We start from the raw sequence: 57,671 nt of genomic DNA on the forward strand, positions 1-57,671 counted from the left end.
CATCCATAATTTCTTTATTTTTGAATCCTTGGTGTTTCATTTCAACTACTTTCCACTTTATTTCGGCGGGATAATGCACCTTTTTCCCCATACGAAAAACACCTCCACTAAAATCATAACTGATACTTACGATTTAGAGAGGTGTTTTTTATCGTCTCATTCTCAGGGTTCACTCCATTAAAAAAGGACAGCTTTTTCAAACAACTTGCACATACCTATCTTTGTAAACCTCGTTTATAACGACTTGCTTCAAATATAATACGCTCTTCATCTAACGTTTTACATTCACCATTCCAAACGACACGTTTTCCGTTAATAATTACATCACTTATATCTTTTCCACTAGCTGCATATACAAGGTGTGATAACACTTCATCAGCTGGTTGTAAATGCGGTTTATTAGACGGATCAATCGTAATAAAATCAGCACACTTTCCAACCTCAAGTGATCCAGTTTGTTTCATACCAATTACTTCTGCAGCTCCTTTTGTCGCTAGAGAAAGAGCAGTTTCTACTGGCAATGCTGTTGCGTCTTGATGAATACCTTTTTGTAATAAAGTTGCAATGCGCATTTCTTCAAACATATCTAAATTATTATTAGACGCAACACTATCTGTTGCAATCCCTACTTTAATTCCTGCTTCTAGCATCGCTTTCACATTCGCTATACCAGAACCTAGTTTTAAATTACTATTCGGATTATGAGCTACTCGAACATCATGTTCTGCTAAAAATGCACGCTCATTTTCATTTAATACTACACCATGCGCAATAACTGTTGGGCGTTTAAACAGTCCGCAACTGGCTGCATATTCTACCGGACGTTTTCCGTACTGCGCTTCAATATCACGTACTTCACGCTCTGTTTCCGAAAGGTGAATATGAACCATAGTTTGATTTTCTACTGCAATACGTGCGCACTCTTCTAACAGTTCTGTGGAACATGTATATGGACTATGCGGTGCAACCATCGTAGTTAACATTCCACTTTCGTTATAATAACGCTTCACATATTTCTCGGCTTCTTCAATTGCTTTCTTTTCATCTTCTTTCGTTCCAAAGCTAAATAAAGTTCTTGAAACAGCAGCGCGCATCCCACTCCTTGATACCGTTTCCATAATTGCATCTTGATCTACTCCAATTGGATTAAACATATCAGAGAATGATGTCGTACCACTTTTCACCATTTCAAGTAATCCTAATTCCGTACTAGCGACCGCAAGCTCTGGAGTAAACTGACTTTCAAGTGGCCAAATTCTCGTCTCAAGCCATGGCTGTAATAACATATCATCGCCAATACCTCTCAAAAGACTCATAACAACATGTGTATGTGTATTTACAAGCCCTGGTAAAACCCACTTCCCTTTCATGTCAATTACTTCATCTACTTCAAAATCGTTAGCGAATTCTCCGCTATTTACTTCTATAATTTGATCATTTTCTACAATGATATATCCATTTTCTAACACTTCATTTTTTTCATTCATCGTTGCAATTGTAGCGTTTACATAAGTTGTTTTCAAAAGTATTTCCCCTTTCAACTCTATGAAGTTCCCTTTAATAAGTTACCACCATTATAGTAACTTATTAAAGATTAAGAGTCAAAAGATAATTTTAATTCTTTCGTTATCTTTTCCTTCAAAATGCCATATTGCTTTTCATCTGTATCTGCAAATGCTTCTTCACGATTTGATTCCACCCCCATATACTTCAATTTTTCATTAAATTGCGTCTCTGTAAAATCAAACACCTTCCCATCTATACAGTTATAAAAGTGCCACACCTCTCCTACTTTCGTCTTTTTAATTTTCCCTCCGTATATTTCTTGAACGACTAGAGCTGTTACACCACATTGTCCCTTTGCCGGATTTTCGCTCGTCCACTTTGAACTTGTTTCAATCGACCACGATTTTTTTAACATTTCATATATTTGTTTTGTCTTCACATTATCCACTCTCATCTTCCCCTGACATTAATAGTTTTACACATCATATTGCAAAAGAGGTAAAAATCGATTCTTACATACTGTTGATGGTGTCTCTCCAATTAGCTTTGCTCCCATTTTCAAGTAATAGCCTTTTGCATTCGGATCACTATCAATCGTAAACCTTTTTATTCCTAATTCATTTGCTTTTTCTATTACAAACTTCCAAAGTATTTTCCCGTAACCTTTTCCTTTGTAGCGGGGATGAATGTATAAAAAATCGAGAGTATTTTCATTACGTAAAAATGAGAAAAATCCAATCTTCATATTATTTTTTTCTAAAACATATACAAAATTATATTTTATGTACTCTTCTGTAATTGTTAAATCTGCCTTACAAGAAAGTATGAATTCTTCACTATAATTCCACGTTGCTTTTGAATGTAGTGCGAGTTCACTTAATTCATCTGCTTCTGCTAATGCAGCTTCTCGTATTCGCATAGTTTATTTATCCTCTCTTTTATTACTTGTAGTTCTATTTTCACATTCCATAGTAAAATATGATATTTTACAATTATTCTATAAATATCTTTACTATCCCTCGCTGCAATACTTACATCTCCACGCATTTAGTTCATAAAATAAAAGCGAACACTCAACTACAGAGCAGTATTACACGTGCTCCTTATAGTTCAGTGCTCGCTTTTTCTCAAAGTAGAGCTACGTCTTTTACAACGATTCTAGTAACTTTTTAACAAAATGAATGGAATGATGTGAAGCCGAAACACAATTATCTTCAAATGCTTCAATACCAGACGCTTCTTCTGTATCTGTTATAGATCTAACTGCTATAAATGGAATCGTATTGGCATAACAAACGTGAGCTATACTTGCTGTTTCCATATCTACACAAAGTGGGTTGTATGTAGAAATTATTTCTGTACGGCCACTCTCACTTATAAAAGCCTCTCCAGTAACTATCTTTCCGAAATAAACATTTTGAGTAAATTGATTGTTCTCGATTACTGCTCGGCTTAATTCAAGAAGTTTACTATCCGTTTTAAAATATACACTTTCCATCCATGGATGATATTCAGTTAATATTCCTTCATCCACGTCGTGATACGCTATTTCTGTTGAAATGACTGTATCTCCAATTTTCAACACTTTATCGATTGCTCCTGCAACACCTGTTACAATAATATGCGTCACATTAAACTTATCTATTAATATTTGAGCTGCAATAGCTGCATTAACTTTACATACACCACAATATAATGCAACAACTTCTACATTTTCATATGTCCCACTATGAAACGTTAACATCGCAAGATTCGTTATTTTTTTATTAGACATATCTTCAATAAAAGGCATAATTTCATCTTCTGATGGCCCAATAATTCCAAATTTCATATACTCATCTCCTCACTAAATTTATATATAAAACTTATATAGGCATTCAATCGATCTTCAAATATATAAAGCCGCTACGCAAACTCCATTAGCGACTATCCGTACTATCTATAAATATAAGCCCGAACTACAAACAGTTTGGGCTTAGCTTTCATTCTCATTTATTATGCGCATCTAACCAAGAAATTAAATCTTTAAACACTTCATCTCTATTCACTTCATGGAACATTTCATGTCTTCCATTTTCATATAAACGTAGTGTAACATCTTTCACACCACATTTTTTATAGTTTTCATAAACTTCTTTTACACCTTTTCCCATATCTCCAACAGGATCACGATCACCAGAGAATATATGTATTGGAAGATGTTTTGGCGTCTTCTTGTATTCTTCTAGTTTATTTACTTCTAATACACCAGAAAATAGTTCCCTATAAAAACTCGTCGTACAAATGAATCCACATAACGGATCCGCGATATATTTATCAACTTGATTTATATCTGAAGATAACCAATCAAATTTCGTACGATTTGGCTTAAAGTTCGAATTGAAGTTTCCGAAAGATAAAAAGTTTAGCACTGGACTTTTCGTTTTTGCCCCACGCAATTTCATTTCGATTGTTGCTACTTTATGACCAATAGCCCCTAAAAGCCCTGGATTTCCACCTGTTCCTGAAATCAGAAATCCATCATATAGTTCACCCCTAAGTTGTACAGCACGTCTTGATAAAAAAGAACCCATACTATGTCCTAGTAAAAACAAAGGACTTGACTGCTCTTCTTTTATCCTTTCTGAAACAAAGATAACATCCGATACAACTTGATTCCACCCTATATTTGGTTCAAAATGACCATAATCTTCTTCTTTTTTTACTGTTTTCCCATGTCCTTTATGATCATGCGCATAAACACCATACCCTGCTTCCAATAAAGCATCTACAAATTCTATATACACCCCTGCATGCTCTGTCATGCCATGTGCAATTTGAATAATTCCTCTCGGATCTCCTTCTGGTAACCACTTACGCAAATAAATTTCCGATCCATCCAATGCCGTAACGAAACTTTCCTGTACGTTCATTTCGTCAGCCCCCAACTCTATTATGTATCTCAAAATAATGAATATCCGTTCATTATTCTTATTATGTATTATATGCAATTGCTTTCATTATGACAAATACTGTACTTTTCCGATTAGCTATCAAACTATTATGTTGACGAATAACCAATAAAATTATATAGTTACTTACATAAAGTAATTATTATATTTTTAGGAGGTTTCTATTATGATGCCATCACTATTTTTAGCACATGGTTCACCAATGCTTGCTATTCAAGATACAGACTATACACGATTTTTAAAAACACTTGGAGAAACATATAAACCGAAAGCAATTGTTATTTTCACTGCTCACTGGGAAAGTGAAGTATTAACGATTTCCTCATCAGATAACGAGTACGAAACAATTTATGATTTTGGAGGTTTTCCCCCTGAGTTATACGAAATCAAATATCGTGCGAAAGGCTCTTCTAGCATTGCATCTATGTTAGAAACAAAATTTAAGAACAAAGGTATTTCAGTCCATCATAATATGACGAGAGGTTTAGATCATGGTTCATGGACACTCCTGCACCGCATGTATCCAGAAGCAAATATTCCTGTCGTGCAAATATCAGTAAATCCATTCCTTTCTGCAAAAGAACAATTTGAAATTGGAGAAGCACTTAAAGGACTTGGACAAGAAGATATTTTAGTAATCGGGAGTGGCGTTACCGTTCATAATTTACGAGCACTGAAATGGAATCAAACTACACCTGAAAAATGGGCAATTGAATTTGATGATTGGATTATGAAACATATGCAGAATAACGATAAAGATGCATTGTTTAATTGGGAGAAAAATGCGCCTCATGCACAATTAGCAGTACCAAGAGCAGAACATTTTGTTCCTTTATTTATCGCTATGGGCAGTGGTGAAAGTGACGGAAAAGTCATTCACCGTAGTTACGAGCTTGGTACATTAAGTTATCTTTGCCTTCAATTTTAAAGAAAAAGGATGAAGCATTCATTGCTTCATCCTTTTTTCTATTTCATTCACTTAGTTAACTAACTTCCAAATGTTGTTTCTCTGATACCTCTTCGTTCTTATTATGAAAATAAACCCAAATGCATGCAATAAATAATAGTGATGATGTAGAGAAGAAAACATATTGGAAGCCTGCATGAGCTGCAATTTGCCCCCCAAGCACTGGACCAATCATATTTCCTAAAAACTGAAACGACTGATTATATCCAAATATTCGTCCCGTTACATGGGTTGGCGTATGTTGTTTTAGTAGAGTTTGTACGGAAGGTAATAATCCTGCTTGTGCGATACCTAATAAAAATCGAAGAATTAATAGTTGCCAAGCTGAGGTTACAAATGCTTGCGGGATAAAGATAATCCCTGCAGCAAACAATGCTACTACTAATGTTTTTTGAGGACCGATATGATCTGATAATCTTCCTAATTTAGGCGCTGCCAAAATAACTGCTAATCCTGTCGCAGACATAACTGCCCCTGCAATCATTTCGATATGATCTGTTCCTGGTCCTTCCAAATTCTTTACGTACAATGTAATAATAGGTTGAATTGACATATTGGCAAGTTGAATAATAAATGTTGTTACAAATAAACTAATAATTACATGCTTTGCTGGGACCATCGTCCATACTTTTTTTTGCTGTACCTTTTTTGCTTGAGCAGAGTGATTTTCTTCATGTAGGAAGAAAAAGACGATGAGGAAGGAAAGGAATAAGAAAGCTCCTGTAACAAGAAAGACATGACGCATTCCAATTAACTCAGACAAATAACCGCCTAGTAATGGTCCGAGTAATGAGCCGCTCACGCCCCCGGTTGAAATTGTGGAAATTGCCCAACCTGAATGCTCTTTCGGAGTTTCTGCTGCAATAAATGTCATTGCGGTTGAAAGGAAACCAGATACTGCTCCCATCAAAAATCTAAGTGCGACTAGTTGATACACATCCGTTACAAACCCCATAAGCGTCATAATAACCGCCATACCAAGGCTAGCACGTATAAGCATCAATTTCCGTCCATGTATATCACCAAGCTTTCCCCATATTGGTGATACAATCGCACCCATTAAAAATGTTACACCAAATGCAAGTCCCGACCACTGTGCAATACTCGAAGTGCCAGTCACTCCTAACTCCTCAATATAAAAAGATAAAAAAGGAATTACTAAACTCATACCGGCTGCAGTGGTAAAACAACCTAGCCAACAAATCATTAAATTTCGTTTCCAGCTGGCCATTTTCACACCTTCTTTCATTCGATACCCATTCTACACCTTTTCTTGTAAAAAGTTTAGTAATTTGATTTAGACGTAATATTCATTACAAAAGCCGCTATTTCCTAGCAAAAACCATGTAAATTCCACATTTTTCTCATAATAAAACCAACTCCCCTATATGGAGTTGGCCAATTATCTTCTAGCGGTATTAAACGAGCATTGCAACTTCTCTCATAAAACTCAATCGGACCTGCTTGTCCAATAATTGCATATTCATATCCGTCTTGCTTCATATTATATAAACAATGATGCAACAATTCTTTCCCTACACCTTTCACACGATTTCGTTTCGCTGTCCCCATCGGACCAAATAGTCCTTTCTTTCCCCTGACTACATCATAACAAGCGAAACCTACTATCGCTTCGCCCTGCTTTGCAATATAAATAGGTACCTTTTCTTTATATGTCCGAAATCCATAATCTATCGACTGTAACCAGCGTTCACCAAATTCCCCCGTAACAAAACGTACTAATGTTTCAAAATCAGAAGAGCTAGCTCTTCTAACATTACAAAATAATTTATTATAAATGGGATCAAAGTATTTTAAATCAACCGCTAAATCTCTTGGTTCAGCTATAATACGTAACACATCTTTTTGTAATTCTTTGTTTATAACTTTTTCACTCACTGTACCTAAACGAAATAATGCATATATTACATGTCCTTCATTTATTAATACTTGCTGAAAACGTTCCATACGTTTCTTCGCTATTTGCAAAATTTCTAGCGTTTTATTAGCTAATTTATATTGTTCTATTTTTATGTACTCTATTTCATATTGTTCTTGTAAAGAAAGTTCTTCTAAAAAATCCGTGCCAACTTTACGAAACAAATACATATATAACTCTGCGCACACTCCTGTACCTTCTTTACACATGCCGATAAAAAGATGAACTGGTTGAATTATATTATATTTAGTCTCTTTTGCCGCAATCTCCAGTATTTTATGAACACGTTTTGTAAATTGGAATTCCCCCATATGTATCTCCATCCTCAACTACTTTACTAACAAACCGTAACCATAAATAATTGAAACAATTATTCCAACTACCAATATACCTGGAAGTAAATTCGCTACTTTAATTTTAATAAATCCAAGTAAGTTTAATCCAATGGCGAATATCATAATGCCGCCCGTAGCTGTCATTTCCACTATAAATTGATTCATTAATTCTTTCGGGACAAAACTATTAATCTGTGTTGCAAAAATGGCAATAGCACCTTCATATAAAATAACTGGAATCGCTGAAAATACTACGCCGATTCCTAGAGTTGTCGTTAATATAATCGAAATGAATCCATCGATAATCGCCTTTGTGAATAAAATATTATGATTTTCGCGAATTCCACTGTCCAATGCACCAAGTATCCCCATCGCGCCAATTGCAAAAATAAGCGTCGCTGTTACAAACCCTTCTGATATACTCCCTTTCCCCTTCGATCCAACTTTATTTTCTAACCAATCTCCTAACAGTTTTAACTTTTCTTCTAATTGTAACCATTCCCCAATTACAGTACCAATAACTAAACTTAGAATCACAACAAGAAAGTTTTCACTTTTTAATGCCATTTGAAGGCCAAGTACAGTTACCGCTAAACCGATTGCATGCATAATTGTTCCCTTCATACTTTCTGGAATCTTACTAAATAATTTACCAAGTAAAGTACCGAATATAATACAAATGCCATTTACAACTGCCCCTAATATAACCATTTCTCATTCTTCACCTTTCGAATTCTTTATTTCTATATTTTGGTTTATACATTGATTTACAAGTTATCTATATGTTAACTTAATATTGAGAATATTAACAAATGAATTTCACTACTATAACCCGTTTTTTTGTAACTATACATATTTCAATAACTACCTTTAGTGGATTCATTTTAATCTAAATGCGGAAGTTTTCAATAACGGGATAAACTCAAAAGGAAGGTATATATGAAAACTTTACTAAAACGATTTCTGTTAATAGCCTTTTGTATTACACCAATTGTTGTATTAATCAACTACTCTTTTATTTCAAAAGCGAAAGACAAACCCGATTTGCAAAGCAAATCTAGTAAAACAGTTACAAAAAGCAAAAAGAAAATAGAAGACCCGGAAATTACACTCACTTTCTCTGGTGATACAATGTTCGATTGGCAATTACGTCCTATTATCGAAAAAAACGGGGTTGATTATCCATTCCAACATGTAAAAGAAGAAATAACAAAAGCAGATATTTCCTTTGTTAATTTAGAGTCGGCCTTTACAACGAGAGAAAAGAAAGCACCTGGGCAATTGTTTTGGATTAAAAGTGATCCATCTACACTACAAGCCATTAAAAACACTGGATATGACATCGTAAATATTGGGAATAACCATACACTTGATTATGGGCAAGATGGATTATTAGACACTATCTCTCACGTAGAAAAATTAAAGTTCCCTTACATTGGGGCCGGAAAAAATGCAAAAGATGCATATACTGCACGAGAAATGACCGTAAAAGGGAAAAAGTTCAAATTTCTTTCCTTCGTTCGATTTATGCCTGATTCTAATTGGGTAGCTGGTGACAATAAACCTGGCGTTGCGAACGGATATGATTTAAATCTTGTAACTAAAACAATTAAGGAGCAAAAACAAGATGCAGACTATTTAATCGTCTATATGCATTGGGGCGTTGAAAAATCAAATCGTCCAGTAGAATACCAAAAACAATATGTACCTAAAATGGTTGAAGCAGGTGCTGACGCTATTGTCGGAAGTCACCCGCATTGGTTACAAGGGTTTGAGTATTATAATAAAGTTCCTATTGCTTACTCATTAGGTAACTTTTTGTTCCCGAGTTATGTGAATGGAAAAAGTGCAGAAACTGGCGTCTTAACTTTAACTTTTAAAGGAAAGGATGTCCAAATGTCATTTAACCCTTACATCATTCGTAATAACCAAGTTTCCCCAGTAAATGAAGAAGAAAAGAAAAAAGCTCTACAATATTTACAAACGGTTTCAACTGATGTAGAAATTGATAGTACTGGAAAAATAATAAACACACGTAACTAAACAGCACGAAATCTATTTCTCTGTAACAAATACTACAGAATAGTTGATAGACATACTGAAAGACTTGTTAGAAAACGTTTTTAGAATATTTATAGCAATCCTGCTTTTATGCTCCTTTTTTCTGTTAGACTACTAAAAAAATAAAGGGAGAAAGAAAACTTTCTCCCTTTGAATTTTCATTGTACATAATCATTCGTATCGCGATATATTTTTGGTTAACTAGCTTTCTCCTTCATGAATTTGGAGAGTATTTCGTTTAACTATAAAAAGATAGAACAAGTAGCATTTTCCTTGCTTGTATCTATCTTTTTTTATTTTTTTTACTAAATAAGCAAATCAAACAAAACAGGATTTTTATTAAGCTCCACAAATTGAATATTATTTTCTTTAAAACGAGTAATTAATTGCTCATAATCTTCTTTATGTTTTAATTCTACCCCGACCAGCGCTGGACCATTTTCTTTATTATGTTTCTTAATATACTCAAAGCGCGTAATGTCATCTTCTGGTCCTAATCCTTTATCAAGAAATTCTCTTAGCGCACCTGAACGCTGCGGAAATTCAATGATGAAATAATGCTTTAACCCTTCGTAAATGAGAGAACGTTCTTTCATTTCTTGCATTCTATCAATATCATTATTTCCACCACTTAGCGTACATACAACTGTTTTACCTTTTATTTCATCCCTGTATAAATCAAGTGCTGCAATAGAGAGTGCACCAGCCGGTTCAGCTACAATTGCATTTTTCTTATACAGTTCTAAAATCGTCGTACAAACCTTTCCCTCTGGTACTAAAACAATGTCATCAATGACATCTTTACAAGTTTCAAATGTTAACTTCCCTACTTTTTTGACAGCTGCTCCATCAACAAAACTATCTATTTTCTCTAATGCTACATTTTCGTTTTGAAGGAAAGCCTCTTTCATAGATGCAGCCCCCATCGGCTCTACACCAATTACCTTTGTAGCTGGACTAACACCTTTCACATATGTACCTACACCCGATGCTAACCCACCGCCGCCAATTGCTGTAAAGAGATAATCAACTGCCTTATCCATATCGTGCATAATTTCAACAGCTACTGTTCCTTGCCCTGCAATTACATACGGATCATCAAACGGATGCACAAATGTCATCCTATTTTCCTCACAATAGCGCTGCGCTTCTTGAAAAGCACCATCAAATGTATCACCAACTAACATGATTTCTGCAAAGCTACCACCAAAAAATTGAACTTGTGATACTTTCTGTTTTGGTGTCGTTGTTGGCATAAAGATTTTCGATGGAATATTTAATAAATTACACGTATACGCAACTCCTTGTGCGTGATTGCCAGCACTTGCACAAACAACACCATTTTGTAATTGTTCTTTCGACAAACTTTGAATTAAATTGTATGCACCGCGAATTTTGAAAGACCGAATTACTTGCAAATCTTCTCGTTTAATATACACCTCACATTCGTATTTTTCAGATAAAACCTTATCACGTTGCAAGGGCGTTTTCATGACGATATCCTTCATACAGTTATGAGCCATAAGGATATCTTCAATCTTCACTCTCTCCTTCACATTTTGCACCATTTTCTATCATCCTTATCTCTTTTATTTTGACTCAATCAAAATTCGGCACCTTTAAAACTGCACCTGTATTCGCCGATGTTACCATCTGAGAATATCGTCCAAGCCAGCCCGTTTTCACTTTCGGTTCTGGTCGTTTCCATTCTTTTTTACGTTTTTCTAATTCCTCATCACTCACTCTTACTTCTAGCAAGCGTTCCTCAACATCAATACATACAATATCCCCTTGTTCAAGTAGTGCGATTGTTCCACCCGCAGCTGCTTCTGGTGAAATATGCCCTACCGAAATGCCACGTGAAGCTCCAGAGAAACGTCCGTCCGTTAATAATGCAACCTCAGCACCTAATCCCATTCCAGCGATTGCTGATGTTGGTGCTAACATTTCAGGCATACCCGGTCCGCCTCTTGGCCCTTCATAACGAATGACAACTACATCTCCTTTTTTCACTTTCCCAAGCATAATGCCAGCCAATGCCTCATCTTGTGAATTAAAAATAACGCAAGGTCCTTCAAATCGTTTTACTTCGGTTGCCCCGCTTTTAATAACCGCTCCATCTTTCGCTAGATTTCCTTTTAAAATACGTAAGCCCCCCTCTTCACTATGAGGGTTTTCAAGAGAATGAATCACTTCCTTATCTTTAATCTCTGCATGAGCAATGTTTTCTCTTAATGTTTGCCCAGTAGCCGTAATACGGTCTAAATGAAGTACCCCTTCTTTTCTGCTCATCTCTTTCAAGATTGCACTAATTCCGCCCGCTCGATCAATATCTTCCATATGCCAGTTAGAAGCTGGACTTACTTTACATAAATGCGGTACACGTCTTGAAACAGCATCAATACGGCTCATATCATAATCTAGCCCTGCCTCTTGTGCGAGTGCTAGCGTGTGTAATACTGTATTCGTTGATCCACCCATCGCCATATCAAGTGCAAAAGCATCGTCAATTGCTTCTTCTGTTACAATATCACGCGGCTTAATATCTCTTTCAATTAAAATTTTCAGTTTCTCTGCTGCTTGTTTAATTAACTCTTCACGTCTTGGATCAATTGCTAAAATACTACCGTTTCCAGGAAGGGCTAAACCTAATACTTCACATAAACAGTTCATAGAGTTCGCTGTAAACATGCCGGAACAAGAGCCACAAGATGGACAGCCATGATCTTCAATATCTTTTAATTCTTCTTCTGAAATTTTCCCAGATTGATAAGCTCCTACCCCTTCAAAAACAGAACTAAGGTCAACAACTTCCCCCTTAGATGTTTTCCCAGCTGCCATCGGTCCACCTGAAACAAACACAGTCGGAATGTTAATACGAAGAGATGCCATCATCATACCTGGTGTAATTTTGTCACAGTTTGGGATACAAATCATGCCGTCAAACCAATGTGCATTTACAACCGTTTCTACTGAATCTGCAATAATTTCACGACTCGGAAGCGAATAACGCATACCGATATGTCCCATCGCAATACCATCGTCTACTCCAATTGTATTGAATTCGAATGGTACCATACCTGCTGCACGTACGGCTTCTTTTACAAGTTTCCCAAACTCGTTCAAGTGCTTATGCCCTGGAATAATTTCAATAAAAGAATTACAAATCGCAATAAACGGCTTATCAAAATCCTCATCTTTCAAACCAGTTGCTTTTAATAAACTACGATGTGGCGCTTTATCAAAACCTTTTTTAATCATGTCGCTTCTCATCTTGTCAAATCCCCTCTTACGTATTTTTCACTTATATTCTCTTAATCTATTTCTTTACTAACGTTTTCTTTTCTGGTTCCTTAATCCAGCTCATCATTTCACGAAGCTCTGTTCCTACTTTTTCTAACTGATGATTTTGTTCTGCTTTTTTCATCGCGTTGTATGTTGGACGACCTGCTTGGTTTTCTAAAATCCATTTTTTCGCGAATTCACCTTGCTGAATTTCTGTAAGTACTCGTTTCATCTCTTTCTTCGTTTCATCTGTAACAATTCTTGATCCTGTTACATAATCTCCAAACTCTGCCGTATCTGAAATAGAATGGCGCATGTTCGTTAATCCACCTTCGTACATTAAATCAACAATTAACTTTAATTCATGCAAACATTCAAAGTATGCAATTTCAGGACGATATCCGCCTTCCGTTAACGTTTCAAAACCAGCTTTTACAAGTGCAGTTACTCCGCCGCAAAGCACAGCTTGCTCACCGAATAAGTCTGTCTCTGTTTCTTCCTGGAATGTCGTTTCAATTACACCTGCACGTGTACAACCTACACCTTTTGCATATGCAAGAGCTACATGTAATGCCGTGCCGGTTGCATCTTGATGCACTGCAACTAATGCCGGAACACCATTTCCTTCTTGGAATACACGGCGAACGAGATGACCTGGGCTTTTTGGTGCCACCATCGCTACGTCTACGTAACTTGGCGGATTAATTTGTCCGAAGTGAATATTAAATCCATGTGAGAAAAGTAACATTTGTCCTTCACGAAGATTCTCTTCTACTTCTGTTTTATAAACATGTGCTTGTTGTTCATCCGGCAATAACATTTGTACAACTTGTGCGGTTCGAACCGCTTCTGAAACGGACATTACTTCAAACCCATCAGCTTTCGCTACTTCATATGACTTACCAGGACGAACACCAACTACAACTTCCACACCAGAATCACGTAAATTTTGTGCTTGGGCATGACCTTGAGATCCATATCCGACTACCGCAACTGTCTTCCCTTGTAATAACTCTACTTTTGCATCTTGCTCATAATACGTTTTCATATTCCATACACTCCTTATAATTTGTTTACTTGTAGTACATTGATTAATTTTTTCAGCTGACTGATGAGTAATGTTGCTTCTTGTTCTGTACAAACTGTTGTTAACTCCATTTCATTTTCATTTAAATTTAATGAAGAAATATAATAACCACGCCGAGCAAAAATTCCACTTATGCGTAATAAGACGTTTGGGTCGTTATGGATAACTAGTGAAAAAGTATGACTCATTCTTCCCACCTCTTCATCATCATTTCATTATTCCCTTTGTTTGGCGGAACCATCGGAAATACGTTTTCACCTTCTTCTACACAAAAATCAACTACGACAGGACCTTCATGAGCAAATGCTTCTAACATCACTTGTTTCGCCTCGGTTGAATTTTTCGCTCTTAATCCTTTCACTCCATAAGCTTCTGCGACTTTCACAAAGTCTGGCGATCCAATTTTTGATTCTGACAAACGATTTTCATAAAACATTTCTTGCCATTGCCTTACCATCCCTAAAAATTTGTTATTTATAATAAATACTTTTACAGGGATGTTATTTTCAGCAATTGTTTGTAATTCTTGAATGTTCATTTGAAAAGAAGCATCGCCTGCAATACAAATGACGAGTTCTTCTTCTTTCGCAAGCTGAGCACCAACTGCCGCCGGGAAACCAAACCCCATCGTTCCTAGTCCGCCAGATGTTAGAAAAGTCCGTGGGTTTTTCGCTTTATAAAAATGTGCAGCCCACATTTGATGCTGTCCTACTTCTGTCGTAACAATCGCTTCACCGTTCGTTAATTCACTTACTAGACTAATAACATGCTGTGGTTTTAACTCACCTTCTTTTTGATTGTAGGAAAGAGGATATTCCTCCTTCCATTCCTCTATTTTCGTAAGCCATTCATTTGTTTGTGTACGAATTGGCATATGCAACAACATGTGTAACGCTTTTTTCACATCTCCAACAATCGGATATTCCACAGTTACATTTTTATGGAACTCCGAAGGATCTATATCAATATGTACCTTTTTCGAATGCGGAGAAAAGAGTTCTAATTTTCCTGTTACACGATCATCAAAGCGAACACCTAAAGCAAGTAGTAGATCACATTCAGTGACTGCCATGTTTGCAGCATACGTTCCATGCATGCCGAGCATTCCTAAAAATAATGAATCTCCCGGCGGATATGCACCAAGTCCCATTAAAGTGGAAACGACAGGAATACGGTTCTCCCTCGCAAACTTGATGAGTTCTTCAGATCCACCTGAATGAATGACGCCTCCTCCAATATATAGAAGTGGGCGTTTAGCTTTTGAAATTTCTTTAGCCACTTCTCTAAGCTTCCTACTGTCTGGCATAGGCTCTATTTTGTATCCTGGAATCTCAATTACTTCATTATAACAACTTGTTACCTTTTCATTTTGAACATCTTTTGGAATATCAATTAATACTGGTCCTGGTCGCCCGCTTTCGGCGATGTAAAAAGCTTCTTGTACAGTACGTGATAAATGATTCACATCACGAACTTGGTAATTATGCTTCGTAACAGGTACTGTAATCCCGACAACATCTGCTTCTTGAAATCCGTCTTTTCCGATGAGAGATTTTGCAACTTGCCCTGTAATAACAACTAAAGGAATCGAATCCATATAAGCATCTGCTAAGCCCGTAACTAAATTCGTCGCTCCTGGCCCAGAGGTAGCAAAGACTACCCCGACCTTTCCAGAAGCTCTCGCATACCCTTCAGCCGCATGAATGGCAGCTTGCTCATGACGAGTTAAAACGTGCTTCAATCCACTTCCATATAACGCATCGTATACTGGCAAAATCGCTCCGCCCGGATAACCGAAAACAGTCGTTACACCTAATTTTTTCAAGCATTGAATAACGTGTCCGGCACCTGTCACTTCTTCGCACTGTAATTTCTCACATGTTGTATACTGTTCCTCCATTTCGATTAACTCCTCTCCCTTTCTACGCTAAACTTTCCGCCAGTCCTGGAACACGTACTCCTCTTTCTCTCGTCAATTTTTTAAACTCTTCAGTTAATCGTTTCGTTACACTTCCTGGTTTCCCATCTCCAATTTCTCTAGAATCAACTTTTACAACTGGAATTAACTCTGCTGCCGTTCCTGTTAAAAACACTTCATCTGCTACATATACGTCATGGCGAGTAAATGGCCTTTCCTCACACGAGATATTAAGACGCTCACATAACTCGATAACACTATTTCTCGTAATACCTTCTAGCGCCCCTAAATACGAAGGAGGTGTTAGCACTTTTCCATCTTTCACAATGAAAACATTATCTCCAGACCCTTCACAAACATATCCTTGTTGGTTAAGCATAAGCGCCTCGAGTACGCCTGCTTGCGCTGCTTCAATTTTTACAAGTACATTATTTAAATAGTTCATTGACTTAATACGTGGATCTAATGCATCTGGCGTATTACGTCTTGATGCTACAGATACAACGCTTAGTCCATTATCATAAAATTCCTGAGGGAATAACTTTAATTGTTCTGCAATAATAATTACGCTCGGTTTCACGCAACTCCTCGGGTCAAGCCCTAAATCCCCTTTTCCTCTTGAAACAATTAATCTAATGTAGGCATCAGCGTATTCATTTTTTTGAAGTGTCTGTAAAACGGCTTCTTCCATTTCTTCTACCGGCATTGGAATCGTCAGTAAAATAGATTTCGCCGATTCATATAATCGTTTCACATGTTCTTTTAGACAAAATACATTTCCTCCGTAACTACGAATCCCTTCAAATACACCGTCTCCATATAAAAAACCGTGATCATATACTGAAACAACTGCCTTTTCTTTTTCTACAAATTCCCCATTCATATAAATGTACTGGTTACCCATCTCACATCGCTCCTCTTTTTTTCTCTCTATTTTTGCAATCTATTTCTACATCGATTGCTGAGATGAGTATTTTAACAGAATATTCAGTATATAAACCTTAAAAATATACTCATCTCAACAATCGATTACGTACATACTTGTAGCAATCCATTGCTGAGACGAGGGAATCGTGGTACCACTCAGCTTCCTTACACTTCTCACGAAATATAAGCTTTGCAAGTCCAATTAGACTTTTGTTTTTCTATCGGAAACAATTCCGCTACTTTTTACTAGTTTTCAAAAGTAGTGCTCCGAGGTGATCTTCAATGATTCGATTGTTACTACCCTCACAGCCTTGGGGCAGCTCTCTGAAACAATCTATATCATTTACTCTCCTCTTCCACGCATTCTTTTATTCTATTTTTATAAAAGAAAAACTCTCGCCTCAGCAATCAACTACTACAACTTAGTAGCTTTGATTGCTGAGGCGAGAGTTTCGCGTTACCACTCAGCTTCCTTATACTTCTCGCGAAATATAAGCTCTGTAGGTCCAATCAGACCCCCGTCCTTTTACCGGAGACGATGCCGCCGCCCTCTACTCAGTTTCCCTTTCGCAAGCGATGCTCCGAGGTGATCTTCAATGATTCGATTGCTACTACTCTCACAGCCTAGGAGTAGCTCTCTGAAACGATCATAATCATCTACTTTCCTCTTCTTTGCATATACAACATATAAAGTTAGAAAATTCTTAATTAACTTTTATTTGTTACACGTATTATAGGACGCGGTTCTTTTCATTGTCAACATGTTTTTAGAAAAAAATAAAATTCATTCTATTTACTAGAAATCTATTTATCTTTTCTCAAAACAAAATCGGAATGAACTTCTTACACATACTCATATATTACTTAAGTATGTTCGCATTACTACATAAAGAAAAACTACTGACAAACATATAAAATTTATGGGGAGATGAGAATAATATGTTAAAAGGAAAAGTAGCGTTAGTTACAGGAGCAAGCCGAGGAATTGGACGTGCTATTGCTAAACGTTTAGCAAATGACGGTGCATTGGTTGCTGTTCATTACGGTAATCGAAAAGATGACGCTGAAGAAACTGTTCATGAAATTCGATCAAATGGTGGCCAAGCTTTTTCTATCGGCGCAAATTTAGAATCCTTACACGGTGTAGAAAACCTTTATAACGCTTTAGATACTGAATTACAAAAGCGCACTGGTGAAACACAATTTGATATTTTAATAAACAATGCCGGCATTGGTCCTGGTGCTTTTATTGAAGAAACGACTGAACAATTTTTTGATAGAATTGTTTCAGTAAATGCAAAAGCACCATTCTTTATCATTCAACAAGCACTGCCACGTTTACGTGACAATAGCCGAATTATTAATATTTCATCCGCTGCGACCCGCATTTCTTTACCTGATTTCGTTGCATATAGTATGACGAAAGGCGCTATTAATACAATGACTTTTACGCTAGCAAAACAGCTTGGAGCACGAGGAATAACGGTGAATGCAATACTTCCAGGATTTATTAAAACAGATATGAATGCAGAACTCTTGAGCGACCCGATGATGAAGCAGTACGCTACTACTATTTCCGCTTTCAATCGCTTAGGTGAAGTAGAAGACATTGCCGATACTGCTGCATTTCTCGCTTCTCCAGACAGCCGCTGGGTTACTGGACAATTAATTGATGTGAGCGGAGGATCTTGTTTATAAAAAACATATATTTTCAAATCTTTTTTATTGCGCAATAAAACAATTTATATAATACTATATAAAACATATACATTTAGGAGGATTACAGTAATGTCCGAAAAAACATACGAACTCGCAACCTTCGCAGGCGGTTGCTTTTGGTGCATGGTAAAACCATTTGATGAACTTCCAGGTATTCATAAAGTGCTTTCTGGCTATGCAGGAGGTCATATAGAAAATCCAGCATATGAACAAGTAAAAGCTGGAACATCTGGACATTTAGAAGTTGTTCAAATTACATTCGATCCTTCTATTTTTCCTTATCAGAAATTACTAGACTTATATTGGCCACAAATCGATCCAACTGATGATGGCGGACAATTTTTTGACCGTGGTCCATCTTATCGTACCGCTATTTTTTATCATAACGAAACACAAAAAGCGCTTGCTGAAAAATCAAAACAAGCTCTTGCAGAAAACGGTATGTTTAAAGATCCAATCGTGACTGAAATTCGTCCTGCTGCACCTTTTTACGAAGCAGAGGAATACCACCAACATTTCTATAAAAAGAACCCAGAGAAATATGCTACTGAGCAAAAGGAATCTGGTCGTGAAGATTTTATTAAAGAAAATTGGCAAAAAAAATAATAAAAATGCATCGTGCTTTCTTTACAAGTACGATGCATTTTTATCTTTGAAACAGGTACCATACAATTACAAAACCAATCGCTGTTAATGTCCAAATTATTATTTCGTTTTTCACTCTATTCTTTTTATTTGTCATTTCATCTTCTCCTAATAGTTATTAAACATATTCAAGATTTCCTTTGTTTAATTGCCCACTTGATGAACATAAATACATCCGTACAAATTCTTATAACAAGAGTACCAATGATTCCAATTGCAATTGAAATTACTAACATCTGTCCAAAACTAAAGAAGTTGTATATGTTATATAGAGTACGATACATACAAGTAGAAAATTTGGTAAAAAAAGCAAAAATCTTTTAAGCATTTCTTCACCTCTTCTTATGCTTTTAAACTACGTCTCCTACTGTAACTGTGAAATAAAACTTGTTCAAAAATGTCATATAAACCCTCATTTAACAAAAAAATAAGAATCCATTTTGAAAAGGATTCTTATCTTATTCAGCAAAATTAAGGTTTATTATATTCCACATATCTTATTCCATACTTACTCCCGAAATAGAATAATATTACTGGATATTTATTAGCATTTTAATATTTTGATTGCCCTACAAATATTAAGACGAATAAAACGGTTGAATCATCCAGTCGTAAAAAACTAATTACCCGGCAGGAGAATACCGCTCCAGCTACCTACATCGCATTGGCCAAATTCATTATTACCTACCGCTACCACCGTTCCGTCTGATTTAAGTCCGACCGTATGTGCACAACCAGCCGCTATTGCTACAATATCTCGCCAATCACTTACATTACATTGGCCATACTCATTCCAACCTACTGCCGCCACCGTTCCGTCTGATTTAAGACCGATTGTATGATTCGTACCAGCTGCTATTGCTACAATACCCCTCCAACCACTCACGTCACACTGGTTATGTTTACCATTCCCCACTGCCGTCACCGTACCGTCTCGTTTAAGACCAACAGTATGAAGATAACCCGCTGTGACCGATACAATACCTCGCCAGCTGCTTATATTGCATTGGCCATATCGATTATTCCCCACTGCCGTCACTGTACCGTCCAATTTAAGACCGACTGTATGCCAGTCACCCGCCGCAACCGCCACAATATCTCGCCAGCCACTTACATTGCATTCTCCTTCTTTATTTCGGCCCACCGCCACTACCGTACCATCCAATTTAAGGCCAATAGTACGACGCCATCCCGCCGCAACCGAGACAATATTATGCCAATCGTGTACATTACATTGGTCATGCTTATTCCAACCCACAGCTACCACAGTACTGTCACATGCAAGACCGATTGTATGTGCATTACCCGTGTTCGTCGCCATATGAACATTACCCGCTGCGACTGCTTCAATATCACACCAGCTGCTTACATTGCATTCTCCTTCTTTATTTCGCCCCACTGCTACTACCGTGCCATCCAATTTAAGAGCAACGGTATGACCACGACCTGCCGCTATCGTATCTTTAGGCCACCGTTTCGCTTTTAACATTTCTTCTTTCGGTGAAATGTAATTCATCTTTTTCCTCCTTGCATATTAGCAACTGTATCCAAATAGATATTTTTATCTAATTTCATTATAAATGACCCAACTTTTTTTATAAATTTACAGCTACAAAAGAAGCCTATTATTACTTCTTCAAAAAATAAAAACCTCCAGTTTAAATACTAGAGGTTCCTTTTTTATTTCTTCAATCGTTCAATAAAATCGTTCAATTTATCAAGTGATTTCATATTCTGATTACAAGCTACACCATCTTTGCAAATATAGTTTCCCTTTTTAACGAAAGTTCCTGGTATATCACCTTTAATTTCCACTAAAAACATTCCTACTTCTTCATGCCCATGACATAATGAACAAATGCTTTTTTTATTTAAACTTTGAAAAGTTCCTTGCAGACCAACAAACTTATTTTTATCATTTTTCGCTATAATAAATTTCCTACTGGATCCTTTATCAATCCAGCTTAAATAGGATACTTCTTTCATATCCAGTTCTTCCATATCAGGAAGTTTTAATTTTTTCGCCTTAGGAAATAATTTTTTTAACGTTTGTGCTGTAACTTCCTGGAACGGAATTACATACGGATTTATTTTCATTAAAAACGCTTCTGCATCTTCTCTATTTTTAACCGTTACTACCGTATCAATTAACTCTTTCTGTTCATCCGTTACATTCTCAAATACATGTATTATCTTTTCAATTGCAAGTGATTTTAACGCTTGAATTACTCCTCTATCATTTGCCGTTGCATGCCCGTTTGCTAAAATATAAGCTTGTGATTTTATAAAATTATATTGATCACTTCTAATAAACGCTTCCATCTTTATCACTCCATACAAATTGTTGATCTAGTTTTATTGTATACAATGATTCAGTTTTTTGATATGTAAAAGATAACTTAGAAACAAACATTACATACATCGCCTATTCTCTACCGCTGCATTTCCTGACAAAAGAAACCATCGTCTGTTTTCCATTCTGCATATAATACGTCTTCAAATTTAGTAATTCCTTTTTGCTTTATTTGTTTATAAAGCCATCCTTCATCAAAACCTGCTTCCCTCAAATTATCCTTCACTACTTTCCCATCACTAATTAATGAAATCGGTAAGTATACAGGCTTATGTTTTAAACTTAAATCATTTATAGTAGGAGATTCGTATTTACTTTTTTTCAGAACGCTTATGTTTCCGTTAGGTTCCAATATCATATATTCAACTTCTCGGATTGAAAATATATCTTTTTGTTGCCTAAGCATTTGCTGTAATTGGTTAATATCCAAATGATTTGAACTTAGTTGTTCCCGGTCAATATATCCATTACGGATAATGATTGACGGAGAGCCTTCAAAAAAACTTCTCGTTCCTCTAAATTTTTGTGTTATTACTTCTATTGTATAAATTAACACTACCCATACAAGTACAGCATATAAAATAGACCATACTTTTATTTCCGGATCATATATAGTATTTCCAACCAATTCTCCGAGAACAATGGCAGAAATAAAATCAAAAGGTGTTAGCTGCGATATTTGTGTTTTACCTAATATTTTAGTAGCAATTAATAAAACAAAAAAACCAACAAAAAGTTCTATCGTTATTTGTCCAAGATGATTCATATATGTTCACCTTTCTGCTTTTCACTCAAATGCTATGTATCCAATTTAGTAAAAAACGGCACATTATCGCTATTATCATGTCCATTCACATCCAATAAATACAAAACAAAAAGAGTCTGATTCAAAATAATATTTGAACCAGACTCTTTCCTTTTTTTCACTTAGAATACACAATCTTTTTAATCGTTTCTCCGGAAAGAAAATATTCTTCTGCAAGTTGATGAATAGCAATTCCGCTTTTAAATGCTGCTTTAATCGCGTTATTTCTTTCATCTAATTGTTTTCTTCCTCCAGATCGTGTACCCCATTTATAATGTTTCGTTTCTTGTTTTGGAATGTAAATTGTTTCACCTTGTATATACTTTTGAATTTCAGCAATTAAACTTTCTGGTAAAACTGCCGCAGCTTTTACGTATTTCATCTCTGCTCGCCCCTTATTTTTTATGATTCATTTCAATAAGGTGCAAAGCCAAATATAAAAAATGATACGAGCTCATTTAGGCGATTGTATATTACTTGTCTACCTCACGCAAAGTATCGCCATTTCCATACTTGGCTTTGCATGAGACGTTGCAGTGTCTGGCAATTGAATTATAATCGCCATATAAACACCTCCTAATATACCTTTTGCATTTTATTATATGATAAATTTCCTCTCCTTGCATCTTCATGCTTTTTCAGCAATAAATAATTAATTTTGATATAATACTTTTTATTGAATCAAAAATCATTGTGAGGTTACATTATGAAGAAAAAAATTATCATTACAATCGTTACACTATTCTTTATTATCACGGCATTATTCGGAACATACAAATTGATGAACGCAAGAAGCTTTCAATTATTTGGAGATTTAACACAACGCGTAGAAACAAATGAAAAAGTGATCGCTTTAACTTTTGATGATGGCCCTACTAACAATGTAAAACAAATATTACCGTTACTGGATAAATACAATGCAAAAGCTACTTTCTTTGTTATCGGAAACGAATTAGAACACAATTTACCATTAGGAAAAGCAATTGTTCAATCAGGTCATCAACTTGGAAACCATACGTATTCTCATAACAGAATGGTTTTTAAAACACCTTCTTTTATTAAAGAAGAAATTGAAAAGACGAATTCGTTCATCCGCCAAACAGGATTTACAGACGAAATTGATTTTAGACCCCCTAACGGAAAAAAATTAATTGGGCTACCCTATTATTTAAATAAAAATAATATTGAAACGATTACGTGGGATCTTGAGCCTGATACTTTTTATAAATCTACAGCTGATAAAATTGACTACGTTAATAAAAATGTAAAACCAGGTTCTATCATTTTATTACACCCTATGTATGATAAATCTAATGAAAATTTACAGACCATTGAAGGTATTTTAGACTCTTTATCTAAAGAGGGATATCAATTCGTCACAGTAAATGAACTGCAAAAAAGAGCAAAATAAGGTGAAACTTTAATCAGTGGGGGGGACCCATCCCCCACTTAACTTCTTCGCTTTCGCTGAGTTTTGAGGTGGGGGTCTTACTGCCCGGCAAATAGAAGGATAAAAAAGGTAGCGTATCATATAACGATACGCTACCTTTCTTATTAAATAATTCCAAGTACATTTAGGAATACGATAATAATCGCAATTGGTGCGATATAGCGAAGTAAGAATAACCATAATACGAATAGTTTATAGCCTTTATTTTTACTTACACCAAGCTCTTTCATTAATACATCTTTCTTCATTTTTAAAGGAACAAAGATAGAAACTAATAGAACACCAAGCGGCATTAATACGTTACTAACTGCATAGTCCGATAAATCAAAAATAGTCTTTCCAAAAATCTTCAGATCACTTAATATACCAAATGATAATGCTGATGGTACTCCAACAACGAAGATTAATAATCCAACGATTAAAGCCATTTTTTCACGTTTCCCTTTACCTTTTGCAGTTAAAGATGCAACGCTAATTTCTAACATCGAAATTGCTGATGTAATAGTAGCAAAGAAGAATAGTAATAAGAAAACGATGAAGAATAATTTTCCGAACGCCATTTTACTGAAAATAGCTGGCAATACGATAAACAATAATCCTGGTCCTTGAGATGGTTCCATTCCAAATGCGAATACAACCGGGAATATCGCAAGTCCTGCAAGTAATGTAATAACGAGCGTTAAAGCTACAATAGAAAATGCTGAACGCGGTAAACTTTCTTCTTTCGGTAAGTATGAGCTATACGTTACCATAACGGCTACACCGACAGATAATGAGAAGAACGATTGCCCCATCGCATATAAAATAATTTCTGACGTTACGTTTGAGAAATCAGGTTGTAAGAAGAAGCGAACTCCTTCACCAGCACCGTCTAATGTAAGTGCACGAACAATTAAGACAAAGAATAAAACGAATAGTGCTGGCATGAAATATTTATTTACTTTTTCAACACCATTTTGTACACCTTTACTTACGATGAAAATAGTAATAAGGATGAATAATAGCTGTGACCCGACTGCTAAATACGGATTGGAAATGATTTCACCGAACGTAGCTTCGTACGCCCCATTTCCTTCCCACAGTCTACCTGTAATTGCATTCCATAAATATAATAAAATCCATCCTCCTACAACACTGTAGAAAGAAAGTAATATGAAACATGTTACAATTCCTAATTTACCTAACCACGGCCATAACGTTTTCGGTGCGATTTCTCTATACGCATCAACGGCCTCTTTTTGTGTACTTCTCCCAATAACGAATTCGGCTAATAATAGCGGTAAACCAATTAATAATGTGAAACCGATGAAAATAAGGAAGAATGCGCCGCCTCCTCCGATGCCGGCCATATATGGGAATTTCCAAATCGCCCCAAGACCAATTGCTGAACCTGCTGCAGCTAATACGAAACCTAATTTCGATGTCCATTGCTGTGAATTCATCTGTTAATCTCCTCTCTTTATCTTTTTCTGTTTTATAATTTGGTATTTATATTGTTCTATCAATACTTTTTTCGAATACGTTCACTTCCTCCCTAATAAAAAAACGTCCCTACGTAAATACGTAGGGACGACAAAAATATCGCGGTACCACCCTAGTTATGAAGATACAACAAAAGTAAGACCTAAATAAAAACGTCCCTACGTAAATACGTAGGGACGATAAAATATCGCGGTACCACCCTAGTTATGAAGCCACAGCAAAGTTAGGACCTAAATAAAAAACGTCCCTACGTAAATACGTAGGGACGATAAATATCGCGGTACCACCCTAGTTGTGAAAAAATCTTCACCACTTTATTTGATAACGGTATAAACTACCGTCTTCCATTTCCTCATAATGTGAGATTTATGAAAGATGCTCCAGGACGAACTTCATGAATAATCTATATACTGATTCACACCAACCATCAGCTCTCTGAAATAGGGAGATTTTCACTACTATACCCTTTCATTGCCCAAATATTATTTTCCGAATTGATTACTATCATTTTTATCACACATTAAAAATAGTGTCAACTTATATTTTAAGTTTTTATGTCTTATATTCTATTTAAAAATTTGAAATATGACTTTTGTATGAATAGTATTTGAACTTATATGGTTTATACTGTATTAACTTCTCTAACAGGTTTATAGTAGTATACGGTAAAGTGAAACTTTAATCAGCGGAGGATGCCCCACTGATTAAAGTTTCACCAATTTTGCGTTTACTCGTAGTAGCAGGGCTTCCACTTAACTTCTTTCTCCAGCCTCATTTTGAGGTAGGAGTCTTACTGCCCTCAAAGAGCGAGATACATGCAAGGCAACATGAGTAGGAGGAACAAATTTTGTCTACTTCAAAAGTTTTAAAAGGTACTGCTTTACTAAGCGGTGCAACAATGATTTCACGTATTTTAGGTTTTATATACTTCTTCCCTTTTCAATTATTAGTTGGAACACAAGGGGTCGCTTTATACGGATATGCATATACTTGGTATGGTATTTTATTAAGCTTTTCAACTGCCGGTATTCCTATTGCCGTCTCCAAATTTGTTGCAAAACATAATGCACTCGGTGATTATAGTACAAGTAAAAAATTGTATAGCTCGAGCATAAAATTAATGCTATTTATGGGCTTTTTAGGATTTTTAATTTTATTTATTGGAGCGCCTTACATATCACAATTTATTATTCGCTCTAAAACGCCAAATCCACAATTTATCGCTGACGTAACACTTACAATGCGAGCATTAAGTTTCGCACTTATTATCGTACCGGCTATGAGTGTTACACGCGGCTATTTCCAAGGTTTTCAACATATGAAACCAAGTGCTGTTTCTCAAGTCGTAGAACAAATCGCACGCGTTGTTTTCATTTTAGTTGGTAGCTTCATCGTTTCCAAAATATTAGGAGGTTCCGTAGCCTCTTCTGTTGCTGTTGCTACATTCGGTGCTGTTATCGGGGCACTTGCCAGCGTCTCTATTTTAATGCTGTACTGGAAAAAGTATAACGGATTAAAGCCTCCTGAAGGTGAATTAAAGTCAAGGGCATCCGATATTCCATTACGAAATATTTATATGGAATTACTTCGATATGCAATCCCAATTGTATTTGTGGGTATTGCAATTCCACTCTATACGTTAGTAGATCAATATACCGTAGCTGATGTCCTTAGAGCGATGGGAGAGCCTTTAGAAACCGCGAATGCAGTTTTCGCTTATATAACGAACTATGCACAAAAGTTAATTATGATTCCGGCTTCACTTGCAACTGGATTCTCATTAACAATTATTCCGGCTATAACGAAATCATTTACAAGCGGAAAACTAGAAGAATTACAAGAACAAATTTCAAAGATATTCCAAGTATTGTTATTCTTCACTATCCCAGCTGCATTTGGTCTTGCTAGCATCGCTTACGATGCATTCCGAATGATTTATGTAGATCCTAAAATTGCACTTGATGGATCACAATATTTAATTTCATTTGCACCTTCTGCTATATTAGGTGCGATTTTCACAGTTTCTGCAGCTATATTACAAGGCATTGATTATCAAAGAAAAACAATGATTGCATTCTCAATCGGTATTCTTGTGAAGATTGTAGTAAACATACCACTTTTACACTTATTCGGTGGACACGGTGCTGTACTTGGAACAATTCTCGGATACCTCGTTTCGAATATTATTATGTTGTATTGCATCATTAAGTTTGCGAAATTTAAAATTGGTGAAACGGTGAAAACAGTATTTCTTATTACGATATACTCCGCAGCAATGTCTGCTGTTGTAATTGCATTAAAAGCAATTATAAGCTGGATTATTCCTGGCCAATCTTATATCGAATCACTGCTCATTGTATTTATATGTGGTGCGGCAGGGGGGCTTGTTTACCTTTTATTCGTATTAACGAGTGGACTCGCTTCACATATTCTTGGTAATCGTATTCAACGTTTACCTGTACTAGGAAAATTAGTAAAATAAAAAAACAAAAGATGTAACTCGTTGTTACATCTTTTGTTTTTACTTTGCATATTGAATGCGTTTTTGTTGCTCCGCAATATTTAATTCTGGAGTATATTGTTTTACTAAATGTAATACCTCTCCCATTAACAATTCTAACTCTTTCACACTATTCTCTGGATGTCCTATTAAAATATTCGCCATACGCTCATATAAATTTTCAGGCTTAATCCCCATTCGTTCCACATTATATGGCATCCATTTAAATGCAGGATGATGCACGTACATGCGGTTCAGACCAAATAAGACTCCAAATATATTTCTTTGAACTTCACAAATAACATCATATAGCATAAGCCAATCTTTTCGTTTTAAAAGAGCCTCTCGATTATGCCAACGATTGCTTAACCAAAGGTTTTCTGCAATCATTTTTTGCGCCAATTCTTCTGGATACGCTTCAACTCTATCTTTTAGAGTATGTACTTTCACTTCTCCATACAAACTCACACCATCATGAATGGATGATACAATACATTGTTTCTCATAATTGATATCATACCGCTCTACAACTTCTGAAATAATTTTTTCTACGGTCACTGTTAAAAAATTACTAATCTCTAGTTTAATTCCTTCTTTCGTCAAATACGTCTCCGACCATTCTTCTTCCTCGTAAGGATAATATGATAAAATTTCTCCACCAATATGATTAATAGGCTCTTTACGATCCTCATCCTCTGGTGGTTCCGACCATAAAATATGTAATTCAATATCTGAATGTTCATCCTCTAATTTTCTAGCTACTGAACCTGCTAAAATAATAGCTTCGATTTTCGGGTTTTTTCTATAAATCTCCGACATTTCTATCGCTTTCTCTCTTAATCCCATTTCATTCCCCCCTAAAACTGCAGTACTCCCCTTACTCCTCATTTATCTATTTCGATATTGCATATTATATTACCTTTTCAAATTCACACTTAATCAAATTTCTACCCAATAACGCTGAACAACTTCACCAGTACGAGAAGAAACTACCTCATTTTCTAACACACCGCCAACCTTTTGAATCGTTTTAGCAGAACCGATATTGGATTTATCGCAAGTTATTAATACTTTCTGCAATCCTAATTTTTGCGCTTCAGTTAATGCAAGCTTTAGTTGTTTCGTAGCGTAACCGTGGCGACGTTTATTCGGATGGACACTATATCCAATATGACCGCTTTCCCGTAATAATTCTGGATTTAATCTATGTCTAATATTCACAAAACCTATAAGTTCCCCTTTTTCAAAACTTAAAAACTGACTAGATGGCACTCGATTCGCTTGTAAGTTTTCTCCTACTTCTTGTATACTCACTTTTTCAAACCATTCAGCTAGGGAATCAAAATTTTGTAAAGAGCTACTACCGTGTGGTTGTTCTCCTGCATGTAAAAAAGCCTCCCGATACTCTATAATTTGTTCACTATATTTATGCGTTGGTTTTAATAGTCTCATCGTGCTTTCCCCCTCTTAATCACCTAAAACAAACCCCTTAATAGCTCTATTTCACCATTAAGGGGTTTCTATCATTTTTATTCAAATAACCCCATACTCAAATAACGTTCACCAGTATCAGGTGCAATACATAAAACTTTTTTACCAGCGCCTAGGCGCTTCGCTATCATAATTGCTGCGTACACAGAAGCTCCTGAAGACGGCCCTACTAATAAGCCTTCTTGTCTAGCTAAGTTTCTCATTGTCGTTAAAGCCTCTTCGTCTGCAATTTGAATAATTTCGTTATACACTTCTGTATTTAAGTTTTTCGGAATAAATCCTGGGCTTGTTCCTACTAGTTTATGAGGACCTGGTACACCACCTGATAAAACGGGAGATCCTTTCGGTTCCACTACTGCAATATATAAGTTTGGTAATTTCTCTTTTAACGTTTCACCAGTCCCTGTAATCGTTCCGCCTGTTCCTGCCGTTGCAACAAAAGCATCAAGCTCTCCATCCATTTGTTCGTAAATTTCAAGTGCAGTCGTATAACGGTGAATATTCGGATTAGCTGGATTTTCAAATTGTTGCGGGATAAAACTATTCGGTATTTGTTTTTGCAGTTCTAACGCCTTCGCAATTGCTCCTGGCATTCTTTGTTCTGCTGGTGTTAAAACTACTTCTGCCCCGTATGCTTTCAATAAATTAATACGCTCTTTTGACATATTGTCTGGCATAATTAAAATCGCTTTATACCCTTTAGCAGCTGCGTTCATCGCTAAACCAATTCCTGTATTCCCACTTGTCGGTTCAATAATTGTATCCCCTGGTTTAATGAGACCATTTTCTTCTGCAACATGAAGTAAATTATAAGCAGCACGGTCTTTCACACTACGTGATGGGTTAAACATTTCTAGTTTCACATACACATCCGCTGCGTCTTCCGGAATAAATTTAGATAATCGGACGACAGGTGTATCTCCTATTAATTCTGTTACGTTTTCACATAATTTCATAGTACATCCCCTATTCTATCGTTTTCTTATCACTTGGTAATAACCATGAAGTAAGTCCAATTAACGGTAAACAACTACATAATATCATAATGAACTGAAGGCTATATATATCAGCTAACTTTCCTAGTACTACAGCACCTAGAGCACCAAGGCCGAACGCAAGACCTACAATTAGACCTGATACCATCCCTACTTTTCCCGGAACAAGCTCTTGCGCGTATACAACAATTACACTAAAACTACTTGAACTAATAAAACCGATACATAAAAATAAAGGTACGACCCACACAAGTGAGACATGTGGTAATAACAGTGCAAGTGGCGCTGAACCTAACATTGAAAATACGATGATGTTTTTCTTACCAAATCGATCTGCTAACGGTCCTCCGAAGAAAGTTCCTAACACACCAGCAATCATAAATGCGAATACGAAATACTGGGCATTTTTTATAGATAAATCATAATGCTCAATTAAGTAAAATTGATAGAAATTCCCGATACCGGCACCGTACCAAGAGCGCACAAAAGTAAGAAAAACAAGAAGTATAATAACGAATTTAATGTGTGTACTTACAATTGCATTTTCCGCCTCAAGTGCAGCTCTCTTCTTCCTTCTTACAGCGCCGGTTGCTAATTCATTTTTGTACCAATTCGATACGAAAATTAATAATATAATTCCTACTGCTGCAAATGCTGTAAAACCTAAAGAACCAATTTGACCAAGCGGAACGAAAATTAGCGCTGTAAAAATGGGAGCTAAGGAATTCCCCGTGTTTCCCCCAACTTGATAAATCGCTTGCGCTAACCCTCGTTTTGCACCTGCCGCCATATACGCAACACGAGCGCCTTCTGGATGAAAGACTGCAGAACCTAAGCCAATAAATAAAACAGAAATAATAACAATAATAAAGTTTGGTGCAAACGCGAGTCCAATCATTCCAAGCATACTCGAAAACATGCCGAGTGGTAATAAAAATGGTGACGGCTTCTTATCTGAATACATACCAAACACCGGTTGCATAATCGATGACGTCATATTTAACGCAAACGCAATCCACCCTACTTGCATATAGGATAAATTCATCGTTTTTTCCAAAATAGGAAACAACGCCGGCACAACTGCTTGCATCGAATCATTTAAAAAATGTCCGAAGCTAATCGCAAATAATATTCGGTATATTGTCGGTGTTTCTACAGTTTTTTTTTGTGAAACTGCCTGCATATGTGAATCTCCCCTTTCTGTACAAAATATTTATTAAAGTAGGTGTAATAAATTCTGACTTTTGAAACATTTCTATTCTATACTGCTTTCATTTCTTTTTCCAGAAATATAACTTAACTTCCGTCATTGGCTTGCATCCTTGTAACTTTCAGCGGTAAAACATTACAGAAAAAGGCAACCCAATCACATACTGGGTTGCCTCTCAAATTAAATCGCAAAACGCTTATACTTTTCGTAATCACTCGTCTTACATTCTAGTTCAATTTTTGTACCTTCGTTCTCATAACTCGTAGATAAAACGTGCGCATGATTGTTGAAATACGAAACTACCTGTCCTTGGTCATATGGAATTAACATTTCACACTTCGTATACTCTTTATAAATATACGAGCGAATCATTTCTACAAGCTCTTCAATTCCAACATGCTTCTTCGCAGATAAATACACGCGGTCTTCTTGTACTTTTGGAATTTCAACATCTATCATATCTGATTTGTTATATGCATATATCGTTGGAATATTTTCTACTCCAATTTTCTTTAACGTTTCATTTGTAATATCAATTAATTGTTCATAATTTGGATTTGCGTAATCTACAACGTGAATAAGTAAGTCTGCTTCTGCTACTTCTTCTAACGTTGAACGGAACGCTTTCACAAGATGATGTGGTAATTTACTTACAAATCCAACCGTATCCGTTAATAAAAATGATTTATTATCTGGTAAATCAATATTTCGTACAGATGTTTCTAATGTCGCGAATAACATATCTTTTTCAAATACTTGTTTTTCTTCCGTACCATTATAAATTTCCAGCATTGCATTCATCGTCGTTGATTTTCCTGCGTTCGTATAGCCTACTAATGCTACAACTGGTACTTCATTTTTCTTACGTTGCTTTCGCTGCGTTTGACGCTGAGCAACAAGCGCTTCTAAATCTTTATTTAAAACTGAAATTTGCTCTTCAATTTTACGACGATCTAACTCTAATTTCTTCTCACCGACACCTTTATTTTTCGTACCAACGCCGCCGCTCTGTCTTCCTAATGATTCACGAAGACCGATTAAACGAGGCATCATATACTGAAGATGCGCTACTTCTACTTGCAGCTGCGCTTCTTTCGTTTTCGCACGTTGCGCAAAAATATCTAAAATTAAAATGGTACGATCAATAACTTTACAGTCTAAATCTTCCTCTAAATTTCGAATTTGTGAAGGAGATAATTCGTCATTAAAGATTACCATATTCGCATCTACTTCATTTACATAGGCTGCTACTTCTTCAATCTTTCCTTTTCCAATATAATGTGATGGATTTACTCGTTGTAAATTTTGCGTCACTTGCCCGATTACCTCTACATCACAAGCTTCTGCAAGATTCGTTAACTCTTCCATAGAATATACAAAATCATCTTCATTTCCTAAATTCACTCCAACTAAAACTGCTCTTTGTAATAATTCTTCCATATATTTATTCCTCCATTTCGATTACGTAAAATAAAAAACACAGGTCGCTGCCTGTGTTTTCGTAAACGGATAAGGGTTCACCAAAGAAATAGAAGAAAGTTATACTTTCATCCTATCTCATAGTCAATAAGTCTCAAGATCATATACGAATCCACAACAAGTGTTCACCTATACGATCCCAATCTAATTTTAAAGGCAAAACAAAAAGAGGGCGTATTCGTCCCTCCCTCTTTTTCACATATAAGCTTAATAAAGGGTTCCTTTAAAATAGGCAGACCAATCCCGTTCACTCTGTACACAGACAGAGCCTTTGAGCGCTATTCAATTATCGGCACAAAGTATTGAGACGTAATCTGATTAAGATCAAAGGAAGCCCCTCCGTTCATTTTAAGTTACATAAAGTGTAGCATAAGTAATTCGCTTTCACAAGGTTAAAGCACCTATATGAACAGAAAGAAAATCTTTATATTTTTACTTTAATCGTCATTTTTTGCGTGTTCTTCTCACAAAAAAACTAACAACAGCAATGATCAATAGCAGACCTATGGATATGATAGCAACTTGCCACCAACTGAAACCACTCACCATTCCACCTTTTAAATTCACTTTCTTCGTCGGAACAGACTCTTTTGCAATATGACTTAAAGCCGCTTTGTCCACCCCTGCCTCATCCAATCTCTTCGTTCCACTACAACTATGTGTGTGTAATTGTTTTTCTGATCTCCTTTGAGAAGAAAACACTAAGTACTCTCCTCCCTCTACAAAGTGAAACACACAATCACCACCATTTGTATATACGATAATTTGCGAAGAAGTTGTCCCTTTCCATATTTTCTTCACTTCAAATAATACTTCAATCCCAATCCCTTCTTTCCTTCCAATCTCAATTACTTTCCCCTCAAACACTACATCATTTTTTTGAAATGCATCTTCTGCTGTTACATTAATACAATCACAAGCATGAGATTTCTCTGGAAAAATAATAAGAATAAAGCCACAAATAATGACAACAGGCAACATGCGCAAAATTCTTTTCAAGGAGCCCCACTCCCTTCATTATCAATTTCAAAAGCTTCTCGTATATTATTTTTACGCTACTCGTCAAATTCCTCCAGAGTAAATTAAACAGTATCGTTTCCATACAATAAAAGTCTTTATTGACATTTTTATAACCTGATATTAGTATCAGGTTATAAAAATAAGTTAGGAGATGTCCCTATGAATTCTAAATCTCGTATTACCGCAATTGGTACTTATGTTCCAAATCAAATATTGTCTAATAACGATTTAGAAAAAATGGTCCATACGAATGATGAATGGATTGTGCAAAGAACAGGCATGAAAGAAAGAAGAATTGCTAACGAAGACGAATACTCCTCACACTTAGCCATTAAAGCAGTCGAAAATTTGTGTACAACATATAAGAAAAACTTAGAAGATATTGACTGTATCATCGTTGCTACAACTACTGCTGACTATGTTTTTCCTAGTGTCGCTTGCCAAATACAACAATACTTCAACATACCTCATACACTAGCTTTTGATTTAAATGCGACTTGCGCTGGTTTCACATACGGACTGCATGTCGGTAATAGCTTAATCACTTCTGGATCACATCAAAAAGTACTCGTCATAGCGACAGAGACATTATCTAAAGTTACTGATTACACCGATAGAACGACCTGTATTTTGTTCGGTGATGGCGCTGGAGCTATTTTATTAGAAAGAGATGAAAACAAACCAAGCTTTATTGCTGCTCACATGGGAACAAACGGTGACGGTGGTATTCATCTATACAGAACAAACTTATCTACTACTATGAATGGCACACCACTACAAACAAATGAAAAAATCGTTCAAAACGGAAGAGAAGTATATAAATGGGCTGTACGAACAGTACCATACGGCATAAAAGAACTATTACATACTGCAAATTTGCAAATAGATGATATAGATTGGTTCATACCACATAGTGCTAACTTAAGAATGATTGAATCTATTTGCGAAAAATCAAAAATATCTATTCAAAAAACATTAACGAGTGTGGAAGATATGGGGAATACATCTTCCGTCTCTATTCCACTCGCTTTAGATTTAGCTAGAAAAAAAGGAAGATTAAATAACGGAGATACACTTTTGCTATACGGATTTGGCGGTGGACTTACGCATTTAGGGCTTATTGTGGAGTGGGATTTAAGTTAAGTATTGAAAAAGAGGTTCTAATTAGTAACTAGAACCTCTTTTTCATTTAATTTCTCGCCCCTTTTCGAGACCATATCACAATAGGAATAAGCAATAATGCTAGCACTCCTCCCGCTAATGATAATGCGGCATAACTGGAATTCGCTACTATCATACCTGACATCGCTCCACCAGAAGCCCCAGCTAACGCAACAAATACATCTATTTTGCCTTGTGTTTTTGCACGTGTAGAAGGTATAGTTGCATCAACAATTTGAGCTGTGCCACTTATTAAACCGAGGTTCCAACCTAACCCAAGTAAAGACAGAGCAACAATTAATAATAGTAAAGAATCACTCGGCGCCATCGCAGCTATGACACCCGCCGCTAATAAAATTATTCCCCCAGCTATACTCATCGTAGTTCGTCCGATTTTATCAATTAACATTCCTGTAACGAGAGACGGAAGATACATTGCACCTACATGAAAACCAATTACAAGCCCTACTGCACTTAACCCATGACCATGATGCCCCATATGAACTGGCGTCATCGTCATAATCGCAACCATCACTATTTGAGTAAGTATCATAACGATTGCTCCAACTGTAATACCTCGTTTGTTTTCTTTCACTTCTTCTGTTACTGGTTTCCCTTTATATGTATGTTCTCGTTTATATGTTTCTATTATGTTAGCAATAATTAATGGATCTGGACGAAGCATAATAAAAAGGACAAGACCCGCCAGTATAAATGCCGCTGCTGATAATATAAACGGACCTGCAAGGTTAGGAATTCCGATTGAATGGGCAAAATCTCCCATTACGCCTACTAAGTTCGGTCCTGCAACTGCACCGAAAGTCGTCATAACCATTGTAATACTAATAGCAGTTGCTCGTTGTCTCTTATCTGCTAAATCGGTACCAGCATAACGAGCTTGTAGATTCGTCGCTGTACCTGCACCATATATGAGTAAAGAGACTAGTAATAAAATAATACTATTTGTTAAAGCAGCCAATACAACTCCAATAGCCCCTAGCCCCCCTACTATAAACCCTGTTGCAAGTCCTATTCGGCGACCATATTTTTGCGATAACTTCCCAACAAAGAAAGCCGCTACCGCAGACCCCATTGTAAACATAGCAGCCGGTAATCCTGCATATGCATCTGTCCCAAGCATTTGCTGCGCAAGAAGTGCACCTACTGTAATTCCAGCAGCTAATCCCGCTCCGCCGAACATTTGTGAAATACTTACGATTATTAATGTTCGTTTATATAATTTTTGTTGCTCTTCTTCTGTGTACATACGATTACGTATTGAAGCATCTGCTGTCTCTATCATTTCCTCACCCTCTCTATAAAACTAATACCTCTTGTTAATGTACTATAGAACAACAAAATCCCAAAATTTAAAATGCTACAGTTTATTTATTAATGTAAAGAACCCCACGGTTTATGTTTCGCTCATTACCGAGGGGCTCCCAAAATCACAGGGTAGCTCTTCCTATATCTCACATTCAAACTTTAGGCTATTTTACAACTACATCTTGATTATTTTCAAAGTCCTCTGCCTTACCTTCTTTCATTTCATGATAATAAGAAGGTAATTCTATACCATGCTCTAAGAAATAATCCTCAATTAATGAAATAATCACTTTCAATGTTTTCAAACGTGCGTATAATTTATCATTACTCGCGATAATTTGCCATTTAGCATTTGGCTTATTTGTTTTTTCAAACATTTCTTCCATTACTTCAACATACTCGTCCCATTTTTCACGATTACGCCAATCTTCATCTGTAATTTTCCATCTCTTCAAAGGATTATTTTCCCTATCTTTAAACCTCTTTAACTGTTCATCTTTGCTAATATGATAGAAGAACTTCCCTATTATGTAATGGTCATCTGTTAATAGTTTTTCAAAATCATTAATCTCATCATATGCTCTCATCCACTCTTCCTTTGTGGCAAAACCTTCCACACGCTCAACTAACACACGACCGTACCATGAGCGATCAAAAATAGTAATTTGCCCATACTGAGGAAGTTTCCGCCAGAAACGTTGCAAATAATGGTAACGTTTTTCATGAGGTGCAGGTGCTCCAATTGGAGTTACTTGAAAACCACGTGGATCAAGATGCTCCGTCACTCTTTTAATCGCTCCACCTTTACCTGCCGCATCCCAACCTTCCATAACGAGCATAACCGCGATTTTTTCTTCTTTTAAAATTTGCTGTAATGCTAATAAGCGCCTTTGATATTTTTCGAGTTTCTTATTGTACTTAGATTTTGATTCAATTTTTTTCGTTAAATCTACTTTAGCAAGATGCCCATTTCCCATAAAACAAATCCCCCTTGTTGTATGATAATATTATTTTAACATATTTTTGGTAAATTTTTCATATTACAAAAAACTGTGCAGGAGAATCTCTACACAGTTTTTCACTCTAACTTTACATCTATCTCGATATTCCCTTTTCTATTGCTCACAGCTTTCATAAAGAATATAGCAATTAAAACAACTGTAATAACCGTGCCTGCAATAGGAGATATGTTTAGTGGAATGTTATAAGCAATTTTCACATTTTACAATCGAATGATTGGGGGCATCCCCCTTCTAGTGAAAAATAAGCAAATACTGTAAAGCCAATGATTACTACTGAAAATTATGTAGTTACAACTCCTATTGGTATTATAAGCAGCGTAACATTTGAACTTTTTCTTACAGAACTGACAATTGAATATATACCTAAAATAAGACTAAGTATCGCAACACTTATATACACAATTACTGCATACCAAGGATTAAAGTCTAATAAGAGTCCAGAAATAACTATATACAAAAATAATAGTTGCAGAAAAACACCGCTCCCCATACTTATTAATATTCTCAACATACACTTCCCCTTATGTTCGCTATTTCATTTTTTCCGATTACATTTGATGTGTATTAGCATATGAATCAAATGTAATAATTCTTAACAATCACCCTTACATTAAATGGTATATCCTCTTATAAAGAGAAGATAATAACAAATAAATCCGTTACAGAATGGGAGTTCTCAAAAAATGAAACGAAAAATATTCTTTCTCTTTGTGCTTATTTGTGTAGTACTACCAATGCAAGCTAGCGCTTACACATTTCAATCGCTACCAATTGTGTTAAAGTCTAAACAATGGTATATCGAAATTGATAAATCTCATAACTCAAATGAACAAGTAATCCGGTCAAAACAAGGTGTATATGATACGTATAGTTTACTCGTAAAAAATATCGGTACTGATGTTTCAAATGTATCTGTAGAAATACTTGATAACACGCCTACATCTAAAGCTACCTTTACACCTACTACATCTGATGAAAACATCTCAAAAAGTCATACAAGCTTTGACCACATGGTATTTCCATTAGACTTTAATAGCCATAATTTTAAAGTCGTTATTACTTGGGAAGAAAAGAATTTCTCTTACAATGGTCATCCGGTAAATGAGGGTAAAAAAATGAAACAAACATTTGTATTTAATGAAGACTAAGCCTTATTTTAAGTATGGCTTAGTCTTTTTTTTATGAAATCCGATTGGATTGCTTATGTCAATTCTTTTGCAATTGCCATTTTCGTTGCTTTCTTGCAAATACATGTTTCCCATATATGTACAGAAGACTCTTCATTAGAAAGATGCTTCAATAATATGAACCGTTCATACTCTATTTTATTATCAACAGGAGTCACAATATATACAGTAAAATTCTTCGTATTAAATACCTGTTATTTTACAACATATTCGCCTTGTAGTTCCGATTCTAAAAATTCGTTGAAGCAATCTACAACCATATAAGATAACTCCTTTCATTATTCATCCAAATTTTTAATCAAACTTACGAATACTTGGGACAGATAGCGCTATTACAATTGTAAAGATTACGAATAATGCTAGCATTAATATAGTTACCTCTCCGCCTATTACATTCGCTAACCAACCAACAACTACATATCCTAATGGCAATAAAGCAAAAGAACCTAACATATCAAGGCTTGCTACTCTTCCGAAAGCTTCTTCCGGTACGAGCTCTTGTAAACTCGTTTCCCAAATGAGTCCAAATATCATCATACCGAATCCTTCAATTGCCATTAAGAATATTAAAGCAGGCGCCCAATAAATAAAAGGCATAACTAATAGAGTGAAGCCGCTAATTAAAACACCTCCATAGGCCAGTAACCCTCTCTTATGCCACCGCTCTTTCCCACCAAATATTAATGCGGCAATTACAGCACCGCCACCAGAAGATGCCATTCCCAGTCCGTAAACGTAAGCTTCAAAATGATGATGAATATTAAATAACCATGGAATTAATACGACGATAATGCCGGCATAACAAATATTTACGAAAGAAAAAACGAAGATTGTAATCCAAAGCCACGGATGACTTTTTAAAACTAAAACACCCTCCATAAACTCCTTTTTATAATCGACCTTACTCTTTTCAATCGATTTTATTTTTTTAAACTTAATTTCTTTTAAAAATAATAAACATAAAAATGATAATAAGTACGTTGCTGCATCTAATCCAAATCCTATCCCAGCAGATGCAACTGAAACGATTAATCCACCAAGTGCTGGTCCAATTAACCGTATGCCTTGATTACTCATTTGCGTTAATGCATTAGCTGCATTGCGAATTTCAGGTACGAATACTTTCGCCCTCACGGCAGAATATGCTGGCTGAAATATCCCTTCCATAAGTCCATATACGGCAACGAGGACATATAACAGCCTAATCGTTAACAAATCCGTAAATATAAGCGATGCAAGTAATAGCATTACTATACAGCGGATTATATCCGTAAATAACATTAATTTTACTCGATCAATTCGATCTACAACTAACCCTGCAAACGGTAAAGCAAGAATATTAGGTAGCATATACATTGCCATAGTCATCCCCATTACAACTGTTGAACCAGTTAGTGAGTAAACAACGACTGGCAAAATAACCATTGTTATAGAACTCCCTAAAGTTGAAAGCAATTGTCCAATCCACAAAAACTTAAAATGCCGTGATACTTTGACTGGCAACAGTAATTTTCCGACATATCCTAAACCTTTTTTGGTTTGTATTTCTCCCTGCATTTTCCTCACCTCTTTTCACTTAACTATAAACTCTATAATAAACATCTGAAAAATATTAATATTCTATTTTAAATTATAATATGAAACTACTATATTTATGGTAAAATTATCAAAAAAATACAAGGGAGAAAATATGGTCATGCCTTCCAATTCACCTAACATCGAGCACCAGATCTATACAATGTGTATGATCCAGCGTAACAATGAAATTTTACTTTTAAAACGTCCCAATCATCGAGGCTTTCCTGGCTATATAGCTCCTGGCGGAAAAGTAGATTTCCCAGAAAGTATCGTCCAAGCTGCTATACGAGAAGTAAAAGAAGAAACTGGACTACACGTTTCTAATTTAACTTTTAAAGGGGTAGACGAATATGTAAATCCTAAGGGGCATGTTCGATATATGGTATTCAACTATTGGACCGACTCATTTGAAGGCGAGCTTCTTATTAATCCTCCTGAGGGTGAATTAGTATGGGTGCCAATCGATACAGCACTCAATCTTCCTATGCAAGATTGGTTTAAAGAAAGATTCCCATTATTTTTTGAAAAAGGTACGTTTGAAATTCAACGTGTTTGGGACCGAGACTTAGATAAACAAGTCGCTATGACAATTACCCATACGTAAAAAAGCTTGGAATCCCTCCAAGCTTTTCTTACTTCACCTCTATTTTCTTAATCTCATAATCAATTTCTAAAAACTTAACTCCGAATATCCACATTTTATGGTGAGCAGTTAGCATGTGACCCTTTCCCTCTTTAATGATAAAAATCTCTGTTAACGGTAAACGGATTGTAAAGAAGCCAGTATGTAAATAAATCCCCTCGTCTCCCTTACTATTTTCTCTCAACTTACTAGTAATGATTAAATCATTGCTATCATTACATACTTTTAAAATACCTGTCATATTCGAATAAGGTAAAGGCAATGCGATATTCATATATGCCTCGTTCTTATGCGTATGTTTTGAATACAGAGCCAAAAAAATAGACTCTCCTGCTTCATTTTCCCTTAGCCAAGCCCTTACATTCTCTCTTCCATCTTTCTCATCATTTACACCTATGATAGAACCATACATTGTTTCCCACTTATCGCCCATCCCTAAATGTATTTGTCCTACTCGTTTACTCATTTTCGTATAACAAAATGCAAATGGACGGAACCAACGAGCCCATTTAATATTCGATTGTAACTCATACGCTGCTGTATTTTCATAAAAACGAATCATACTTAAAGGAACCTTTGTCACGTCAAATGACTCACTATGGAAATCATTTATTTTATCAACTAAACCGTTGTATTCCTTACTATCTACTAAATTTCCATTCTGTAAAAATGTCCCACCAATTCTCACGCTTCCTCTTAATCTACTCATTGGTTTCCCATAGTACTTATAATTTGGAGCACTCTTTTCAATCATCCAACCTACAAATGCTGGTAATGCTACTCCAATACCATTTACCACACCGTGAATCCAAACCATTTGAGCAATTGTAATCGTCAGTACTTGTTTTAAATTTCCGTATGAATATATGAGTGAGAACATAATTGTAACCATGAGCGTACTAGACGAAATGATTAAGAGAACCTTTGCACGAATAGCATTAAATTTCGCTTTCCAAACGTAAATACAATATCCATAAATAGCACATAAATATATCACAACTGCAAAAAATTCAAATATCCTCGAATATGTAATTCCTATTGCAACTGTCATAGGTGAAATCATGATGATAAACATAATAACATCATACACCTTACTTCTCTTTTCTCTTTTTCTCCCTATTAAACCAGCTGATAATGGCAATAGAAACGCCGAATAATGAAAATGGGCAGCTGTGAGTAAAACAATGTCAGAGCTAAACTGCATAATCGAAAGTTTTGCTACTGAGGCAAAAAACCAAAAACCACCTAAAAACAAATATATAAACGCACTATCTATCGCAGTTTCTTCTAACGGTTTCCAACCTCTTTCTAGTAATCTACTGACACCAAATAATGCAATAATTCCTGTATATACAAACCAAATTAGCGCAAAGAAATAGTGATTTGTTACGAAAGCTAGCATGGCGCTACTTGCTGCGATTGGATATAAAAACAATACGAATTTATAAAATAATAAATACGATCCATTTCTTGTTCTTTTATCAATAATATAAAAAGACATCGGTATAAATAATAAAACAGATAATAATATAATTGCTTCAACAGGATTTAAATTTGACCACCCACATATTAGAAAAATAATATAACAAGCAAGTCCAAATATTATATTTTTCATCTCGTTTATTTCCTTTCCACAAATGTTCCTTTATATGAAAATAGAGGCCCAATTAACGGATTTCGTACTTGTACATGAATTCGAAAACATTTCAGTGCTTCATCATAACTTTCAAAAATTTTTGCTTCTCCGTATAAAAATTTCGGTAACGGAATTTTTCTCCCTAACATATAAAACCATTGTTTTTTTGAAGAAATATGCATTCCACCTGCCTCGTCAATATGAAAATTCAATGTAGAAACAAGTATATGCGGCTCACCAAAATAATCTACGATTTCATGTTTCTCCTCATCCAGCTGCATAACGGCGTTAAAATATCTTTTCTTATTATGAAAATAAAAAGTACGATTCCACCGTACAGATTCATTTCCATGTTCATCCCGCTCAGCGTAATTATGTATTGTAAACGGAACTTCTTGCCCTCGCTCAGAAAAAAACATTCGGAACTTGGCTGCAATTTTTAATATCATTTTAACGAAAAAAGAACCTCCGTAAATTTCATCCATCTTCCCTTCTCCGACGAAGCTATTTTTTTCTGTAACCTCATAGCGTTTCTGTAATTTCGGATGAAGTTTTTTATAAGAATCCCCTAATAGTCTTTCATAAATATTAGTCATACACTTATCCCTTTCTCGTCCTCTTACAATTGTTTGCGCTTGGCAAATCAAAGCTATTCAAATAACCGACAATCGATAATCCGATTAGAAGAAGATTTAATGTGATTGGATTAAACGGCCCTGTAAAGCTTGCGATATTCGTCCATCCTGCTGCTATCGTTAAAGCTATTAACATAACAATATGCATTATAAATATTTTTCGTTTTGGAAGTGGAAGTACCCATATGGCACCAAAAATAATTTCTAATATCCCAATCATTTTAAGTATAAATACACTGCTTTCATTCGACCCAATGAGTGAAAGCATCTTCACTTCTTCTGGATGGCTAAAAATTATTTTCGGGACAATTCCTTGATATATCCATACAAAAGCAAATAAAAAACATACGAGCCAATACGTCATTGTTCTTCTAATTAGTAACCTAGGATGAAGCCCCTTTTCTAACCATAATTTTAAGGCATCAAAACTCCAAGCAGTCGCCCAACCTAATAACGGACGAAAAATATAGGAATCTACCACATTTCCTATACGACCAAATCTTGTATCATAATCATATTGCGTTTCAAAATGAATACATTCTTTATGCGGTGTATACTTCCAATAACCACGCCCTATTCGTATAAGTGATAATGTATTGTCTGTCCAAAATTTCAAAGAAGAAATCCGTTCACCAGTTTCTTTTCTTATTTCACCTATCGATTCCCCTTCTCCGCCTATTTCAAGCCCAAATCCTATCTTTGTTTTATATAAAAACTTCTGTGGTTCTCCCTCTTTTTTCTCTAAATACGAAATTTCAGTAAAACGAGCATCCCACTCTGTATGTAGGTCTGGTTCTTGCGTATATTCCCATAATTTCTCTATTGTCGTTTTCATTTCTGTCGCAACATAAATAGGCCTTTTTCTTTTCATACTCCGACCTCCTATACTCTATATTTTTAATGTACATGTAATATATGTATTTTGCTACATTTTTCACAAACTTTATCTCTAAAAAGAAAGAATTTTGAAAATATATATAAAACACTTGATTCCCTGAATAATTTAAATTATTATAAAACAAATGTTACCAACAACTTCATAAATCAAACACTCTCGCCTAAAACGTGAGATAGAGGTTGCAATACTTATGAGTATTCTAATGGAGACACAGAGATGTCTATGAAATTGGATGAAAGGAAGTGTTGCCGAAATTGATAAATTTCTCTGCATTTATCAATTGGGGCTGTTTTCGAATAGAAACAGAACTGTCATATGTACAGACATGTACGTATGAAGAGCTATCTACAAAAAAGAGATATCATTTTCATGGTATTCCTTTTTTGGCGGTTTTTTTATTAGCTCCGTTTTCTGTTTCCCTTTTCCTGTAACAGCACCATCCTCACTTATTTGAGATGGTGTTTTTTGTTTTTCTCTCTGGTAACTACAGGAATATTGGGATTTATATATGTCCTAATCTATTCTTAAAAATGGACGAAAGAAGGAATTCGTAATGAAAACGATTGTACAAAAATTTGGTGGTACTTCTGTCGGAAGTGTTGAGCGCATTCAACATGTAGCAAATTTAATTATCGAAGAATATGAACGAGGACATAGTATCGTCTCTGTCGTTTCAGCAATGGGGAAAAGCACAGACGAACTTGTAGCACTAGCTAAAGCTATTGTGGAAAATCCAAGCAAACGTGAAATGGATATACTTCTATCTACAGGAGAACAAGTAACTATTTCATTATTAACAATGGCACTACAAGCAAAAGGTTATAATGCAATTTCATTAACAGGATGGCAAGCTGGTATTACGACAGAATCTGTACATAGTAGTGCACGGATTACTGACATTAACGTTGAGCGTATTCAGTCTTACCTTACTGAAGGCACGATTGTGATCGTAGCTGGTTTCCAAGGAATCAGTGAAGAAAATGAAATTACAACACTTGGACGTGGCGGTTCTGATACGACAGCTGTTGCATTAGCGGCGGCACTAAAAGCGAAAAAATGTGATATTTATACGGATGTAACAGGCGTATACACGACGGATCCACGAGTTGTAAAGACAGCTTACAAATTAGATGAAATTTCTTATGATGAAATGTTAGAACTGGCAAACCTCGGCGCCGGCGTATTACATCCACGTGCTGTTGAATTTGCCAAAAATCACCATGTCGTTTTAGAAGTTCGCTCAAGTATGGAACAAGAAAACGGAACAATTGTAAAAGGAGAATGTAACATGGAACAACAATCAATCGTTAAAAGTATTGCTTTTGAAGATAATATTACTCGTGTAACAATTAAAGGATTAGAGCAAGGTTCACTTTCAACAATTTTCTCTACGTTAGCTAACGCACATATTAATGTAGATATTATTATTCAAAGTATTACAAATGAAGGAACTGTTCATCTTTCCTTCTCTATCCATTCTAATGACTTACAAGAAACACTAGAAGTATTGGAACAGAATCAAGAAACTCTTCACTATGAGTCTGTAGAACATGAAAATCATTTAGCAAAAGTATCAATTGTAGGATCTGGTATGGTATCTAATCCAGGTGTTGCTGCGAATATGTTCACTACTTTAAAAGAAGAAGATATTCATATTAAAATGGTAAGTACATCTGAAATTAAAGTGTCTGTCGTTATTGACCGCCTTCATTTAGTAACAGGTGTGGAAGCACTTCATCAATCATTTATGGCGAAAATTGAGCCTTTAGTGCAAATGAGCTAATTTAATATTTTTATTGCAACTCACAAAAGCATATTAATCTATTTCTTTCCTATATAAATAAAAAGCTGTTTGCATAGATTTCAAGACTCTACGCAAACAGCTTTTTAATATATTATCGATATCCAAAAATCATTATAAAACAATAAATTTATTCTTTAAACTCTTTCCTAGGAAATATAGTTGACTCTTCTTACTTCTTATCACACATATCGTTTCTCTCTTTCCCTTGAAAAAACGATCTATATTCATTGAAAATAATTTTCTTCACATCCGAGTAAAAGACCATCATGAATAGTGCAATTCCTAATACAACCACCTGTATTTTTTCATACTCAATGAACGCACTCATAATGAGCAAACCAAATCCAATATAAAAACCAAACTCATTCTCTTTCTCAAAATCCGCCTCTTCTTCATCAATATGTATTTTCTCTTTAAAGCTTTGATTCCCTTTTATTAACTCATCTAGCGTAACGTTGTACATTTCGCTCAGTAAAATTAAATTATCAATGTCAGGGTAACTTTTATCATTTTCCCACTTATAAACCGCTTGCCTCGTCACACCAATTTTTTTAGCAACATCCTCTTGCGAAAACTCCTTTGATTCTCGTAGTTTTTTTAGCTGTTCTCCTATACTCATAACGTCCTCTCCTTTAACAAATTATTACATAAAAGGAGATAAAAAAGAAAGAAACCATTAGTAACACGCACTGTAAACCACTAGTTTACACAATAAAAAAAGGGAGAGTAACTCTATTTTCAAGCTACTCTCCCTCTCACTTATATTAATTAAAACAGATGAATGTTTTCTTTCTTACAATCTTCACGTAAATCGTCAGGCCATACAGAAGATTGAACTTCACCGATATGTGCTTTGCGTAAAAAGTACATGCACATTCTTGATTGTCCAATACCACCACCAATTGTTAATGGTAGTACATCTTCTAAAATACCTTTATGGAAATCATACTCACGTTTGAAATCATCACCCGTTTTTGTTAACTGTTCATCAAGTGATTTACTATCAACACGAATTCCCATTGATGATAATTCGAATGAAGCTTGTAATACTGGGTGCCAGAATAAAATGTCACCGTTTAATTTCCAATCATCATAATCGGCTGCGCGTCCGTCATGCTTTTCACCTGAACGAAGTGCATCACCAATTCCGATAATGAAGACTGCACCGTGTTCTTTTGCAATTGCATGTTCACGATCTTTCGGCGTTAATTCTGGATATTTATCTTCTAGCTCTTGGGAAGTAATGAAAACAACTTCTTCTGGTAAATACTTTCCAAGGAACGGATATTTTTCAAATAAGTGATCTTCCAAATCTTTGAATATTCCATAAATTGTTCGTACTGTTTCTTGTAAGTAATCTACAGTGCGCCATTCTTTTTGAACAATTTTTTCCCAATCCCATTGGTCGACGTAAATGGAATGTGTTGCATCAAGTTCTTCATCACGACGAATCGCGTTCATGTTTGTATATAAACCTTCACCAGCTTCATATCCATATTCATGTAGTGCAAATCGTTTCCACTTTGCTAGTGAATGAACAATTTCTAATTCTTCTCCTGAATGTAACATATCAAATTCAATTGGACGTTCTACACCGTTTAGATGATCGTTTAATCCTGATTTTTTCGTTACGAATAATGGTGCAGATACGCGGAATAGTTCAAGACGTTTTGCTAATTGGTCTTCGAAAAATGTTTTAACTTCCTTAATTGCGATTTGAGTCTCTCTTACTGTCATTAATGATTGATACATGGTGGTTTCCCCCTAAAATGTTTGGATGTTGTGAAAAGAAGCCAACAAAAAAAGCCCTTCTTCCCCAAAAAACTGGGACGAAAGGCTTTGGTTCCGCGGTACCACCCAAATTAGCAACAGAGGTTGCTCACTTATACAGTACGGAGATGAAGATCTCGATACTGTTCTTCTTGTAACGGCGAAGTGCCCGGCTAAGTCTACTTTCCTATAAAGGGTTTCGGTTAGCAACTCCAGGAGGTTCTTCATAATAGGCTTCGTATCAGGCTCACACCACCCCTGACTCGCTTAGACTACGTCCTACTACTACTCGTCCTTTCATAGTCGTTTTGTTGTCACATCTCTGAAACATTTTATTAATGATTATTCTATACAAAAAATAAAGAAAGTCAACAAAAAGTTTTAAAATATTTTTCAATTCTATATTTTACGGCTTTATTGATTGTTGTTAATTTAACATCTTTACTTCTTCTGCCTCGTCAATCCAAAAAATGTTTCACTAACCGAAACTAACGTATACACAACAATTAGTGTAATTGTTCGAAATATAGAATCCGCAGTATTTCTTATTATTTTCATTTTCTTTGTAATTCCTTTCAGTTTACTTGCAATTTCATGATATACTATAGCATTCAAGCAGTTTGTTTTTACTTAAAGCAAACATAGTCATTTATCAAGAGTATTTTCTAATTCATTGACTATTATCAAACAAGATTTTTATATAACGGAGTGATCATATGAGCAAAACGAAAGCGAAACCGAAAAAAGGTGTAGGACAAGGTACAGGAAGTAAAGGATGGAACCGTTGGCAATCAAGTGCAAAGAAAAAGAAAGCAGCAAAGCCATACAAAAGTAAAGGCACAAAGAAGTAATTTAAATACCATTTGATTTCTTTACTTTGTTCAAAACAAAATATAATTATTACAACAAAAAAACTATGCTCTCATAAATTTGAAAGCATAGCTTTTTTTATTTTAAATCATAAGAATTTCTCGAATTTCTTCCTCAGTTATGGAGGATAATTTCCCTTCTCCTGGCTCAATTACTTCAGCAATTAAATTTTTCTTCGTTTCTTGTAGTTCATGCATTTTCTCTTCAATTGTTCCGTGGGCTACTAACTTAATAACTTGCACCGTATTTTTTTGTCCCATTCTATATGCTCTATCTGCTGCTTGTTGTTCAACAGCTGGATTCCACCATAAATCATATAATATCACTGTATCTGCACCAGTTAAGTTAAGACCCGTACCACCAGCTTTTAAAGAAATAAGAAACAAATCGCCTTCACCTTCGTTAAACCGATTGCATAGCTCTACACGTTCCTGCGCTGGTGTACTCCCGTCTAAATAAAAGTATGGAATCGCTTGACGATTTAACTCACGACCAATAATGGAAAGCATCTTCGTAAATTGAGAAAAGATCAAAATTCTCTTCCCAGTACTTCTACATTCTTCTAAAATCTCTAACAGTTGTTCAAATTTAGCTGAACTGCCTTTGTAATCATCAACGAATAAAGCAGGATGATTACAAATTTGTCGTAATCTCGTTAAACCAGCTAAAATTCTAATTTTATTTTTACGTAACGTATCTTTGTCTAAATGTTTTAACGTTTCTTCCCTTAATTTCGCTAAATAAGCTGCGTACAATCTCTTTTGGTCTGGTAATAACTCCGATGACTGTAAATGCTCTATTTTATCTGGCAACTCATTTAATACGTCCTCTTTTAATCGTCTTAATACGAATGGTTTCACTCGCTTCGCTATATCCTCACGCCTTAAATCACCGAACTCTTTTCTTCCTGGTAATAATTCTGGGAAGACGACATGGAAGATAGACCATAGCTCTTCTAACGAATTTTCTACAGGTGTTCCTGTTAATCCGAAACGATACTCCGCTTGAATCGTTTTCACCGCTTTTGCAGTTTGCGTTGTAGGGTTTTTAAACGCTTGTGCTTCATCAAGAAATAGTGTATGAAACGGCCTTTCATACAACCTTATATCTCTTCTCAGCAATGGATATGACGTAATTATGACATCAAATTCTGCTATATCTTTTAAAATTTTTCGGCGCTCTATTTGATTTCCATCTGCAATAACTGCTCTAATATGCGGGGCGAATTTTTTCAATTCACTCAGCCAATTATAAACGAGGGACGACGGAGAGACTACTAATATAGGCATGTTTTTCTCTCGAATTTCAGGCAAAACAGAGTCTATAAAAGCAATGCTTTGCAGTGTTTTCCCTAGTCCCATATCGTCTGCTAAAATGCCTCCAAAACGGTAATAGGCGAGTGTTTTCATCCACTCGAATCCATACACTTGATACTCTCGCATTTCTGCATGTAAAGTATTTGGCACAGCAAATTTCAATTTTTTCGGGTTTTGAATATTTTCTACTAGCTCTTGAACAGAATCATCCAAACTTAAAACATTACCTTCGTGAAGTCCGTTCATCCATTTTACACTCCGGATAAGCGGAACATTCACTTCTTCCCCATGTAAAAATTCTTTCCGAATACCCGTTTCTTTTACAAATTGATTAATTTCATTAAACTCTTTACTCTCCAGTGATAATAAAGAACCGTTCGCTAATCGGTAATATTTCCGTTTCTCTTCAAGAGCTACTAATACTCCTTTAATTTCCGCCTCCGGTATTCCTTTTATATCAAAACGAAATGACAACCAGTCTATCCTCTCTTTTCGTCTAACTCTAATAAGAGGAGCTGTATCTCCTTTATGAATTCGTAATTTGATTGCTGTCGTCGCATAAATATCAAGTAAACCTTTTAATGTTGGAACGACGTGATATAAAAAATTGTACTCAGCTTCTTCATTATGCATAAAGTAACCGCCTTCCGTTTTCGCAAAGGCACTTTCACTCATAATATCTAAAATCTCTTTTTCCTTTTTCTCATCACGATTAAAAACAGACGGCTGTCCATCCTCTTCTAACGGATTAATTATGACGTTTCCATAGTGAAATTCAAGACCTGCTAACAAGCGATTTTTCACTCTATCTAAATATAATTTCGCTTTTAATACGGGTGTTTCAACACGATCTGATACTACCTCATCTATTCGTACAGTTCCTAGCTTCATTAAACCTGGTACAACTTTCGCTACAAAATATTCCATCTTATCTGCCGGAATGTATAATTGGTTACTACTAGAGCGATTCATCATTTTTTGTAATTCGATAAGCCGCTTGCAATCCTCAGCGTTCAACTGATACAGTTTCCCTCCAAATAGAGCATAACTATACGTATCCATTACCTCAACTCGTTGTAAGCCATCAATATAAAGCGTAAACCCACTGTTACTCCCTTTATTAAACTCAAAATGTAATGGAAGGAGTCCTTTTGAAATTTGTAAACCATGAAAAGATTGTCCATTTTGATTCAGTCTCACACACTCAACTTTAGAAAGTAAAGAAAGCATATCCCCCCAAGACGCTGGCGGTATTAAAATCATGCTATCATCTTGTTTTGCATGTACTTCTAGCGTATCCTCATACATTTTTTCATTATGATGAATTTTAATAAGTTGCTGAATAATCGCATCTGTATCTTGTTTAAAGCTATGTACATCTGGTGTATATGTAAACTCATTGGAACAATTAAAAAGTTCTCTTCTCTCCACCTTAAAAAGAAATTCTCTAATCTGATTTACGAAATACGTTTTGGCAAGTTTCAGCTGCATTCCTAGAAGCGCTCCACCTTGTTTCGTAACTACTGGTGTACAAATAAATTCAACATGAAGTATTTCACGTGTATCAAAACGATGTTGTTTACTTTTCGGTCTCAGTGGCTTGTCTGCAAACAACTGAAACATCCCACTTGTTAATTGATCATTCCCGCTCATGTGTTCACTACTAGCTGGGCGCATTCCACCCGTTTGCTGATTATAATTTATTTGTATCAATACTGCTGCAACATGTTGACAGTACGTTTGAAAAGACGCTAATGACGGACAACTACATTTCGCAACAACATCACCCTTTTTAATTTTTTCGACTGTAACATGAAAATCTTCGTTTCCTTTTACTGTCGCCTCGCAAATTTCTTTATTTTCATCATAATGATTTATTATTACTTTATTTGATTTATAATAAGCTTCGCCTCTTTTATATGAGGTCTCTCCGCACACTTCTTTAATAATCGATTTATTTAACGTAAAACTCATTGCTTTGACACTTCCTTACTGTAAAACCATTTTCTCTTACTTAACATTTTACATGCTTCACGAGAAAATATAAAATGTTGGTTTAACAAAAAAGATACTTATTTATAAACGCCTCAGACTGTAAGCAAATAGAGTTTCAGTACTTGTCCCTAAACTCTTAAAACCGCCTATTATACAGGCTATTCTGAAAGGTTCCAGCATAGTATTTAAATATCTTCTACATTTTTCATGTAAAAGTTTTACTGGCCATCGCATCAATAATTTAAAAGATATGATTTTATGAAAAAGAGTAATAAAAGTTTTTCACACACACCGTTGAGATGGATGTGCATATTTTGATGCAGGGGGCTTACTCTCTATAATAGGAGGATAAAGTAGGTAATTTACATATTTTCATGCGTGCCCTTATATAAGACTGTTATTGCGGCTAGTATAAGGATGATCCCCATACAAGCAGGTGCGGCATGCCCAAGTGAAACATAAATTTGACCTCCAATGATCGGCCCAATCATTCTTGCTAAAGCCTGAATAGATTGACTACCTCCTTGAATCCTTCCTTGTTCACTAGAATCAACAGTCTTCGAGAGCATCCCATTGAATGAAGGTCCAAAGATGGAATCACCAAAACCAAATATAAACATTCCAGCGATAAGAAACGGATAAAATGAGAACAAAGCTGATGCTGCAATAAGACTATAACCTATAATCTCCGAAACCATTCCGAGAATTGCTATCTGTTTATCAGTAAGTTTTGTCAAAAGTTTTGGCATTATAAAACTTTGTGAAATGATATCTTGGAATCCCATAATTGAAAACATAAGTCCGATTAACGCAGGCTTCCAACTAAAAGTATCCATTGTAAATTGTGAAAAAATTGCCTGTAAAGATCCATTTGGTATCCAAAGTAAGAATGCTGAGACAAGTAGCCATTTTAAATTTTTCATGGAAAGTATATTTGCAAGTTGTGTAAATGGATTCAATCTTACAAAGGTAATCTCTTTCAATCTATTATTTTTGTCAAGGCTCTCAGGCATATATAAGATTCCATAAACAACATTTAATAAAGTTATGATTGCTCCAAAATACATAGGTACAGAATAACCAAACTTGGCAAGATATCCACCTATAGTTGGTCCAATAACAGTGCCTACTCCTACAACCGCACTTATCCATCCGAAGTATTTCGTTCTTTGTTCTGGAGGAATAATATCTGCAAAATATGCGAAGATAGTGCTTATGCTCCCTCCTGTTATACCTTCTATTATGCGTCCAGCAAATAGTATCCATAGAGCTCCTCCTATGCCAAAAACTAAGTACCCGATTGCGGAACCGAAAAGGCATACTAAAAGTAATGGACGACGACCATATTTATCACTCAAAGCTCCAAGTGCGGGAGCCGCAAAAAATACGCAGACTGCATAAACAGAAGTTAATAGCGTAACGACGACCGCTTGTTCTGCCGAATTACTTGCATACGGCTGCACTAAAAATGGAACGACAGGTATTATAATGCTGAATCCTATTCCACAAAGAAACACAGAGATAAGACCGAATAGTAAGGCGTGTTTATCTATGACTCTTTCCGTATTATGTTCATTATGTGATCTGAATTTGGACATTTACATTCTCACCCCAACAGTTATTTTTGTTTCCTTATCAACAAAACAATAACTCCATTTTGTTTCCTTGTCAACAAAATTACAACAATAAAAAAGGCAATCCATCCTTGGACTGCCTTTCGTTTCATTTTTATTTTTCAAATAGATTACGACTTAATATGTACACCTTGTTTCTTTATTTCTGTATCTAAATGTCTACTATACTTTTCCACAAAGCTAAGTATACTATCAAATTCTTCCTCGGTTACTTGATCAAACACAACTTTATCCCGTTCTTCAAACTCTTTGTGCAGATCCTCATGTATTTTATAAATTACTTTCCCTTGTTCAGTAAGCCTAAAATAGATTTCTTTCTTATTATCCGACTTCTGATAACTTTCGATAAGGCCTTTTTTTATAAGTTTTTTTGTTATTCTACTTATGGCACCGCGAGTCATATAAAAGGACTCTGCAAGTTTTGTCACGTTAGAATCTACATTTTTTTCAATGTATTCGATACAATGTACTTCAGAAGAATTATACCCCTTAAGACTGTCTTCCATCTTATCCTTATTAAGCCAAACAATCTTATTATATAAGTCCCTGAAACCCACTATGATCTTTTCTTCTTTATTCATGCCCTGTCCTCCTCCCCGTTGGTGCATTAACCATATTATATTTATTTTTTGCTTCTATTCCAACTCTAATAAAAAAAGAGAGTCAAAAGCGTGTTGAGCACCAAGAAACTCAATGTCATTTGAACAAGACTTTGTCTACAATCTGAAACACTTATCTCTTTTCATTCTATCTCCATCAACCGTTTTGCCTCAAAATACAACACTTGAATAAACTTCTTCGTGTTAATACGTATATGACCAGAAGCCGCTACTTCATCTTTCGTCATTTCTGTCATCCGTTTTCTAACTATAGTAAAATCAAAAAATTTCGGAGCATAGCTTTCAAATTTCGGATTCGAAAAGTCTGTTAACCCGAGGGAAGCTAAGTGATTTAACGATTGATAAATCGCCCTTCTTACCCTTTGCTCAGATGCTTTCTTCTCTTTATCAATATCCGTATCTAAAGCTACATCCCCTAATTTTCTTATTGTAATATGATGGAAAATATCTTTTAACGCAGGAAATCCAAATTCAAATGTTTGTGCCTTTTCCTGCCCATATAAATATTCCAACATACTAAGCAAGTCTTTGCTTCCGTTCTCTCCCGCAATACCGAGTTCTGATAATAAATAGCGCCCTGAATCCGCTATTTTCTTCCCTTCTTGTATTGGCTCATTTCGAACTTGCGGCTGTTCCCACTTAAAAACGTTATTCAATGATTTTTGAATATCATGTATAGAACGCTCCAAACGAATACGCTCCATTACTTTTCGTACAACAGATACAACTTCAATTTTATTCAGTGGCTTTGTAATATAATATTCTACTCCAAGTGTATACGCCTCACCTATAAGTTGCTTCGATTCAACTTGAGAAATCATAATGATCTTCCCAGTAAAAGCGGACGCAATATGACGAACTGTTTCAATTCCGTCTCGCATTGGCATTAATAAATCAATAAACAAAATATCTACTTTTTTAAAATTCAGTTGGTCCGCTTCAATAAAAGCTCCGTCTTCCGACTCTCCAATTACTTCCCCAAGATCTCCATCTTCAATAATTTGCGAAAGCATAGAACGGAAAACTTCATCATCATCTACGATATAATAAAACAACATTATTCCCCTTCCCGCTTTAAACTGCACTCCGGTAAACAAACGATAAACTTACACCCGCCGCCAGTTTCTCGGTCTTCTAATCTCACTTCTCCACCTAGCTCTGTTACCATTTCGTTTATGTAAGAAAGTCCAATACCTGTTGACGGTGTTCCCGTTTGATCATACTTTGAAGTAAACCCTGGCTTAAATACTAATTTCTTATACTTCTGTGCAATACCAGGACCATCGTCAATTACTTCAAAGAATATATGTTTATCTCGTTTATATAGCTTTATACTAATGAGACCTCTATCCTCAATTGCTTCCACTGCATTTGCAACTAAATTATTAAAAATTGATAGAACTGTATACACGTGATATGCAGCGTGCTCACCTTCTATATGTTTAGAAAAACGTATATCTTTTCCTAGCATTTCAGCATACTTCTCATTTATTCTTACAATTATTTCCGCTAATTCATGTCCTTCTACATACTCAGCCACATTTTTATCTAATAACAGTTTAGATAACCCTGCAAAAATCCTTTGATTATCCTTTTTTATTTCATGCACTTCTCCTGCTATTTTTAAAGCTGTTTTGCTATTTAAGTCATCGTTCGCTTGTAAGTTTCGATATAGTTGATATGCTTCTTGTGTAATTAACTCAGCATTTTGTAACGTTTTTTTCAAATGGACAGATTCCACATATAAATTAGAGAGATACATTAACATATTTTCATTTTCTTTTCGAACTTGGGATTCTTTTAATTTCGTTTCATATAAATTCATCATATTTAAAAAACCGAGCGCAAAGAAACTACGGAAAATAGCTATAATGATTAGTTTATTCACTTCAGAAACTGTTATTGTTGTGCCTAGTACGAGCATATGATAAAACGCAAGTTCTGACATACTTGCAATAATTTCAATTGAAATTCCAAGGCACCCAATAACAATTGGCTTCTGATGAAACTTATTTACCCTACAAAACGAAAAGAGGCTTCCATAAATAAAATAATAAAAGAACACAGGATAGCGCAAATAAAATGATTCTGTCATATGGAATGAACCTTGCAATACCCAGTCAAGACTTACACGGAATAAAACTACAGATATACCGACGAGAACACCTGCAGCAGCTGCTGGTATTCTTCTTAAAAATAGTAATAAAAAGAAGAAAAGCGGTGTCCCGAAGCTAACACGAAACATATCATTAAAAGGATGAAAATTAAGCTCTCCAGCAATTGGGACAACTACCATTAATATAATTAAAAGATACATATCTTTCTTCCATAATTGATTCCAATTCAAAGCTGCCACTTCCTATATATTTTTTCAAAATGTATAAGTAAAGCCCGTTTATTATTATAAACGGGCTTCTTCTCTATATACTAACCTTTTCTACCGCTTTTATTTGACGATACTCAGGCTTCCACATTGCTTCTTTCACTGCAATCTTAATATCGTTATCACTTAAGTTCTCTCTAGCAATACCTTCTGCAACTGCAACTTTCGCTACTTCAATTGCAACTAGTTCAGAGATATTACGTAACTCTTCAACTTCTGGCAAAATAGGTGCTCCTGGTTGACTTGTATCTACCATACTTGCAACTGCTTCAGCTGCTGCTGCGAACATTCCATCCGTCATGACGCTTGCACGAACAACAATTGTACCAAGACCTAGTCCTGGGAAAATAAGTGCGTTATTTGACTGTCCAATCACATACGTTACACCGTTATATGTAACCGGTTCAAACGGACTTCCTGTTGCAACTAACGCTCTTCCTTCTGTCCACTCGATTAAATCTGCTGGTTTCGCTTCCGCAAGTGGTGTTGGATTCGACATTGGTAAAATAATTGGTCTTTCTACGTGAGAAGCCATTTCTTTAATAATCTCTTCTTTAAATGCGCCCGCAACTGTTGATGTTCCAATTAAAATTGTCGGTTTTACATGTTTCACAACTTCAGCAAGCCCAATCACATCATTTTGTTTCCAATCACTTACTTCTGCTTCTTTTCTTGCATATGGAATTTGGAAATCAAGAAGACCTTCCATATTATCTGTAACTAATCCGTTACGGTCAATACACCAGAAACGATTATGAGATTCTTCGTCTGATAAGCCGACGCGAACCATTGCATCTCTTACTTGATCTGCGATACCGATTCCAGCCGTACCAGCACCAAACACAACAACACCGTGCTCACTTAGCGGTACACCAGAAGCTTTTACTGCCGATAATACAGCAGCAAGTGAAACTGCCCCTGTACCTTGAATATCATCATTAAATGTACAAACGTCATGACGATATTTATCTAAAATTTTTCGTGCATTTCGAGAACTGAAGTCTTCCCAATGTAGAAGCGCCTTCGGGAATTGTTTATTTACCGCTTGAACAAACGTATCAATAAATT

The 57,671-nt window shown here is 35.7% G+C and carries 49 protein-coding genes, 4 pseudogenes, 1 riboswitch and 4 other annotated features (1 of these 58 running past the window's edge); of the genes and pseudogenes, 12 read left to right on the forward strand and 41 right to left on the reverse strand.

Features of this window, described 5'->3' with window-relative positions; genetic code table 11:
• Positions 1–215: 215 nt before the first annotated feature.
• From JDS95_RS05890 to JDS95_RS05910, 5 genes are all read right to left on the reverse strand, one after another.
• Positions 216–1,541, reverse strand: a complete 1,326-nt coding sequence (locus JDS95_RS05890) for a bifunctional S-methyl-5'-thioadenosine deaminase/S-adenosylhomocysteine deaminase (protein ID WP_002043031.1) — start codon at positions 1,539–1,541, stop codon at positions 216–218.
• Positions 1,542–1,594: 53 nt separating this feature from the next.
• A complete protein-coding gene (locus tag JDS95_RS05895) occupies positions 1,595–1,954 on the reverse strand; it encodes a YunG family protein (RefSeq protein ID WP_000370955.1) in 360 nt (119 codons plus the stop codon).
• A 27-nt stretch (positions 1,955–1,981) separates the two neighbouring features.
• The gene (locus JDS95_RS05900; RefSeq protein ID WP_001222631.1) at positions 1,982–2,425 is read right to left on the reverse strand and encodes a GNAT family N-acetyltransferase; all 444 of its coding nucleotides are present in this window, start codon (positions 2,423–2,425) and stop codon (positions 1,982–1,984) included.
• 228 nt (positions 2,426–2,653) lie between these two features.
• A complete protein-coding gene (locus tag JDS95_RS05905) occupies positions 2,654–3,337 on the reverse strand; it encodes a 5'-methylthioadenosine/adenosylhomocysteine nucleosidase (RefSeq protein WP_016108163.1) in 684 nt (227 codons plus the stop codon).
• A 157-nt stretch (positions 3,338–3,494) separates the two neighbouring features.
• On the reverse strand, positions 3,495–4,418 hold the full coding sequence (locus JDS95_RS05910; protein ID WP_001102577.1) for an alpha/beta fold hydrolase: 924 nt from the start codon (positions 4,416–4,418) through the stop codon (positions 3,495–3,497).
• A gap of 205 nt (positions 4,419–4,623) precedes the next feature.
• Here JDS95_RS05910 and JDS95_RS05915 point away from each other — a divergent pair, with 205 nt between their 5' ends.
• On the forward strand, positions 4,624–5,385 hold the full coding sequence (locus tag JDS95_RS05915; RefSeq protein WP_000982911.1) for a DODA-type extradiol aromatic ring-opening family dioxygenase: 762 nt from the start codon (positions 4,624–4,626) through the stop codon (positions 5,383–5,385).
• 55 nt (positions 5,386–5,440) lie between these two features.
• On the opposite strand, the gene JDS95_RS05920 is transcribed toward JDS95_RS05915, so the two are convergent.
• The 3 genes and pseudogenes from JDS95_RS05920 to JDS95_RS05930 form a co-directional block, all read right to left on the reverse strand.
• Positions 5,441–6,655, reverse strand: a complete 1,215-nt coding sequence (locus JDS95_RS05920) for a multidrug efflux MFS transporter (protein ID WP_016108160.1) — start codon at positions 6,653–6,655, stop codon at positions 5,441–5,443.
• A 170-nt stretch (positions 6,656–6,825) separates the two neighbouring features.
• Positions 6,826–7,674: pseudogene (locus tag JDS95_RS05925) on the reverse strand (GNAT family N-acetyltransferase); the annotation flags it as partial.
• Positions 7,675–7,692: 18 nt separating this feature from the next.
• Positions 7,693–8,409 (reverse strand): DUF554 domain-containing protein, encoded by a 717-nt coding sequence (locus JDS95_RS05930; RefSeq protein ID WP_000236014.1) that lies wholly within the window; start codon positions 8,407–8,409, stop codon positions 7,693–7,695.
• Positions 8,410–8,637: 228 nt separating this feature from the next.
• Between JDS95_RS05930 and JDS95_RS05935 the strand changes: the two genes are divergently transcribed.
• Both JDS95_RS05935 and JDS95_RS31055 read left to right on the forward strand, forming a co-directional pair.
• On the forward strand, positions 8,638–9,741 hold the full coding sequence (locus JDS95_RS05935) for a CapA family protein (RefSeq protein WP_000854524.1): 1,104 nt from the start codon (positions 8,638–8,640) through the stop codon (positions 9,739–9,741).
• Positions 9,742–9,793: 52 nt separating this feature from the next.
• Positions 9,794–10,001: pseudogene (locus JDS95_RS31055) on the forward strand (hypothetical protein).
• A gap of 63 nt (positions 10,002–10,064) precedes the next feature.
• Here the strand turns inward: JDS95_RS31055 and ilvA are convergent.
• The 6 genes from ilvA to ilvE are packed head-to-tail and all read right to left on the reverse strand — an operon-like array spanning position 10,065 to position 16,953.
• Positions 10,065–11,327: a threonine ammonia-lyase IlvA gene (gene ilvA / locus JDS95_RS05940; protein ID WP_000250553.1), complete on the reverse strand. Its 1,263-nt coding sequence runs from the start codon at positions 11,325–11,327 to the stop codon at positions 10,065–10,067.
• A gap of 31 nt (positions 11,328–11,358) precedes the next feature.
• A complete protein-coding gene (ilvD, locus tag JDS95_RS05945) occupies positions 11,359–13,032 on the reverse strand; it encodes a dihydroxy-acid dehydratase (protein ID WP_001255831.1) in 1,674 nt (557 codons plus the stop codon).
• A 46-nt stretch (positions 13,033–13,078) separates the two neighbouring features.
• Positions 13,079–14,092 (reverse strand): ketol-acid reductoisomerase, encoded by a 1,014-nt coding sequence (gene ilvC, locus JDS95_RS05950; RefSeq protein ID WP_000861155.1) that lies wholly within the window; start codon positions 14,090–14,092, stop codon positions 13,079–13,081.
• Positions 14,093–14,106: 14 nt separating this feature from the next.
• The gene (locus JDS95_RS05955) at positions 14,107–14,319 is read right to left on the reverse strand and encodes an ACT domain-containing protein (RefSeq protein ID WP_000019908.1); all 213 of its coding nucleotides are present in this window, start codon (positions 14,317–14,319) and stop codon (positions 14,107–14,109) included.
• Positions 14,316–16,031 carry an acetolactate synthase large subunit gene (gene ilvB / locus JDS95_RS05960; protein WP_085449937.1) on the reverse strand — a complete coding sequence of 572 codons (1,716 nt, stop codon included), beginning with the start codon at positions 16,029–16,031 and terminating at the stop codon, positions 14,316–14,318. The genes JDS95_RS05955 and ilvB overlap by 4 nt, the downstream gene beginning before the upstream one ends.
• A gap of 22 nt (positions 16,032–16,053) precedes the next feature.
• Complete coding sequence (gene ilvE, locus JDS95_RS05965; RefSeq protein ID WP_000528146.1) at positions 16,054–16,953, reverse strand: branched-chain-amino-acid transaminase; 900 nt, start codon at positions 16,951–16,953, stop codon at positions 16,054–16,056.
• 151 nt (positions 16,954–17,104) lie between these two features.
• Positions 17,105–17,344, reverse strand: a binding site (T-box leader).
• 68 nt (positions 17,345–17,412) lie between these two features.
• Positions 17,413–17,658 (reverse strand) — a binding site (T-box leader).
• A gap of 257 nt (positions 17,659–17,915) precedes the next feature.
• On the opposite strand from ilvE, the gene JDS95_RS05970 reads away from it, so the two are divergent.
• Positions 17,916–18,674, forward strand: coding sequence for an SDR family oxidoreductase (locus tag JDS95_RS05970; RefSeq protein ID WP_000911813.1), 759 nt, complete (start codon positions 17,916–17,918; stop codon positions 18,672–18,674).
• Positions 18,675–18,764: 90 nt separating this feature from the next.
• The gene (gene msrA / locus JDS95_RS05975; protein ID WP_001291855.1) at positions 18,765–19,301 is read left to right on the forward strand and encodes a peptide-methionine (S)-S-oxide reductase MsrA; all 537 of its coding nucleotides are present in this window, start codon (positions 18,765–18,767) and stop codon (positions 19,299–19,301) included.
• A gap of 167 nt (positions 19,302–19,468) precedes the next feature.
• On the opposite strand, the pseudogene JDS95_RS05980 reads toward msrA, so the two are convergent.
• The 5 genes and pseudogenes from JDS95_RS05980 to JDS95_RS06000 all read right to left on the reverse strand — a co-directional run bounded on the left by JDS95_RS05980 (position 19,469) and on the right by JDS95_RS06000 (position 22,880).
• Positions 19,469–19,668, reverse strand: a pseudogene (locus JDS95_RS05980) (hypothetical protein).
• 291 nt (positions 19,669–19,959) lie between these two features.
• Positions 19,960–20,856, reverse strand: coding sequence for an RCC1 domain-containing protein (locus JDS95_RS05985; RefSeq protein ID WP_001106793.1), 897 nt, complete (start codon positions 20,854–20,856; stop codon positions 19,960–19,962).
• 164 nt (positions 20,857–21,020) lie between these two features.
• Positions 21,021–21,662, reverse strand: a complete 642-nt coding sequence (locus JDS95_RS05990) for a FusB/FusC family EF-G-binding protein (protein ID WP_000387083.1) — start codon at positions 21,660–21,662, stop codon at positions 21,021–21,023.
• A gap of 110 nt (positions 21,663–21,772) precedes the next feature.
• Positions 21,773–22,459: a DUF421 domain-containing protein gene (locus tag JDS95_RS05995; protein ID WP_001015969.1), complete on the reverse strand. Its 687-nt coding sequence runs from the start codon at positions 22,457–22,459 to the stop codon at positions 21,773–21,775.
• 157 nt (positions 22,460–22,616) lie between these two features.
• A complete protein-coding gene (locus JDS95_RS06000) occupies positions 22,617–22,880 on the reverse strand; it encodes a CD3324 family protein (protein WP_000878303.1) in 264 nt (87 codons plus the stop codon).
• A gap of 324 nt (positions 22,881–23,204) precedes the next feature.
• Between JDS95_RS06000 and JDS95_RS06005 the strand changes: the two genes are divergently transcribed.
• A complete protein-coding gene (locus tag JDS95_RS06005; RefSeq protein WP_000726861.1) occupies positions 23,205–23,909 on the forward strand; it encodes a polysaccharide deacetylase family protein in 705 nt (234 codons plus the stop codon).
• Between the two features lie 143 nt (positions 23,910–24,052).
• Here the strand turns inward: JDS95_RS06005 and JDS95_RS06010 are convergent, their stop codons facing one another.
• Positions 24,053–25,390, reverse strand: coding sequence for a sodium-dependent transporter (locus JDS95_RS06010; RefSeq protein ID WP_001088192.1), 1,338 nt, complete (start codon positions 25,388–25,390; stop codon positions 24,053–24,055).
• 298 nt (positions 25,391–25,688) lie between these two features.
• Positions 25,689–25,911, reverse strand: a binding site (T-box leader).
• Positions 25,912–26,277: 366 nt separating this feature from the next.
• On the opposite strand from JDS95_RS06010, the gene JDS95_RS06015 reads away from it, so the two are divergent.
• Positions 26,278–27,912, forward strand: coding sequence for a putative polysaccharide biosynthesis protein (locus JDS95_RS06015; protein ID WP_000107898.1), 1,635 nt, complete (start codon positions 26,278–26,280; stop codon positions 27,910–27,912).
• Between the two features lie 39 nt (positions 27,913–27,951).
• Here the strand turns inward: JDS95_RS06015 and JDS95_RS06020 are convergent, their stop codons facing one another.
• From JDS95_RS06020 to JDS95_RS06045, 6 genes are all read right to left on the reverse strand, one after another.
• The gene (locus JDS95_RS06020) at positions 27,952–28,776 is read right to left on the reverse strand and encodes a DUF4037 domain-containing protein (RefSeq protein ID WP_000524268.1); all 825 of its coding nucleotides are present in this window, start codon (positions 28,774–28,776) and stop codon (positions 27,952–27,954) included.
• A 93-nt stretch (positions 28,777–28,869) separates the two neighbouring features.
• Positions 28,870–29,382, reverse strand: coding sequence for a GNAT family N-acetyltransferase (locus JDS95_RS06025; RefSeq protein WP_001237911.1), 513 nt, complete (start codon positions 29,380–29,382; stop codon positions 28,870–28,872).
• Positions 29,383–29,459: 77 nt separating this feature from the next.
• Positions 29,460–30,377 carry a cysteine synthase A gene (cysK, locus tag JDS95_RS06030; protein ID WP_000762271.1) on the reverse strand — a complete coding sequence of 306 codons (918 nt, stop codon included), beginning with the start codon at positions 30,375–30,377 and terminating at the stop codon, positions 29,460–29,462.
• 10 nt (positions 30,378–30,387) lie between these two features.
• Positions 30,388–31,599, reverse strand: coding sequence for an MFS transporter (locus tag JDS95_RS06035; RefSeq protein WP_001149404.1), 1,212 nt, complete (start codon positions 31,597–31,599; stop codon positions 30,388–30,390).
• 207 nt (positions 31,600–31,806) lie between these two features.
• The gene (gene hflX, locus JDS95_RS06040; RefSeq protein ID WP_000391892.1) at positions 31,807–33,066 is read right to left on the reverse strand and encodes a GTPase HflX; all 1,260 of its coding nucleotides are present in this window, start codon (positions 33,064–33,066) and stop codon (positions 31,807–31,809) included.
• Positions 33,067–33,549: 483 nt separating this feature from the next.
• Positions 33,550–34,104, reverse strand: coding sequence for a cobalamin biosynthesis protein CbiN (locus tag JDS95_RS06045; protein ID WP_085449939.1), 555 nt, complete (start codon positions 34,102–34,104; stop codon positions 33,550–33,552).
• Positions 34,105–34,284: 180 nt separating this feature from the next.
• Here JDS95_RS06045 and JDS95_RS06050 point away from each other — a divergent pair, with 180 nt between their 5' ends.
• On the forward strand, positions 34,285–35,268 hold the full coding sequence (locus tag JDS95_RS06050; protein ID WP_001086330.1) for a ketoacyl-ACP synthase III: 984 nt from the start codon (positions 34,285–34,287) through the stop codon (positions 35,266–35,268).
• Between the two features lie 46 nt (positions 35,269–35,314).
• Here the strand turns inward: JDS95_RS06050 and JDS95_RS06055 are convergent, their stop codons facing one another.
• Positions 35,315–36,589 carry an MFS transporter gene (locus JDS95_RS06055; protein WP_000573151.1) on the reverse strand — a complete coding sequence of 425 codons (1,275 nt, stop codon included), beginning with the start codon at positions 36,587–36,589 and terminating at the stop codon, positions 35,315–35,317.
• A 187-nt stretch (positions 36,590–36,776) separates the two neighbouring features.
• The gene (locus tag JDS95_RS06060; RefSeq protein ID WP_199690322.1) at positions 36,777–37,589 is read right to left on the reverse strand and encodes a polyphosphate kinase 2 family protein; all 813 of its coding nucleotides are present in this window, start codon (positions 37,587–37,589) and stop codon (positions 36,777–36,779) included.
• A gap of 728 nt (positions 37,590–38,317) precedes the next feature.
• Between JDS95_RS06060 and JDS95_RS06065 the strand changes: the two genes are divergently transcribed.
• Positions 38,318–38,782 carry a hypothetical protein gene (locus tag JDS95_RS06065; RefSeq protein WP_000823157.1) on the forward strand — a complete coding sequence of 155 codons (465 nt, stop codon included), beginning with the start codon at positions 38,318–38,320 and terminating at the stop codon, positions 38,780–38,782.
• 53 nt (positions 38,783–38,835) lie between these two features.
• On the opposite strand, the pseudogene JDS95_RS31060 reads toward JDS95_RS06065, so the two are convergent.
• Positions 38,836–39,081 (reverse strand): annotated as a pseudogene (locus JDS95_RS31060) (hypothetical protein).
• A 34-nt stretch (positions 39,082–39,115) separates the two neighbouring features.
• On the reverse strand, positions 39,116–40,378 hold the full coding sequence (locus tag JDS95_RS06070; protein WP_085449944.1) for an MFS transporter: 1,263 nt from the start codon (positions 40,376–40,378) through the stop codon (positions 39,116–39,118).
• Positions 40,379–40,517: 139 nt separating this feature from the next.
• On the opposite strand from JDS95_RS06070, the gene JDS95_RS06075 reads away from it, so the two are divergent.
• Positions 40,518–41,003: an 8-oxo-dGTP diphosphatase gene (locus JDS95_RS06075; protein WP_001139831.1), complete on the forward strand. Its 486-nt coding sequence runs from the start codon at positions 40,518–40,520 to the stop codon at positions 41,001–41,003.
• Positions 41,004–41,031: 28 nt separating this feature from the next.
• Here the strand turns inward: JDS95_RS06075 and JDS95_RS06080 are convergent, their stop codons facing one another.
• From JDS95_RS06080 to JDS95_RS06090, 3 genes are read right to left on the reverse strand one after another with little or no spacing between them, the layout of a single operon-like run.
• Positions 41,032–42,657: a YndJ family protein gene (locus tag JDS95_RS06080; protein WP_085449945.1), complete on the reverse strand. Its 1,626-nt coding sequence runs from the start codon at positions 42,655–42,657 to the stop codon at positions 41,032–41,034.
• A gap of 5 nt (positions 42,658–42,662) precedes the next feature.
• Positions 42,663–43,274, reverse strand: a complete 612-nt coding sequence (locus tag JDS95_RS06085) for a DUF4166 domain-containing protein (RefSeq protein WP_085449946.1) — start codon at positions 43,272–43,274, stop codon at positions 42,663–42,665.
• A gap of 4 nt (positions 43,275–43,278) precedes the next feature.
• Positions 43,279–44,184 carry a DoxX-like family protein gene (locus JDS95_RS06090; RefSeq protein WP_085449947.1) on the reverse strand — a complete coding sequence of 302 codons (906 nt, stop codon included), beginning with the start codon at positions 44,182–44,184 and terminating at the stop codon, positions 43,279–43,281.
• Positions 44,185–44,376: 192 nt separating this feature from the next.
• Positions 44,377–44,563, forward strand: a riboswitch (Lysine riboswitch).
• Positions 44,564–44,764: 201 nt separating this feature from the next.
• Here JDS95_RS06090 and JDS95_RS06095 point away from each other — a divergent pair.
• A complete protein-coding gene (locus JDS95_RS06095) occupies positions 44,765–45,994 on the forward strand; it encodes an aspartate kinase (protein WP_199690323.1) in 1,230 nt (409 codons plus the stop codon).
• A gap of 190 nt (positions 45,995–46,184) precedes the next feature.
• Here the strand turns inward: JDS95_RS06095 and JDS95_RS06100 are convergent, their stop codons facing one another.
• Together JDS95_RS06100 and asnA are read right to left on the reverse strand one after the other, a co-directional pair.
• Positions 46,185–46,634, reverse strand: coding sequence for a helix-turn-helix domain-containing protein (locus JDS95_RS06100; RefSeq protein WP_000021946.1), 450 nt, complete (start codon positions 46,632–46,634; stop codon positions 46,185–46,187).
• Between the two features lie 149 nt (positions 46,635–46,783).
• Positions 46,784–47,767 (reverse strand): aspartate--ammonia ligase, encoded by a 984-nt coding sequence (gene asnA / locus JDS95_RS06105; RefSeq protein ID WP_000284902.1) that lies wholly within the window; start codon positions 47,765–47,767, stop codon positions 46,784–46,786.
• Positions 47,768–47,837: 70 nt separating this feature from the next.
• Positions 47,838–48,095, reverse strand: a binding site (T-box leader).
• 406 nt (positions 48,096–48,501) lie between these two features.
• Between asnA and JDS95_RS06110 the strand changes: the two genes are divergently transcribed.
• Positions 48,502–48,636: a DUF3934 domain-containing protein gene (locus JDS95_RS06110; protein WP_000047591.1), complete on the forward strand. Its 135-nt coding sequence runs from the start codon at positions 48,502–48,504 to the stop codon at positions 48,634–48,636.
• Positions 48,637–48,738: 102 nt separating this feature from the next.
• On the opposite strand, the gene JDS95_RS06115 is transcribed toward JDS95_RS06110, so the two are convergent.
• From JDS95_RS06115 to malS, 6 genes are all read right to left on the reverse strand, one after another.
• Positions 48,739–51,945, reverse strand: a complete 3,207-nt coding sequence (locus JDS95_RS06115) for a DEAD/DEAH box helicase (protein ID WP_087969963.1) — start codon at positions 51,943–51,945, stop codon at positions 48,739–48,741.
• Between the two features lie 383 nt (positions 51,946–52,328).
• Complete coding sequence (locus tag JDS95_RS06120; protein WP_085449949.1) at positions 52,329–53,564, reverse strand: MFS transporter; 1,236 nt, start codon at positions 53,562–53,564, stop codon at positions 52,329–52,331.
• A 146-nt stretch (positions 53,565–53,710) separates the two neighbouring features.
• Complete coding sequence (locus tag JDS95_RS06125) at positions 53,711–54,181, reverse strand: MarR family transcriptional regulator (protein ID WP_001030884.1); 471 nt, start codon at positions 54,179–54,181, stop codon at positions 53,711–53,713.
• Positions 54,182–54,342: 161 nt separating this feature from the next.
• Positions 54,343–55,275, reverse strand: coding sequence for a response regulator (locus JDS95_RS06130; RefSeq protein WP_033657313.1), 933 nt, complete (start codon positions 55,273–55,275; stop codon positions 54,343–54,345).
• Positions 55,276–55,277: 2 nt separating this feature from the next.
• A complete protein-coding gene (locus JDS95_RS06135; RefSeq protein WP_002043043.1) occupies positions 55,278–56,576 on the reverse strand; it encodes a sensor histidine kinase in 1,299 nt (432 codons plus the stop codon).
• Between the two features lie 64 nt (positions 56,577–56,640).
• Positions 56,641–57,671, reverse strand: partial view of an oxaloacetate-decarboxylating malate dehydrogenase gene (malS, locus tag JDS95_RS06140; RefSeq protein WP_199690324.1) — the 3' portion only. It continues 682 nt past the right edge of the window; 1,031 of the gene's 1,713 nt are visible here — the last part of the coding sequence; the start codon falls outside the window, past its right edge; its stop codon occupies positions 56,641–56,643.

Origin of the sequence: Bacillus cereus group sp. N24 (assembly GCF_016483345.1) — a bacterium.
GTDB lineage: Bacteria > Bacillota > Bacilli > Bacillales > Bacillaceae_G > Bacillus_A > Bacillus_A toyonensis.

Coding starts and splice junctions, on each gene's coding strand:
- JDS95_RS05900 (WP_001222631.1), bottom strand. CDS start 2,425: ATGCGAATACGAGAAGCTGCATTAGCAGAAGCAGATGAATTAAGTGAA.
- JDS95_RS05905 (WP_016108163.1), bottom strand. CDS start 3,337: ATGAAATTTGGAATTATTGGGCCATCAGAAGATGAAATTATGCCTTTT.
- JDS95_RS05910 (WP_001102577.1), bottom strand. CDS start 4,418: ATGAACGTACAGGAAAGTTTCGTTACGGCATTGGATGGATCGGAAATT.
- JDS95_RS05915 (WP_000982911.1), top strand. CDS start 4,624: ATGATGCCATCACTATTTTTAGCACATGGTTCACCAATGCTTGCTATT.
- JDS95_RS05920 (WP_016108160.1), bottom strand. CDS start 6,655: ATGGCCAGCTGGAAACGAAATTTAATGATTTGTTGGCTAGGTTGTTTT.
- JDS95_RS05930 (WP_000236014.1), bottom strand. CDS start 8,409: ATGGTTATATTAGGGGCAGTTGTAAATGGCATTTGTATTATATTCGGT.
- JDS95_RS05935 (WP_000854524.1), top strand. CDS start 8,638: ATGAAAACTTTACTAAAACGATTTCTGTTAATAGCCTTTTGTATTACA.
- ilvA (WP_000250553.1), bottom strand. CDS start 11,327: ATGGTGCAAAATGTGAAGGAGAGAGTGAAGATTGAAGATATCCTTATG.
- ilvD (WP_001255831.1), bottom strand. CDS start 13,032: ATGAGAAGCGACATGATTAAAAAAGGTTTTGATAAAGCGCCACATCGT.
- ilvC (WP_000861155.1), bottom strand. CDS start 14,092: ATGAAAACGTATTATGAGCAAGATGCAAAAGTAGAGTTATTACAAGGG.
- JDS95_RS05955 (WP_000019908.1), bottom strand. CDS start 14,319: ATGAGTCATACTTTTTCACTAGTTATCCATAACGACCCAAACGTCTTA.
- ilvB (WP_085449937.1), bottom strand. CDS start 16,031: ATGGAGGAACAGTATACAACATGTGAGAAATTACAGTGCGAAGAAGTG.
- ilvE (WP_000528146.1), bottom strand. CDS start 16,953: ATGGGTAACCAGTACATTTATATGAATGGGGAATTTGTAGAAAAAGAA.
- JDS95_RS05970 (WP_000911813.1), top strand. CDS start 17,916: ATGTTAAAAGGAAAAGTAGCGTTAGTTACAGGAGCAAGCCGAGGAATT.
- msrA (WP_001291855.1), top strand. CDS start 18,765: ATGTCCGAAAAAACATACGAACTCGCAACCTTCGCAGGCGGTTGCTTT.
- JDS95_RS05985 (WP_001106793.1), bottom strand. CDS start 20,856: ATGAATTACATTTCACCGAAAGAAGAAATGTTAAAAGCGAAACGGTGG.
- JDS95_RS05990 (WP_000387083.1), bottom strand. CDS start 21,662: ATGGAAGCGTTTATTAGAAGTGATCAATATAATTTTATAAAATCACAA.
- JDS95_RS05995 (WP_001015969.1), bottom strand. CDS start 22,459: ATGAATCATCTTGGACAAATAACGATAGAACTTTTTGTTGGTTTTTTT.
- JDS95_RS06000 (WP_000878303.1), bottom strand. CDS start 22,880: ATGAAATACGTAAAAGCTGCGGCAGTTTTACCAGAAAGTTTAATTGCT.
- JDS95_RS06005 (WP_000726861.1), top strand. CDS start 23,205: ATGAAGAAAAAAATTATCATTACAATCGTTACACTATTCTTTATTATC.
- JDS95_RS06010 (WP_001088192.1), bottom strand. CDS start 25,390: ATGAATTCACAGCAATGGACATCGAAATTAGGTTTCGTATTAGCTGCA.
- JDS95_RS06020 (WP_000524268.1), bottom strand. CDS start 28,776: ATGGGATTAAGAGAGAAAGCGATAGAAATGTCGGAGATTTATAGAAAA.
- JDS95_RS06025 (WP_001237911.1), bottom strand. CDS start 29,382: ATGAGACTATTAAAACCAACGCATAAATATAGTGAACAAATTATAGAG.
- cysK (WP_000762271.1), bottom strand. CDS start 30,377: ATGAAATTATGTGAAAACGTAACAGAATTAATAGGAGATACACCTGTC.
- JDS95_RS06035 (WP_001149404.1), bottom strand. CDS start 31,599: ATGCAGGCAGTTTCACAAAAAAAAACTGTAGAAACACCGACAATATAC.
- hflX (WP_000391892.1), bottom strand. CDS start 33,066: ATGGAAGAATTATTACAAAGAGCAGTTTTAGTTGGAGTGAATTTAGGA.
- JDS95_RS06050 (WP_001086330.1), top strand. CDS start 34,285: ATGAATTCTAAATCTCGTATTACCGCAATTGGTACTTATGTTCCAAAT.
- JDS95_RS06055 (WP_000573151.1), bottom strand. CDS start 36,589: ATGATAGAGACAGCAGATGCTTCAATACGTAATCGTATGTACACAGAA.
- JDS95_RS06060 (WP_199690322.1), bottom strand. CDS start 37,589: ATGGGAAATGGGCATCTTGCTAAAGTAGATTTAACGAAAAAAATTGAA.
- JDS95_RS06065 (WP_000823157.1), top strand. CDS start 38,318: ATGAAACGAAAAATATTCTTTCTCTTTGTGCTTATTTGTGTAGTACTA.
- JDS95_RS06070 (WP_085449944.1), bottom strand. CDS start 40,378: ATGCAGGGAGAAATACAAACCAAAAAAGGTTTAGGATATGTCGGAAAA.
- JDS95_RS06075 (WP_001139831.1), top strand. CDS start 40,518: ATGCCTTCCAATTCACCTAACATCGAGCACCAGATCTATACAATGTGT.
- JDS95_RS06080 (WP_085449945.1), bottom strand. CDS start 42,657: ATGAAAAATATAATATTTGGACTTGCTTGTTATATTATTTTTCTAATA.
- JDS95_RS06085 (WP_085449946.1), bottom strand. CDS start 43,274: ATGACTAATATTTATGAAAGACTATTAGGGGATTCTTATAAAAAACTT.
- JDS95_RS06090 (WP_085449947.1), bottom strand. CDS start 44,184: ATGAAAAGAAAAAGGCCTATTTATGTTGCGACAGAAATGAAAACGACA.
- JDS95_RS06095 (WP_199690323.1), top strand. CDS start 44,765: ATGAAAACGATTGTACAAAAATTTGGTGGTACTTCTGTCGGAAGTGTT.
- JDS95_RS06100 (WP_000021946.1), bottom strand. CDS start 46,634: ATGAGTATAGGAGAACAGCTAAAAAAACTACGAGAATCAAAGGAGTTT.
- asnA (WP_000284902.1), bottom strand. CDS start 47,767: ATGTATCAATCATTAATGACAGTAAGAGAGACTCAAATCGCAATTAAG.
- JDS95_RS06110 (WP_000047591.1), top strand. CDS start 48,502: ATGAGCAAAACGAAAGCGAAACCGAAAAAAGGTGTAGGACAAGGTACA.
- JDS95_RS06115 (WP_087969963.1), bottom strand. CDS start 51,945: ATGAGTTTTACGTTAAATAAATCGATTATTAAAGAAGTGTGCGGAGAG.
- JDS95_RS06120 (WP_085449949.1), bottom strand. CDS start 53,564: ATGTCCAAATTCAGATCACATAATGAACATAATACGGAAAGAGTCATA.
- JDS95_RS06125 (WP_001030884.1), bottom strand. CDS start 54,181: ATGAATAAAGAAGAAAAGATCATAGTGGGTTTCAGGGACTTATATAAT.